The organism is Neobacillus soli NBRC 102451 (genome assembly GCF_001591665.1).
GTDB lineage: Bacteria > Bacillota > Bacilli > Bacillales > Cytobacillaceae > Neobacillus > Neobacillus soli.
In genome coordinates, this window is the sequence record NZ_BCVI01000062.1 from 1 (window position 1) to 57,671 (window position 57,671).

General features: G+C 38.6%; 46 protein-coding genes and 2 pseudogenes (1 of these 48 running past the window's edge). 29 read left to right on the top strand and 19 right to left on the bottom strand.

From position 1 onward, the window contains the following. The coding region (locus tag BSO02S_RS21290; protein WP_066072440.1) for a M3 family oligoendopeptidase at nt 1-1,340 on the bottom strand (1,340 nt) is incomplete at its 3' end. Between the two features lie 685 nt (nt 1,341-2,025). After that, nucleotides 2,026-2,517, bottom strand: coding sequence for an RrF2 family transcriptional regulator (locus tag BSO02S_RS21295; protein ID WP_066072443.1), 492 nt, complete (start codon nt 2,515-2,517; stop codon nt 2,026-2,028). A 196-nt stretch (nt 2,518-2,713) separates the two neighbouring features. On the opposite strand from BSO02S_RS21295, the gene BSO02S_RS21300 reads away from it, so the two are divergent. Then, on the top strand, nt 2,714-3,157 hold the full coding sequence (locus tag BSO02S_RS21300; protein ID WP_066072446.1) for a carboxymuconolactone decarboxylase family protein: 444 nt from the start codon (nt 2,714-2,716) through the stop codon (nt 3,155-3,157). Between the two features lie 159 nt (nt 3,158-3,316). Here BSO02S_RS21300 and BSO02S_RS21305 read toward each other — a convergent pair whose 3' ends face one another. Continuing rightward, nucleotides 3,317-4,759, bottom strand: a complete 1,443-nt coding sequence (locus BSO02S_RS21305) for a L,D-transpeptidase family protein (RefSeq protein ID WP_084375125.1) — start codon at nt 4,757-4,759, stop codon at nt 3,317-3,319. 449 nt (nt 4,760-5,208) lie between these two features. Between BSO02S_RS21305 and BSO02S_RS21310 the strand changes: the two genes are divergently transcribed. Continuing rightward, complete coding sequence (locus tag BSO02S_RS21310; RefSeq protein ID WP_066072452.1) at nt 5,209-5,391, top strand: hypothetical protein; 183 nt, start codon at nt 5,209-5,211, stop codon at nt 5,389-5,391. A gap of 425 nt (nt 5,392-5,816) precedes the next feature. Here BSO02S_RS21310 and BSO02S_RS21315 read toward each other — a convergent pair whose 3' ends face one another. Beyond that, complete coding sequence (locus BSO02S_RS21315; protein WP_066072455.1) at nt 5,817-6,005, bottom strand: hypothetical protein; 189 nt, start codon at nt 6,003-6,005, stop codon at nt 5,817-5,819. Between the two features lie 262 nt (nt 6,006-6,267). Between BSO02S_RS21315 and BSO02S_RS21320 the strand changes: the two genes are divergently transcribed. Both BSO02S_RS21320 and BSO02S_RS21325 read left to right on the top strand, forming a co-directional pair. Continuing rightward, complete coding sequence (locus BSO02S_RS21320) at nt 6,268-7,635, top strand: dipeptidase (protein WP_066072458.1); 1,368 nt, start codon at nt 6,268-6,270, stop codon at nt 7,633-7,635. Nucleotides 7,636-8,236: 601 nt separating this feature from the next. Continuing rightward, the gene (locus BSO02S_RS21325; protein ID WP_066072461.1) at nt 8,237-10,315 is read left to right on the top strand and encodes a sigma-70 family RNA polymerase sigma factor; all 2,079 of its coding nucleotides are present in this window, start codon (nt 8,237-8,239) and stop codon (nt 10,313-10,315) included. A gap of 148 nt (nt 10,316-10,463) precedes the next feature. Here the strand turns inward: BSO02S_RS21325 and BSO02S_RS21330 are convergent, their stop codons facing one another. Next, nucleotides 10,464-12,233, bottom strand: a complete 1,770-nt coding sequence (locus tag BSO02S_RS21330; protein WP_066072464.1) for a PhoX family protein — start codon at nt 12,231-12,233, stop codon at nt 10,464-10,466. A gap of 498 nt (nt 12,234-12,731) precedes the next feature. Here BSO02S_RS21330 and BSO02S_RS28570 point away from each other — a divergent pair, with 498 nt between their 5' ends. From BSO02S_RS28570 to opuFB, 8 genes are all read left to right on the top strand, one after another. Continuing rightward, nucleotides 12,732-12,977: a heterocycloanthracin/sonorensin family bacteriocin gene (locus BSO02S_RS28570; RefSeq protein WP_369691312.1), complete on the top strand. Its 246-nt coding sequence runs from the start codon at nt 12,732-12,734 to the stop codon at nt 12,975-12,977. 234 nt (nt 12,978-13,211) lie between these two features. Continuing rightward, nucleotides 13,212-15,158, top strand: a complete 1,947-nt coding sequence (locus BSO02S_RS21340; RefSeq protein WP_066072470.1) for a putative thiazole-containing bacteriocin maturation protein — start codon at nt 13,212-13,214, stop codon at nt 15,156-15,158. After that, a complete protein-coding gene (locus BSO02S_RS21345) occupies nt 15,158-17,095 on the top strand; it encodes a TOMM precursor leader peptide-binding protein (protein ID WP_066072473.1) in 1,938 nt (645 codons plus the stop codon). Before BSO02S_RS21340 ends, BSO02S_RS21345 begins: the two co-directional genes overlap by 1 nt. A gap of 22 nt (nt 17,096-17,117) precedes the next feature. Beyond that, nucleotides 17,118-18,704 (top strand): SagB family peptide dehydrogenase, encoded by a 1,587-nt coding sequence (locus BSO02S_RS21350; protein WP_066072476.1) that lies wholly within the window; start codon nt 17,118-17,120, stop codon nt 18,702-18,704. 251 nt (nt 18,705-18,955) lie between these two features. Continuing rightward, nucleotides 18,956-19,249: an RNA polymerase alpha subunit C-terminal domain-containing protein gene (locus tag BSO02S_RS21355; RefSeq protein WP_066072479.1), complete on the top strand. Its 294-nt coding sequence runs from the start codon at nt 18,956-18,958 to the stop codon at nt 19,247-19,249. 876 nt (nt 19,250-20,125) lie between these two features. After that, the gene (locus tag BSO02S_RS21365) at nt 20,126-21,526 is read left to right on the top strand and encodes a purine-cytosine permease family protein (RefSeq protein WP_066072485.1); all 1,401 of its coding nucleotides are present in this window, start codon (nt 20,126-20,128) and stop codon (nt 21,524-21,526) included. A 280-nt stretch (nt 21,527-21,806) separates the two neighbouring features. Continuing rightward, the gene (locus tag BSO02S_RS21370; protein ID WP_066072488.1) at nt 21,807-22,763 is read left to right on the top strand and encodes an ABC transporter ATP-binding protein; all 957 of its coding nucleotides are present in this window, start codon (nt 21,807-21,809) and stop codon (nt 22,761-22,763) included. Continuing rightward, the gene (gene opuFB / locus BSO02S_RS21375; protein WP_066072491.1) at nt 22,756-24,270 is read left to right on the top strand and encodes an osmoprotectant update ABC transporter permease/substrate-binding subunit OpuFB; all 1,515 of its coding nucleotides are present in this window, start codon (nt 22,756-22,758) and stop codon (nt 24,268-24,270) included. Before BSO02S_RS21370 ends, opuFB begins: the two co-directional genes overlap by 8 nt. A gap of 304 nt (nt 24,271-24,574) precedes the next feature. On the opposite strand, the gene BSO02S_RS21380 is transcribed toward opuFB, so the two are convergent. The 5 genes from BSO02S_RS21380 to BSO02S_RS21400 all read right to left on the bottom strand — a co-directional run bounded on the left by BSO02S_RS21380 (nt 24,575) and on the right by BSO02S_RS21400 (nt 29,754). Next, the gene (locus tag BSO02S_RS21380) at nt 24,575-24,772 is read right to left on the bottom strand and encodes a DUF4177 domain-containing protein (RefSeq protein ID WP_066072494.1); all 198 of its coding nucleotides are present in this window, start codon (nt 24,770-24,772) and stop codon (nt 24,575-24,577) included. A 434-nt stretch (nt 24,773-25,206) separates the two neighbouring features. Then, nucleotides 25,207-26,433, bottom strand: coding sequence for a Zn-dependent hydrolase (locus BSO02S_RS21385; protein ID WP_066072497.1), 1,227 nt, complete (start codon nt 26,431-26,433; stop codon nt 25,207-25,209). Between the two features lie 17 nt (nt 26,434-26,450). After that, nucleotides 26,451-27,929 (bottom strand): sodium:solute symporter family protein, encoded by a 1,479-nt coding sequence (locus BSO02S_RS21390; protein ID WP_066072499.1) that lies wholly within the window; start codon nt 27,927-27,929, stop codon nt 26,451-26,453. After that, on the bottom strand, nt 27,926-28,129 hold the full coding sequence (locus BSO02S_RS21395; protein WP_066072502.1) for a DUF3311 domain-containing protein: 204 nt from the start codon (nt 28,127-28,129) through the stop codon (nt 27,926-27,928). Before BSO02S_RS21395 ends, BSO02S_RS21390 begins: the two co-directional genes overlap by 4 nt. A 5-nt stretch (nt 28,130-28,134) precedes the next feature. Next, nucleotides 28,135-29,754 carry an amidohydrolase gene (locus BSO02S_RS21400; protein ID WP_066072506.1) on the bottom strand — a complete coding sequence of 540 codons (1,620 nt, stop codon included), beginning with the start codon at nt 29,752-29,754 and terminating at the stop codon, nt 28,135-28,137. 156 nt (nt 29,755-29,910) lie between these two features. Here BSO02S_RS21400 and BSO02S_RS21405 point away from each other — a divergent pair, with 156 nt between their 5' ends. The 3 genes from BSO02S_RS21405 (at nt 29,911) to BSO02S_RS21415 (ending at nt 34,654) form a co-directional block, all read left to right on the top strand. Further along, complete coding sequence (locus tag BSO02S_RS21405) at nt 29,911-31,479, top strand: PucR family transcriptional regulator (RefSeq protein WP_066072508.1); 1,569 nt, start codon at nt 29,911-29,913, stop codon at nt 31,477-31,479. 280 nt (nt 31,480-31,759) lie between these two features. Further along, complete coding sequence (locus BSO02S_RS21410) at nt 31,760-33,103, top strand: aspartate aminotransferase family protein (RefSeq protein ID WP_066072511.1); 1,344 nt, start codon at nt 31,760-31,762, stop codon at nt 33,101-33,103. A gap of 36 nt (nt 33,104-33,139) precedes the next feature. Further along, nucleotides 33,140-34,654 (top strand): CoA-acylating methylmalonate-semialdehyde dehydrogenase, encoded by a 1,515-nt coding sequence (locus BSO02S_RS21415; protein WP_066072514.1) that lies wholly within the window; start codon nt 33,140-33,142, stop codon nt 34,652-34,654. Between the two features lie 91 nt (nt 34,655-34,745). Here BSO02S_RS21415 and BSO02S_RS21420 read toward each other — a convergent pair whose 3' ends face one another. Next, nucleotides 34,746-35,228: an alpha/beta hydrolase gene (locus BSO02S_RS21420; protein ID WP_268876022.1), complete on the bottom strand. Its 483-nt coding sequence runs from the start codon at nt 35,226-35,228 to the stop codon at nt 34,746-34,748. 457 nt (nt 35,229-35,685) lie between these two features. On the opposite strand from BSO02S_RS21420, the pseudogene BSO02S_RS26615 reads away from it, so the two are divergent. The 7 genes and pseudogenes from BSO02S_RS26615 to BSO02S_RS21450 form a co-directional block, all read left to right on the top strand. Continuing rightward, nucleotides 35,686-35,799 (top strand): annotated as a pseudogene (locus BSO02S_RS26615) (DUF1456 family protein); the annotation flags it as partial. Nucleotides 35,800-35,827: 28 nt separating this feature from the next. Then, a complete protein-coding gene (locus BSO02S_RS21425) occupies nt 35,828-36,535 on the top strand; it encodes a M48 family metallopeptidase (protein ID WP_066072517.1) in 708 nt (235 codons plus the stop codon). Between the two features lie 332 nt (nt 36,536-36,867). Then, nucleotides 36,868-37,749, top strand: coding sequence for a VOC family protein (locus tag BSO02S_RS21430; RefSeq protein ID WP_066072520.1), 882 nt, complete (start codon nt 36,868-36,870; stop codon nt 37,747-37,749). Between the two features lie 88 nt (nt 37,750-37,837). Beyond that, complete coding sequence (locus BSO02S_RS21435) at nt 37,838-38,233, top strand: VOC family protein (protein ID WP_066072523.1); 396 nt, start codon at nt 37,838-37,840, stop codon at nt 38,231-38,233. Nucleotides 38,234-38,258: 25 nt separating this feature from the next. Then, nucleotides 38,259-38,606 carry an MmcQ/YjbR family DNA-binding protein gene (locus BSO02S_RS21440; protein WP_235846981.1) on the top strand — a complete coding sequence of 116 codons (348 nt, stop codon included), beginning with the start codon at nt 38,259-38,261 and terminating at the stop codon, nt 38,604-38,606. Between the two features lie 388 nt (nt 38,607-38,994). Then, on the top strand, nt 38,995-39,384 hold the full coding sequence (locus BSO02S_RS21445) for a hypothetical protein (RefSeq protein ID WP_066072526.1): 390 nt from the start codon (nt 38,995-38,997) through the stop codon (nt 39,382-39,384). Between the two features lie 266 nt (nt 39,385-39,650). After that, a pseudogene (locus tag BSO02S_RS21450) lies at nt 39,651-40,208 on the top strand (transposase); the annotation flags it as partial. Nucleotides 40,209-40,371: 163 nt separating this feature from the next. Here BSO02S_RS21450 and gnd read toward each other — a convergent pair. The 7 genes from gnd to BSO02S_RS21485 form a co-directional block, all read right to left on the bottom strand. Beyond that, on the bottom strand, nt 40,372-41,775 hold the full coding sequence (gnd, locus tag BSO02S_RS21455; protein ID WP_066072529.1) for a decarboxylating NADP(+)-dependent phosphogluconate dehydrogenase: 1,404 nt from the start codon (nt 41,773-41,775) through the stop codon (nt 40,372-40,374). A gap of 76 nt (nt 41,776-41,851) precedes the next feature. Further along, nucleotides 41,852-43,198: a GntP family permease gene (locus BSO02S_RS21460; protein WP_066072532.1), complete on the bottom strand. Its 1,347-nt coding sequence runs from the start codon at nt 43,196-43,198 to the stop codon at nt 41,852-41,854. 24 nt (nt 43,199-43,222) lie between these two features. Next, on the bottom strand, nt 43,223-44,764 hold the full coding sequence (gene gntK, locus BSO02S_RS21465) for a gluconokinase (protein ID WP_066072535.1): 1,542 nt from the start codon (nt 44,762-44,764) through the stop codon (nt 43,223-43,225). Then, on the bottom strand, nt 44,757-45,488 hold the full coding sequence (locus tag BSO02S_RS21470) for a GntR family transcriptional regulator (RefSeq protein WP_066072538.1): 732 nt from the start codon (nt 45,486-45,488) through the stop codon (nt 44,757-44,759). The genes gntK and BSO02S_RS21470 overlap by 8 nt, the downstream gene beginning before the upstream one ends. A 628-nt stretch (nt 45,489-46,116) precedes the next feature. Then, nucleotides 46,117-47,421, bottom strand: coding sequence for an alpha/beta hydrolase family protein (locus tag BSO02S_RS21475; protein WP_066072541.1), 1,305 nt, complete (start codon nt 47,419-47,421; stop codon nt 46,117-46,119). Nucleotides 47,422-47,686: 265 nt separating this feature from the next. Beyond that, nucleotides 47,687-48,115, bottom strand: a complete 429-nt coding sequence (locus BSO02S_RS21480) for a DUF3021 family protein (protein WP_066072544.1) — start codon at nt 48,113-48,115, stop codon at nt 47,687-47,689. A 13-nt stretch (nt 48,116-48,128) separates the two neighbouring features. Then, nucleotides 48,129-48,566 (bottom strand): LytTR family DNA-binding domain-containing protein, encoded by a 438-nt coding sequence (locus BSO02S_RS21485; RefSeq protein ID WP_066072547.1) that lies wholly within the window; start codon nt 48,564-48,566, stop codon nt 48,129-48,131. A gap of 231 nt (nt 48,567-48,797) precedes the next feature. Between BSO02S_RS21485 and BSO02S_RS21490 the strand changes: the two genes are divergently transcribed. The 4 genes from BSO02S_RS21490 (at nt 48,798) to BSO02S_RS21505 (ending at nt 54,200) form a co-directional block, all read left to right on the top strand. Further along, nucleotides 48,798-50,279 (top strand): WG repeat-containing protein, encoded by a 1,482-nt coding sequence (locus BSO02S_RS21490; protein ID WP_066072549.1) that lies wholly within the window; start codon nt 48,798-48,800, stop codon nt 50,277-50,279. Nucleotides 50,280-50,516: 237 nt separating this feature from the next. Beyond that, complete coding sequence (locus tag BSO02S_RS21495) at nt 50,517-51,560, top strand: beta-carotene 15,15'-monooxygenase (RefSeq protein ID WP_066072552.1); 1,044 nt, start codon at nt 50,517-50,519, stop codon at nt 51,558-51,560. A 433-nt stretch (nt 51,561-51,993) separates the two neighbouring features. Then, nucleotides 51,994-53,496, top strand: a complete 1,503-nt coding sequence (locus BSO02S_RS21500; RefSeq protein ID WP_066072555.1) for a malate:quinone oxidoreductase — start codon at nt 51,994-51,996, stop codon at nt 53,494-53,496. Nucleotides 53,497-53,747: 251 nt separating this feature from the next. After that, a complete protein-coding gene (locus BSO02S_RS21505) occupies nt 53,748-54,200 on the top strand; it encodes a MarR family winged helix-turn-helix transcriptional regulator (protein WP_066072558.1) in 453 nt (150 codons plus the stop codon). A 93-nt stretch (nt 54,201-54,293) separates the two neighbouring features. On the opposite strand, the gene BSO02S_RS21510 is transcribed toward BSO02S_RS21505, so the two are convergent. Continuing rightward, nucleotides 54,294-54,797: a CarD family transcriptional regulator gene (locus BSO02S_RS21510; RefSeq protein ID WP_066072559.1), complete on the bottom strand. Its 504-nt coding sequence runs from the start codon at nt 54,795-54,797 to the stop codon at nt 54,294-54,296. Nucleotides 54,798-55,118: 321 nt separating this feature from the next. Between BSO02S_RS21510 and BSO02S_RS21515 the strand changes: the two genes are divergently transcribed. The 3 genes from BSO02S_RS21515 to BSO02S_RS21525 form a co-directional block, all read left to right on the top strand. Next, complete coding sequence (locus BSO02S_RS21515) at nt 55,119-56,525, top strand: DHA2 family efflux MFS transporter permease subunit (protein WP_066072585.1); 1,407 nt, start codon at nt 55,119-55,121, stop codon at nt 56,523-56,525. Nucleotides 56,526-56,606: 81 nt separating this feature from the next. Further along, nucleotides 56,607-57,056 (top strand): universal stress protein, encoded by a 450-nt coding sequence (locus BSO02S_RS21520; protein WP_066072562.1) that lies wholly within the window; start codon nt 56,607-56,609, stop codon nt 57,054-57,056. 183 nt (nt 57,057-57,239) lie between these two features. Next, nucleotides 57,240-57,671: the 5' portion of a DUF4317 domain-containing protein gene (locus BSO02S_RS21525; protein WP_066072564.1), read on the top strand. It continues 732 nt past the right edge of the window; the window shows 432 of its 1,164 coding nt (coding positions 1-432); it begins with the start codon at nt 57,240-57,242; its stop codon lies off the right edge, out of view.

The following is a 57,671-nucleotide window of genomic DNA, read 5'->3' on the forward strand; positions in this document are numbered from 1 at the left end:
GCAGTGTGTTTAGGATTCGTATACATCCAATGCTGGAAGAGGTCCCCTGACAATGGGCCAAATAGCATTGTAAATGCCCGTCTCAGCACTTCACGCTGTGCGCTCTTAAATTCTTCTTCATCTGGATAAAATCGATCCAGCTTGTCCAATAAGAGCAATTCCATCCCATGAGAATACAGTTCAGCAACTTCCATTCGGCTTTGGTAGTCTTCAATAGGACCGTGCTCGGAAAACTCGAGGTACGCATTCACCGCATGGCCCATTTCATGAATTAATGCGATAAGAGAGAAAAAGGATGGACTAAAGTTCGCAAAAACAAAGGTATCCCCTGAAACAGGTAAGGAGGTACAGAAACCACCTGGGCTTTTTCCTTTCCGATCTCCAAGATCTAATAACCCATGTTCTCTCATGTAATCGAAACGGTCTGCAAAATATGGGTCGGTCTTCCTTAACATCTCAGAAACGCCATCCATAAGAGAAGACACCTCGGAGTATGGTGGGTTTTTCATAAATTTAGCGGTATTATCCCAAGGGCGATAAGTATCGACACCAAGCTTGGACTTAAAAACATTTGCGAGTCGATTCCAAGCTGGGATAATATGTTTCTCAACATTTTCATGAAAGTCATAACAATCTTGGATGCTATATTCACGATTTTTGGCCACAAACATATAATCACGATAATTTTCAAAGCCTGCATTTAAAGCAATTTGATGGCGTAGTTGAACGAGCTCGTCCATGATGGCATCCATATCGGGCTTAATTTGACGATAGGCTGACATCATTAAGTGATAAGCTTTTTCTCTTACTGCTCTGTCTAGATGATCGAGTTGGGATTCGATAAACGGAAATGGCTTTTCCTCTCCCTCCCATTCAACTGTTAGCCCCCCCATAATTTCACTATACTTAGTACATAGCTCCTGTTCCTTTACCATTAATGGAATGTTTTCTTCTCTGAACAGTTTAACTTTGGACTCGCGAACGCGTCGCATTAAGCCGTAACGGTTTTCATCTAATTGATATAAATAAGGAGACTCACAGCATTTCTCATTCAGTTTTGCTTCATATTTCATTAAAAGTGGTTGGATGACTTGCTGATCGTGAAGATAAGTTGACTTGACGAGAGCATCCTCTGTGTTTCGGTAGAAGTCGACTTGGTGACCTGTCATCGTCTCCGTGATTTTACTCATTAAATCCTTTTCACTTTTTAACCACTCTTCTAGGTCTGAAATGGATTCAATCGGAACCTCAAGCAAACTTCGAATTTGAGCTTCGACCCCTTCTACATCTTGCAAATCAATTAATATTTTATAGTAATTATGACTTATATCTTTTATCATGGATAACAACTCACCTTCTTCTTCAAACTATTTTAATTATCTGAATAATTATACTATAGTTTTCTAGATTATTAAATCTAGCTTTTTTAAAAGGATCAACAACGGATGCTTTAATGGTCCCATTTCAAGGTAAAAGCGAGGTAGGACGTTAAAGGCGGTATTGAACCTACTTATTCACGACAATTGTTGCTTTATATTTATTATTTGCTAAAGACGGAACCTGTTACATTATTAAAAAATTAATAAAAATTCAAATCAGGCTGCTTCGGTGAGCAGCCTGATTTTGTTTATCATTTAACCATAGTTTACCTAATCTTACATGCTTCGAGATGTTGGGGGCAGACCCACGTTTCGTTAAAGTAAACCTGTATAAACAATATATATCATCATGGTCTGACGTATCTAATTTTTCACTTTGCGTTTTTTCCACAGCCAAATTCAAAAAACTTTATGACCTATTGTACCCATTACAAGTTTGGCTAATTGATTTTTCATGAACTAATGTTTATTAACAACGGAGGGGACAATTGTTAATTTTTGTTGTGGCATAAAAAAGAACATCCTTAAATTGAAACCTTAATCGTACCAGGAGATGCTGCACGTTTGTATGCGTTGTTTGAAACGGGTCTTACTAAGAAAAAACCTCTCAAAGTTCCTTATTTAAGGGATTTAATGAGAGGTTTTTTTATATGTTGCTCTTCGAAAAATATTTACGAGTATCTACACGTATTTGTTTGGGTAAGACACGATCAAGCTCTTCATTTAACCATGATAGTGTCTTACTACGTAAATCATCACGCATTTTTTCTTCTGCAGAGAGCATAACTAAATTGATGGTGCAAAAGGAAGGAGCTGAACAGCATCCTTCTCTATACAAATAACTATTATCTTTAATATTTTTACATTGAAAAATTGGCTTAGGACCTTCAACTGCTTCAACGACATCCCAAAAGGAAATATTGTCTGGGGACTTAGATAACCTATAGCCTCCCTTAACGCCAGGGACAGAACTTACAATACCAGCCTTAGACAATTTACCGAAAACTTTTGAAAGAAATGTCTCAGAAAGTCCTTGGAATTCTGCTAAATCCTTTATCCCAACACTTTCTTTGGAAGGAACATCAATTAAATAAACCAGACAATGTAAAGCATATTCAACTCCAACACTATATTGCATATAAATCACCTACTATGATTAAGGATTATCAAATTGTATCTTAGGAGTATTTAGTGTTCTAGTCAAATAACAGAAACCCCTCTTTTTGGTGAATTCCCTCCATTTGACAAAAATAATTATAGCATATATTATAGATAATGTTAATCGTCGATTAAATCAGTCTCTAATTAAAAACGTGTTTAGGGAGGTTATTAAATTGGAACAACGAATTGATTATTACAATGTAGCACCAGAAGCACTTAAAATCATGATGGAAATGGAGAAGTATACGAAAACTACAGGTATAGACCGTAAACTTCGTGAACTTATAAAAATTCGGGCCTCTCAAATAAATGGTTGTGCGTATTGCTTGAATATGCACACATCAGATGCTAGAAAAATGGGAGAAACGGAACAACGTTTATATTGTATTAGTGCTTGGAAAGAGTGTACATTTTATACAGATGCAGAAAAAATAGCTCTTGAGTTGACAGAGTACGTGACTTTAATCCCGTCAAAACGTGTGCCAGATGAGCTTTATCACCGAGTACGTGAATATTATGACGAAAGACAATATGTTGACCTTGTTCTAATAATCAATCAAATCAACAGTTGGAATAGAATTTCTATTGCAATGGGGAATACAGCAACAGCAAAATAATTATTCTAGTGCAAACTTCTAATAGTTTCTCTCAGATGATAGAAAAAAGCATCCAAATGAACCTGTTTGGATGCTTTACCAAATAAAACGAATCATTCTTTGAAAAGAAAGAGCCAGCTGCTCCTAAAAAGTAATACCTTTGGAACAGCCTCACTTGTCTTAGTAAACAACAACCGGGTCATAGGTGCTAAGATTATCATAAACAGCTTTCATAATGCTAGGCGGTGTGTTGACACAGCCATGCGATCCTGCCCCAAGATAGGCATTACTTCCCCAATTGCTTCGCCAACTGGCATCGTGGAACCCCTGTCCGTCATTCGTAAAAGGGGCCCAATAATTAACAGGAACCTGATAAGTGATTTTTCCGTTTTCTCTGCCCGTTAGTACGGAGGGTGATTGCTTATAGAGGATATACCACACACCAGGTGATGTATCATGACGGTTATCATGTGTGCCTGTAACAACATTCGTTGTGACGACTAATTTTCCATTTTTATAAATCCAAATTCGCTGCGCTGCAATGGAGACTTCAGCATACGTATCGCCAATACCGTTGTTTGCGAATGTGTCATATCCGTAGCCTTCACCCTTCCAGCCATTTCCGTAAATATTAGAGGCGGAAACTGATTTCTCCCCATTTTCAAAAGCTTCCATAATACGTGGCATTTCTTTTTCAACATCGATTGCCCAGCCATAGCCTTTACCTTTAACCGATATCACCGAACCTGAATGGGTCTTGAATTTGAAATTCTTATTTAATGTGGATTGGGCATTGGTAATTTCAGCGATCTTATTCTTAATATCACCCGAACCATCCATCTTAATCTGTAAATCTTTTGAAATGGATGCATTTTTAATTAATTCGCCCGCCTTTAACGTAAAAACTTTATCCTGCACCTTGTAATCAACGGTCTGGGCAAGGAATTCTTCGAACTTTTTCTGTTGATTTTTTACAAACTCGCTGTCTTCTTTAATCGGCTGTATGTAAACTGGATTAAGCCGGATTTCACTAATATATTTATGCTTTTCGAAATCCTTCAAAAGACTGGCGACATCATACTGCTCTCCGCTAATACTGCTTGCGACAATAATTTTGCCTTGTTCCAAACGAACCACCGCATCTTGCGGCGCTTTTAAACCCTTATTCATGGCCAGCAGCTTTTCTTCCACCTGTTTTTTCAACATCTGGTTTCGATACTGATCCTGATTGCTGGGCATTAATGAATAATCGTTCGCTTTTGAAGAAGGGAAAAAAGTCCTCTGGCCCTTTAATAATTTTTTGACATCGGGCAGATCCTTATTCGTAAATACCATCTTTGTATCTTTTCCATCTAAAATTTGTTGATCTCCAACATAGATTACATTTAATAATACGGTTGTTTTTAATTTTTTTAGTGCCTGATCAGCGGTCAATCCACCGACTTTGATGCCATTAATCTTGATTTGTGAATTAAAATGGTTTGCCTGATAGTAGCTGCCTGCTGCAATGAAGAGCACGATAATAATACTGATACTTGCTGTAATAAACCTCCAGTTTGCATACCACTTAGCTGAATCTACGCGTTGTTTCTCAATTTCTTGATTATTTACCGTGCTTTCCATAAAGAATCCCCCCATACCTGACCTCAGCTGTTACAATCTTATGGCCATAAATAATTGATATTACATTATTGTTTACCACTTTTTAGAAAATAAGTAATTTATACTACTATTCTACAAAATGTCATATTCGAACATTGTCGGTTTTTGTGTATGTTTAAATTTTTAATAAGACCTGTTGCTGAATTCCATTGATTTTCGATAAGATCAGTCTTCCGCAAACTGCTACTTTGTGGAATAAGGGTAAAACCGAGGAATGCAAATATTCGGTATAATGTTAAGGGGTAAAGCTTTATAAAACGAGTGTGACCTCAAAAACAACCCATGTGTTGCCACATACACACTGCACACTTGTAGTGTGTATATGTATGCAATATAAGGCCGTTTAAAGATAAGGTTTTGTCATTGATGTGATTTTATGGAAGGAGTAAAACCACAAGGCGGTGGAAGGTTTGAGTGTAAATCGTGAAGACTTGAAGCGAATGATTGATCAAGTTCCTGAACAAGATGCTCTTGAGGTGCATGAATTTATTAGGTGCTATGAAATTATAGTGAATTCAGGTGTAAATGATGAATTTGATATAAAAATCCAATGCTTTGTTCATCGTAACCATATTCTATGCAGAAATGGATGAAAGAGAAAATAATGGTGAAGGTAGACTAATGGGGCATAAAAATTAACCTTTGAATATTTTGATTTAAGAATGTATGAAGAAACACATTTTAGCAATTGTAAATAAAGGCGCCAAGAAAGGAATTACTCTGGTTTGAAAAATCAGGTCATACGCCGCAATTAGGGGAAAGTTCCAATTATGTCAAAAAATTATCTAATATAGTAAAAGGGCGATAAAGTGGGTCAAAAATTAATTGTACAGACAAAAAAGCAGATTGACTCTGCTTCTTTCACTTTTTTGTTATCTCCGGTTTAATTCAGATATTTTTAAAATCGATTTGTCCGTGGGCATTTAACTGTACGTCCCTAATGAATGGATTGAATGTGGACTAAATGTTTAGGTTAATGTCAGCCAAATACCAGCAGCACGTCCCCGCGTTCATCTTTTTATCCATTCTCAATCGTTTTTAAATCAACAGCATTGAACATTTCTAATTGGTGTCGCAGCTCCGATATATAGCACATCATGGCCAATCTCACCACTGATGGGTAGTACCGATTATTAAGCTCCTGTTCACATTCCTCTAAATCCATTTTTTTCACCGCGATAATTTTATTTAATTCTTCAGCGCTCATTGATATTCCCCCTACTATCTCGTTTTCTTACTCTCCCAATCCATTAATATAGCTACAGGATGGACATATATTTCATAGTTTATACAAAAGCTTCATCTCTGAGAATATTTCTTATAGATCATGCAAAACCTGGATAAGCACTGATGAATACCATTTTTACTATGTGCTAATATAGTCTCTTCCCATTTTTAGCGTCGATTGTAGGTTTTCTCCAATTTTTCGTATAAAATAGAATAGAAAATAAAAAAGAAAAGGTGATAAAATGAGCCAATTATCCGAGTTTTTATCCCATCATCATCATGAGAATGTTGAGGAATTAAAAGAATTACTCCGGATTCCCAGTATTAGTTCCTTATCGGAGCATAAAGAGGACATTCAAAAAGCGGCTTCATGGATTTCCAATAAATTAAAAAACATTGGAATGGAACATGTGGAAATCATTCAGACAAAAGGTCACCCGATTATTTATGCCGATTGGATTCATCATGAAAATGCTCCCACTGTGTTAGTATACGGTCATTATGACGTACAGCCCGTTGACCCTGTCCATTTATGGGAAACGCCTCCTTTTGAACCGGCTATCCGGGATGAAAAGATTTTTGCGAGAGGGGCAACGGACGACAAAGGACAGATGTTCTTACATGTTAAAGCAGTGGAAACACTATTGGAATCAGAAGGTAAATTACCGGTGAATATAAAATTTTGCATCGAAGGTGAAGAGGAAATCGGAAGTCCCAATCTTCCGAACTTTTTATCCAAAAATAAAGAAAAATTATCCTGTGATGTGGTCGTTATTTCCGATTCAGATATGTGGGACAAAGGAGTCCCGGCCATCACCTATTCTTTAAGAGGTTTGTGTGCGCTGGAGGTTTCCCTTAACACGGCCAATTCTGATTTGCATTCGGGCATGTTTGGCGGGGGCGTTCAGAACGCTAACCACTTATTAGTACAGTTGCTTTCAAACCTTCATGATGCGAACGGGAAAGTAAATGTGGAGCATTTTTATGATGATGTTGAGGAACTGACAGAGTTTGAAAAGGAACAAATTAAAGCTTTGGGTTTCGATGAAGAAAAACTGAAAAAATCGTTAGAGTTAACAGATTTAACGGGAGGGGAAAACAATTATCCTTACCCGGTGAGAATCAGTTCCCGGCCAACATTAGAAATAAACGGCCTATGGGGCGGATTTCAGGGGGAAGGTACAAAAACCGTCATCCCGAATGAGGCACATGCCAAAATCACCTGCCGCCTAGTCCACAATCAAAATCCTGAAAAGATACAGGAATTGATCAAAAAACACCTGGAAGAACATGCACCAAAAGGATGCACGGTAAAAGTGTCTCTTGGCGATACGGGGAATCCGTTTTTAACCCCAATTGACAGTCCGATGATTCAAAAGGCTGCTGAGGCTTATCAAAACGTGTACGGGAAATCACCTGTTTACAAAAGAGAAGGCGGCTCCATTCCGATTGTATCGGATTTCAGCCATTCATTAAATGCTCCCGTTGTCTTAATGGGATTCGGTTTGCCAGATGAAAATCTTCATGCACCAAATGAACATTTTCACTTAGAAAACTTTGATAAAGGCATCTTAACGATTTGCTCCTTTTTAGAGTTGATTGAGAAATAATTGAGAAATAAAATCAGACGGTATCGAAGAATCCTACAAGGTTCTCGTTACCGTCTGATTTTTTTACTTTAAGTTATCTAAAATTATGTAATCAGAAATAAAGGCCCTTTCCGCGGAATAGGGCATTTTAAGTTTAACAGTCGACAAAATACTGCAAAAATCGGGTGGCGCCACCGAATAACAAGGAAGTATTATCTTTTACTGGGGAATTCATACTATCTTTAGTTCTATTAATTTTAGAAAATTTAATCCCTATAAAATTTAAAATTTTTCTTAAAGTATGTTTATTTTTTTGTGTTACGATTAAATTGGAAAAATTTATTAAGGTGGGATTTTACTTAATCATCCCCTGTTAAGCGAACGATAGCGCACTTTTATTAATAGTGCTGAATACTGAACTGGGTTGTCGATAAGTATTGAATAGTTGTTAAATGGAGGGAGTGATATCAATGGTTATTGAAAATAATTGACAAAAATATTATATGGAAGACTAATCTTACGAGATTTAATTTTTGGTAGTAAAAGTAGCTTGATTATACTTCTTTGGTAGATCTAGATTGGCGCTTCGTGCAAGGTAAGGAGAAAGGGGGGGAACAAATATATGATTCCAGTAAAAATAGATCCCACATCAATAACTACAATAAAAGAAAAAGGTGTGGAATCCATCGTCGATTGGTTCGATCAGCATAAACAAACGTTCTATATACTTGGTTGGTCTTATCTTAGTAATCAACAGCAAATGGAAGAGCTTTTTTACCGGTCCATTATAAAAGTCCACAAGGAATTGCCTCGATTTAAAAATGAAACATCATTCGAAACGTGGGTTACATCCATTTTCATACATATCTGCCGGGAGCTTTCTGATATCAGAAGTTTACAAGCTTCAGAGGAAAGTGAACAACATAAGGATTTATTTAAAGCACTCGGTCAGTTGAAAGAGAATGAGAAAGAAGCGGTGGTCCTTACATATGTAAAAGGATTTTCTCAAGAGGAAACGGCGCATCTTCTCCAAGTTTCGGTGGAAAAGATGAAGGGGCTTTTATTTTCCGGAATTCAGTCACTTAGAAAAGAACTGGGATACGGACCCTTTAATGGTTGTAAGGAGTATCATAAGGATTACATCGATTACTTAGAAAGAACCCTGGATCGGTCGGAAAAGATTGATTTAGAGATACATATTTATCATTGTCAAGACTGTCAGGAGGATTTGGCAACATTCCAGGATGTCATGTTAACCATGTTAAATCTTACTGAAAGGATTGGAGATTTCCAGGTGCCATCTGATTTCATGGAGAACGTCAAAGCTAAGCTGGCAGAAAAGGAAAAGCACAAACAACTGAAGAACAAGAAACGTAAAAGAATGGGGATTGTTTTTGCAAGTATTTTCGCATTATTAATCGGTATAGAATTTTTTACAGGTGCTTTTACCAACCTCTACTATACATATACAGAAGAAGATCCCCAATTGCGTGCCTTTCTGCAACAGGGCCTGAGTGAAAGGCTGAACCTGGAAGCAGAAAGCGATGGGGTGAAAATTAAGATCAAGAGTGCAATTGCTGATGATGTTCAGACGCTTGTTTTTTATGAAATAGAAGATACAAAGGAAGACTATCAATACTTGATGAATACTGATGATGGGGTTTCTGTGGAGAACAAACATGAAATCATGAGCCGTGAAGCGTATCCAAGGTACTATCCTCCTGACCTTGAATCGGATGTAAATAACAAAGAAAAGAACGTGTATCAAGGGAAGATTAGTTTGCCGCCACTCTCCACAGATAATGGGAAAATCAAACTTAAGATTACAAGACTTCAGAAATTGATTCATAATTCCCCTGATCGGAATTCTTTTAGGGCTAACATGGAAATGGAATATGAATTTGGGAAGTGGAACTTCGAGATCCCTGTAACAAAACAGCCTTCCATTGAATATGCGTTGGATGAAGAAACAGAAGTCGAGGGGATTCCGGTTAGATTTGATAAATTAACCATTGCTCCAACAGCGACGATTCTGCAATATGCTTTTAATAATGAACAGCCAGAGAAGCGGATAGAAGCTCTTATTTTTGACAATCTAGAAGTGAACCATAAAAAAGTGAAAGCTGATATGTATGGCAGCTCTTTTTTGGACTCACCCCAAGACATGAATTGGAGTACTTTTCAGGCACACTTTGACCCTTTTTTTGGGGAAAAGCCAAAAGAGGTTAACGTTCAATACGGATCTATTTATTTAACTGTTGAAGACCAAAAAACCATCGAACTGGATGCTACTAGAGGATATCCTCAAACCTTTGAATATGGAGGCAGTACAATCTCCATTGACAAGGTGGAAGTTGGACAGCCTGCCATTGTTGTCATAAGCAATCATGAAATTAAGAACCGGGCATATCAGGCGCTTGACATCAATATTGTCAGTGAGGATGAAAATGAAACTAGTTCAATGGAGATGAATTCTGAAGGAGTGCTCGTTGATAAAAACGGGATTGAATACGATATAAATGAAAACCATGTCGCATATGAAAAACTCGAGCAGCCCCGTTATTTCGTTACCGTTCAAGGCTTGGAGTTACACAGTGACAACGCTGGAGAGAAAGTGATTCCTAAAAGGCTGGAGATTCATGGATATAATACAACGAAATATTTGGATGATGTTGTTAAGATTTCGTTAGCTCCTAAATAAACATTTGCTAGAAAACGCTTTTTTTTAACCAAAATGGAAAGTGGGTAAAATAAAACAAGTGAGGCATGGGACCGTTTTCCCATGCCTCGTTTTTTCCTTCATAAAAAGGACCGCAGGAGGATTCACTACGGTCAAAGAGTTGAGTTGATTACTTACCAAAGTTGAGTGAGGATAAATCAATATAACCAATGTTACCAGGATTTTGCGAACCAACCATTAAATAAGATTTACCATTTAAATCATCGATTGCTTGAACTCCAGTGACTTCCCCTCCATCTGGAGCAGAAATGATACGGGAAAGTTTCTTAGTATCAACATTATAAGCCCATCCAACATTATTGGCATGTCTGTCGCTGTCTTCTGCAATGAATAACGTTCTATATTTTTCAGAGAAAGCAATATTGTCAGGGTTAGCAATTTTTTCAAGATTAGATTTGTTTCCATCCTTATCAGGAGCAGGAAGGTCTTCACCCGTTAGCAATGCAGACATGTCGGTTACGACATAATTACTATCAATTTTTTTGCCATCACGATCTTTTTGTCCTTTTGCTAAATTCATTTCATAAATAGCACCGGAACTTAATTTTGGTAATTGAATATCATCCACAGGATCACTAGAATTTTTAGTCATACCTTTCTCAACATAAGACATGGTCATATAGACTTTATTGTCGGCTTTGTTTAACGTGAGAGTTTCCATTTTATTGAACTCGGAAGTTGCTCTCATAATAGCGCCATAACGGCGGGATTCCAAGAACGCGGCAACTTTCTCCATGCCTGGTTTCACTTTTAGCCATTCTGTTTTGCCGCCACCATTGGAATTTGTTTTTATTTCTTTAAACCCATTTGCCTGGCCATAGGCTGCATCCGTTGTTGTTTCAAAAATATCGCTGAATTTAGTGTTTTCAGCTAATTTCTTGACTTCTGCGTCTGTTGCATGTCCCAATTTGATCCATTCGATATCAGCCGCTCCACCATTTTGGTCGCTTGTTTGGTTCCATTTTGCAGCATACAACGTACCAGCAGATAAATCGTTTGCTTTGTCTGCCACATACATGAAGGACATCGTATAGCTGCCGTCATCACCGAAGTAAGCTGTACGGTTATCTGGTGCTACTGTCACATTTTCAAAGGATAATCGTCCCATGCTGTAGTGTTTAACAGCTTTTGCTTTACCATTTGGATGTACCTTTACTTCTGTTGTATGTCCATAAAGGTATGGATTTCCCACTGCATTAGGGTCTTGATAATAATTCTTTGCAAATGCTGTTACATTGGAAGTTGCTGGATTTGCTTCATGTGCACGGGCATCCGGCTCATACTCTTCACTGCCTAAATGGGTATTCCAAGGAGATAAGACACCTGCACAAGGGGTCCAAATGCCGCCATCTGCTGAAAAATCAATCGGATTGATATCCGTGATTTTCAGTTCACCCGTCTTCTTATCTTGTACCACTGTATTTAAATACAATGGCTTTGGCATATTTCCGTAACCTTTTTCCGGAATACTTTCGAAGTGATTGACCATATATAATTTTCCGCTTTTTCCGTTGACACTAAAAAGTGAGTTCGCGTCAGGTGCTGTAGAAACAAATGGCTTGCCATCTTTATCTTTTATGATCTTACCATTAACATCATAAGCGGCGCCGACCACTTTGCCGTTAATGACTTCGCCTGGAAGCGCCAAAGATTTATATTCTAGAGGGACACTCTTTTGAGAACCATCGTTTAATGTAACAAGGGCTGATGCATCACTATACATAGAAGAACGTTCTGCTTCTGTAACAGGAGCCTCCATTCCCACAAATTCCACTGATTTTACCGGAATCGGTTTATATGGATTAGCATGAACATTTACTGCAGAAGGGAAGAGGATTGCAGCACTTAATAATGGTACGAATATTTTGCTCTTTTTCATTAAATAGTACCTCCTAATAGTTTGAAAGTTTTTAGTACTACTTAAATGATAGCCCGGGAGTATTAACGGAATATTCTAGTATTGTAAAAAGTAAATAAAGATTTCTAGTAAATAAGTATTGCCCTCTATCTTTCTATTTCATAGGTCCAAAATACTCATACACAGAAAAGGGGAATATACGATGACCGGACCTCGATCGGTGACGGTCTGATAAAAGGGTCAGTCCCCCGCCGCTTTAACGCAACGGGGGACTGACCCTAAATTTTGTATTTATTATATTATGATACTTTCAGCATGAAATAGGCTCTTAAATCAGTAACAACTACCTAAACAGATTCATAATTTGTTGAAGGAGAGTACACTTATTATTAGACGGTTTCATTTACACATAACACAAATTTCTTTGCTCAACTCTCTTACCAGGTGTCTAACCTGTTTAGTAAAAACAAAGGGGAGGAAAAAATGCATAATTTTCAGAATGGTTTACAATCATTAGGAATGGATCATTACCAAGTTGGTGAATTAATTCCTCTAAATCCTCAGAGCCAAGATATGCGAGTGTTTCGTTGCGGGGGCTTTGGTCGTTGTGGAGGCTTTGGTCGTTGCGGAGGCTTCGGTCGTTGCGGGGGGTTTGGTTGCGGCGGTTTCCGTTGTGGCGGCTGTGGTGGCTGTGGCGGCTGCTTTGGTTTTAGCTGCTTCGGTATCGGTTTCGGTTTTAGCTGTTTCGGTATCGGTTTTATTTAGTTGTTTTGGTGTCTCAGAAAAAAATAATTCCTTTATGATAAGAAAGTGCCCCCTGCATGGTCATGTGCCACAGGAGGCACTTCTTTTTGATATTATCAGGATTTATATCATTGGACTTTGAGAATTGTCCAGCTCCAGGCGCCATGCGCTTTACTTATTAATCATAATGGACAAATAAATGAACATAAAATGATAGTGCATAATTAGGATTGATTTGAATTAAGGAGGAGCTGAATGACAAAACTTAACTCGTCCACACGTTTAAAGGTCAAAAGGGATTCATTTTATCTGCCAGATTCAAAGGGTGGTGTGTATTTTAGAAATAACTTAAGTTCATTCCGAATGGAAGGAAATACGATTTACCAATGGATTGAACAATTAGTACCGATGTTTAACGGGGAGCAATCATTGGGAGATTTAACAGAGGGATTAACAGTGCCGTATCGCAACAGGGTATATGAGATAGGAGAAACGTTGTACAAGAATGGCTTTGTTCGAGATGTTAGCCAAGATAGGACACATGATTTAAACTCAAAAGTTCTAGAAAAGTATGCTTCACAAATCGAATTTATCGAGAATTTTGTAGATTCTGGCGCCTACCGTTTTCAAGAATACCGTCAAGCTAAAGTTCTTGCTATCGGTTCTGGATCCTTTATGGTTTCATTGGCTGCTGCATTAATTGAATCGGGACTTCCCAAATTCCACTTCATGTTGACCGATTCAGTACCTACAAATCAATTGCGGATACATGAGTTAGTACGCAATGCCTACAACGCTGACTCTGAAGTGGAGGTTGAGCAAGTACCATTTGAAAAAAGGGACGGAAGGAGTTTTTGGCAAGAAGCCTTGCATCCCTATGATTGGATTCTATATGTCTCTCAGGATGGAAATGTAAAAGAACTAAAGGATCTGAATATGGTTTGCAAAGAGCAAAGGAAAGGATTTTTTCCTGCCTTATGTTTAGACCAAGTGGGGCTTGCTGGTCCATTGGTTCATCCGGAATCAGAGGGTTGCTGGGAGTCGGCATGGCGCCGAACCCATCAATCTTCATTGCAATTAGATCGGCAGCCGCAATCTTTCTCTACAACTGCCGGAGCCATTCTGGCCAATGTCACCGTATTCGAATTTTTCAAGAAGGCTACAGGAATTGCCGGGTCAAATCAGAGTAACCAAATTTACAAACTTGATCTTGAAACGCTGGAAGGAGACTGGATTTCTTACATCAGACATCCATTGGTTACAAATAAAAATGTCTCGCCAAGACTGGTGGATGATCTTGATGTAAGGATAAAGCAAGAAAAGAGTAAAAACGAACCTTCGAGTAACCTCTTGGAATACTTCAGTCTATTGACTTCAGAAGAAACAGGGATTTTCCATACCTGGGAGGAGCGAAACTTGAAACAGCTTCCTCTTTCGCAGTGCTATGTTCAAGCGGTTAATCCAGTGTCTGAGGGACCAGCAGACCTCCTTCCAGAGGTTGTCTGTTCGGGTTTTACACATGAGGAGGCAAAGAGGGAAGCGGGACTGACTGGTATTGAAATGTATGTTTCACAAATGATCAAGGGATGTAGTGATCAAAAAGATATGGCTGATGAAAACATACCAGGTGGTTTAATAGGCATTGGTGCAGGGGAAACAATTGAAGAGGCCGTTTGTCGCGGCTTGCAAGCCTATTTAGAGAAAGAATGGAGAAATAAAAAGGACGATCGACTGAAGCCTATTTTTCGCGTCCAACTGGGAGAAATTGAAGATCAACGCTGCAGATTTTATTTAAATGCTCTGACTACCTTAAATGGTGCACCGACCATCGGTTTAGAAAATGAAATACTAGGCTTCCCCGTAATATGGGTAAAGTCGCAGGGGCATCGGTACACGAGTACAGGTTTAAATATAACGTTGGCATTACGGAGTGCATTACAACAAGCGCTTTTGGATAATCAAAATCAGGTGCACGCAACCGAAAGGATATCGGAGTCAGCTGTTTTCTTGAAAGAAAAGGAATTTAAACTCGGAATCCCTTCTTGTGAAGAAATAACACAATTGGAGCTATTACAATCTTCCATTCAGGTCTTGAACCAAAACAGCAAACTTCTTTTCGTTTATGATCTTGGGTTCGAACCTTTTTTAAAACAGGAATTGGCAGGGGCGTATGGTGTGAAGGTTCGAGAGGAGGAATCCTAATGGCCGCCCATATTCTCATTGACGGAGAGGGTTTATTAGCGGATTATGCCTTTAATCAATTGTCCGGCAATTATCTCGTAAGGCGTCAAAGCCTATTAGAAGAGGTACCCGAAGAAACAGAATTAGCTCTGGTGTTGCACGATGCCTGGAATCCAGCCATTCATCAAAAAGCGGAAGAAAAATACAGAAACACAGGTATCCCGTGGCTTCGAGGTTTCGTTTCATTTGGGGAGGGAATCATTGGTCCTTTAGTTCGCCCCGATACACCGGGATGTTCTTACTGCGCTGACATACGGCGCTTGATAGCTGGAACCGATCGAAAAGAAATGTTGCAGCTACAGCTAAGGAATGCAGCAGGAGAAAGTGTCATGCAAGATGCATGGGCATCAAGAACAGGACTATCACAAATGGCAACTTTGATATGTAACGAAGTTCAAAAGGTTCTTCAAGGAGAACCCAGCAATTTAGAAGAAAGAGTGTTCATTATTAACCTAAGAACGTTAACCAATTCTAATCACCTTTTCTTACCTAATCCCTTGTGCCCGATTTGCAGGCCATTACCTGATGATACACCAGAATTAGCCCAAATTAGGTTAGAATCTAGCCCTAAATTAAATAGCCGAGATTATCGCTGCCGTTCGATGGATGAATTTAAAACAGTACTAGTCAAAGACTATCTGGATTACCGTACTGGTGTCATGAATGGAAAAATTCAAGATTTCACGCTGCCATTTGCTGATGTTTTAGTGAACATGCCGTTATTTGAAGCGGACGAGGGAGTCGCTGGCAGGTCTAATTCTTATGAAATGAGTGAGCTAACTGCCATTTTAGAGGGATTGGAACGATATTGCGGGATCGAGCCTCGCGGCAAGAGGACGGTAGTTCGTGATAGTTATCATAATTTAAAGCAAAATGCCCTAAATCCTGCAAGAGTAGGTTTGCATGAAAAAGAACAATATTCAACGCCTCATTTTCCGTTTAAACCGTTTGATCCTGATGACCCAATGAATTGGGTCTGGGGCTATTCGTTTTTACAAGAACGTCCGATACTGGTTCCGGAGTTACTCGCCTATTACAGTTTGGGCTATGGGGAGGGCATTGTTTATGAAACCTCTAATGGATGTGCCTTAGGGGGAAGTTTAGAAGAAGCTATTTTTCATGCCATTATGGAAGTTGTCGAGCGGGATTCATTCTTGTTAACTTGGTATGCAAAACTCCCCCTTCCGCGTCTTGACCTTAGTTCGACAAACGATAAAGAATTACAGCTGATGGTCGACCGTATGCGTGAGGTGGCGGGATATGACCTTCATTTTTTCAATTCGACGATGGAAAATAAGATTCCAAGCGTGTGGGCAGTGGCAAAAAACAGAAGATCCAAGGGTGTAAACCTCATTTGTGCAGCCGGAGCTAACCCTGATCCAGTAAGGGCTGTAAAAAGCGCAATTTACGAGCTTGCAGGAATGATGGTGCATGATGAAAAATTGGAGGCAAACCAGCAGAAATATGAACATATGTTACAGAACCCTTACGAAGTACGTACCATGGAGGACCATGGTTTGCTCTACGGGCTGCGAGAAGCAGAGGAACGGCTGAATTTTTTATTGGATGATCAACGTCCATTACGTACGTTTGCAGAAGAATTCAAGGAGCCGCCCAAAAATACTGATTTGAAGGAAGATCTTCAGGATATTCTTCAGAAGTTCCGCAGGCTAGATCTGGAGGTCATTGTGGTGGACCAAACAACACCGATAACCAAACGGAATGGATTATTCTGTGTGAAAGTATTGATCCCTGGTATGTTACCGATGACATTCGGACATCACCTGACCCGTGTGAAAGGGCTGGAGAGGGTCCTTAGCGTGCCAATGAAACTTGGATTTATGAAACAGCCATTATCGTATGAACAGCTTAATCCCTATCCCCACCCATTCCCATAATTGAAAAGTAGGAGGTGTAAGATTGGAGCTAGAAACATTTGTACATCATCTTCACTTTGATACGGAAAAAGTTGCTCCTCCAGATTGGCAGGTGGATTGGGAGGATGCACCACTTCCCTATAAACTTTACCGCGGCTTACCAGAGATTCCACTGGGCGCAGATGTACCATTAACACTGGGCGGACGGGAAGTTCAGACGGAACCCAGTCTTAAGGAGCTGGGTCATTTCTTATGGTATGTATACGGCCTTACTCAATACGCTCAATCCGCTTTAATCGAGGACACCGAGGGAAAAACTGCTGTGAGTTATGCACAGTTATTCCGCAGATTTGTACCCTCTGGCGGGGCGTTATATCCCAATGAATTATATGTGTATGTAAAGCTGAAGGACGCACCAATGGGAATTTACCATTACGATGCGGCTCACCACCGCCTCCTCTTGCTGCGAGAAGGAAATTACGATTCCTACTTATCAAGAAGTCTTGGAAATAGCTGTGATCTTTCTGACTGTTTCTGTACTGTTTTTGTCTCGACATTCTTTTGGAAAAATTTTTATAAATACAATAATTTTTCCTACAGGCTCCAAGGGTTAGATGCAGGTGTGTTAATTGGGCAATCTTTAGAAGTGGCCAATACGATGGGGTTTTCATCTCGGGTATGCTTTCAATTTCTTGATCGGTCTATTAATCATTTGCTTGGGCTGTCTGATCAGGATGAAAGTGTATATGCGGTTATTCCTTTATCTGTTAATCCATCTGTTAAATATGTAGACAACGATCATAATAGAGAGGAAAAAGTTTCTGCCACTGAATTGTATCGGGAAGTGCCACTGTTGGAGCATGTTTCCTATAACCGTTCAAAGAGGGTTATAGATTATCCGATGCTGAGAAAATTGAATGAAGCATCAATGTTTGAAACAACAGAGTCATTTGTGAAGATAAAGGAAAATAATAGTGTGAAACAATCCTTAGGTACGGAGATGATCTTCCTTCCCTTGGAAGAGCGCTTTTCTTACAATCTCGCATCCGTTTGCAAAGAGCGGCATTCTCCAGATATCGATTTTATGTTAGGAAAAGTGAGTCAAACACAACTTTCCTCATTGTTAAATGAGACATTTTCCTTCTCGTATCAGAATGATCTAGATGAAACAGATGGGCATGCTCTGACTCGTGTTTCTTTGTATGGCAGTTTTTATAATGTGGAGGGAGTCCCAAATGGTGTTTACTCTTATGACAATACCGCTCATGCACTCCGAAGAATAAACCAAGGGGATTTTCGAGAGTTTTTACAGATGGGATTAACCATGCCTAATGTAAATCTGTATCAAGTCCCACTCTGTATGCATGTCGTTGGAGACAAGTCCCACCTCAAAGAAGAATTGGGGTATAGAGGATATCGTATTCAACAAATGGAAGCGGGCATTCTCGTACAACGGCTGCTCTTGATGTCGTGTGCCTTAGGGATGGGGGGCCATCCACTGCTAGGATTTGATGCGAACCAATGTGATGAACTTTACAGGATCAATTCGAAAGGAAAAACCAGCTTAATCCAAATCCCGGTCGGTCCATACCGTCCCCGTTCCTGGTTAAAAGGAAGTTTGCATAGCTAGGAGAGACTGAGTAGTGCTCTGTTTTTAAAAATTAGGCTCAGTCTTATTAGGACTGAGCCTTTGAGGTATTTAAAAGAAATAAGCTATATCTCTCAATGATTTCTTATTCATTTTATGATGAGCTGATAGCATTTTAAGTTTAACAAAGTGATTTTGGTACAAATTTATAACTTATGGGTAATCCATTTAAAATTTGGTAGAATATTGAAAGGGAATTAAAGTATTTCCATATGAAAAGGAGGTCATTTTAAATGACAACATCAGAAAAAAATTTAAGAATTTGCGAAAAAGGACACAAATATTTTAAAAGCAGTGATTGTCCGACCTGTCCGACCTGTGAACAAGAACGAAGACCTGCTAATGGGTTCCTTTCCATGCTCTCGGCACCAGCAAGACGAGCATTGGAAAACAATGAGATCACCTCTTTGCAGGAGCTATCAACATATAGTGAAAAAGAGATTTTGCAATTTCATGGAATGGGACCAGCCTCTATACCTAAACTTAGGTTTGTTTTAAAGGAAAATGGGTTATCATTCAGAAACTAAACCGGAAAGTGAACTTAATTCGTTTGTGGAGCTGATTTCGGGTGGTGACGGGCACTGTGAAAAAGCTGCCCCATGGCTATGTGGTCAGTCCCCCACCGCTTTAACGTAACGGGAGAGTGACCCCAAATTTGGCACAATGAAATTCAGCCGGTTCCTGAAGACCTTGATTATGTAAACTGATTGTGTTAAACTAGTAACATATTAAAAGGGTGGTTTTAAAAAGTTATTTATTTTTCTTATTCAGCTAGCGGTTTTTTTGAATAAGGAGGATGGTTAAGCTCTTCCCAAAAAGCAATGAATTTTTAGAAAAACCACACTGAAGGCTTCGAAAAACACTAAATGTTGAATTGGGAATGAGTTCGGCGGGCACTATGCCCCACTTCGTACTCATTTTTTTATTGTATAAAAGGAAAGTTAATTTTTCTCCTACTAAACCATGGCTGTTCTGTTTTTTTGATTGAAAATATCCTCCACATACACCCAGGTGCCTAATCGGCAGTTTAATCCTTCTGAAAAGCCATTACTTAGATCTGATTGAAACGATCGAATGATTCCTCCGCAGGAATTATGAATCATTAAACAAATCCTATTTTCAGGTTCGGCCTTAACACGGGCCAGTTGATTCCAATTCATATAGACATTTAGTTTTTATTTGAGCTATAGAATCCTTAACTTTCGCAGCGAAGTATAATGAAAATAAGAATCTTTCTTATTTTCATCGTTATTTTTTTACTAACGTGTCCAGCATTCTCACTTATTGTTACTTCTAAATCATACATGTTGATTAGGTTCATATTTATTGTAGCAATTTTTGGAAATGGGAAAATAATAAGTAGAATAATATGTGAAAACATACACAAAGAGAGGGATGGTAAAATGGGAAAGATCCAAACAACAAATTTCGAAGTAAAAGAAGAGATAAAAGATGATTATTCGTACGATAGTGTACCAATGGAAAAAAGGAATATGGGCTGGTTTAGTATTACAAACATTACCTTTGGAATCGCAACAGCTATTTTTTACTTTCAAATGGGAAGTGTAATGGCGCTTCAATTTGGGGCGGTTAATGCAATCATATCAGCCATTTACGCCATCGTTGTCGCGGGAGTACTCGGAACAATCATTGCCTATTTATCAGCTAAATCTGGAATGAATGTGAATTTATTATCCAGAGGAGGATTTGGATATATAGGTGCCTCATTAACCTCTATCATTTACGCATCCAACTTTATCATGTATTGTGCATTTGAAGGCATGATATTAGTTGCTGCCATACATGCATTTTTCCCCTTCATCCCAGTATGGCTTTTAATCATCATCTTTGGTTCAGTCGTTATACCTTTAAATTGGTTTGGTATTAAACAGTTGGATAAATTACAAAAATGGTCACTGCCAATATTCGGAGTGTTTTTAATAACAACCATCATAGTAGCATTCAATAAAACCTCGCTTTACGACGGGAACTTTTGGTCATATTTGCCAGATGGTGTTCAAACAGGAGGAACAGCCTTGCTGCTCTGCATCGGGATGCAGCACGGTATAATGGGGTTAACCGCTCTTCTTGCATCAGATTATGCACGGTTCCTTAAACCCAAGGATATTAAAATAGGTTCATTTATGATCGGATTTGTCCCACAAATTTTCTGTTTTGGAGTGATGGGCGGCCTTGGAATATGGTTTGGTGTTCGTTTAGGAGAGTCCAATCCAGGTGTTTACATTGTATCACTCCTTGGTCTAGGTGGAGTTCTATTTACTTTGTTGACTCAAATCAGAATTAATATTACAAATATCTATAGTGCCTCACTTTCACTCTCTAGCTTTTTTGAGAATGTTTTTAAATTTAAACCAGGCAGACGTTTTTGGATTGTTGTGGCAGGGGTAATATCCATGGCCTTGATGCTGGGTGGCATACTGGATCATTTAGATACTGCCATGACATTCCAAGGTGTTTTTCTCTTGACTTGGGCAGCTATTTTGGTTACTGATTCTTTAGTTGTGAAAAAGATATTGAAGATTGGTCCTAGTTATTATGAGGCTAGACAGGAGAATTTGTATAAATGGAATCCTGTTGGAGTCATTCCGTTAGTTACTGCAAGTGTTTTAGGTACGGTGGCTGCATTAGGTTATATGGGAATATTTTTACAAAGTACGGCAGCCTTTTTCGCTGCGATTCTAGCTTCTATCCTCACTGTAGTTTTCGCTGTGTTAACAAAAGGAAAATATTACAGCATGTGTAAAGCGGATGATATACCTGAAGAAGATTATATTGCATCGTAATTTCCTTTGGAACTGTGAAAAGTACATTATAGGTATCTTTTAGTACCATTGTTGAAAAAAAAGCTGGCTCTAATTTTGGTCCGTCTGGACCTTTTAGAGCCAGCTTTTTTTTATAGTCAGGAGATGCGGTTTTCTAGGGATAACCTTTCATCAACAGGGAATATATAGAAGTCTTAAGTTTTAACATGTCATTAATTATTGATAGAATGGTTTTGGATGTGTATATAAGGAACCTTAGATTTACTGACTTTTATGAAACGAAAATATAAGGGGTAATGGAATGATTAAATTTAATAATGTATCAAAAAGGTACGCAGATGGAACGCTTGCTGTCGAATCATTAAACTTTGAAATTAATCAGGGTGAGTTTTTTGTCATTATTGGACCAAGCGGCTGCGGGAAAACAACGACACTAAAAATGATCAATAGGTTAATCCCTTTATCCGACGGGACCATTTTCATTAAGGATAAAAAAATAAGTGAGTACGACATTCATGAGCTAAGATGGAATATTGGGTATGTTCTTCAGCAGATTGCGCTTTTCCCTCATATGACGATTGAAGAGAATATTTCGGTTGTTCCTGAAATGAAAAAATGGAACAGAGATACAATGAGGCAGAGGGCTCGCGAACTAATGGAGATGGTAGGTTTAGAGCCAGAAACCTATCTGGACAGGAAACCGAGTGAACTGTCCGGGGGTCAGCAGCAAAGAGTTGGTGTCATTCGGGCTCTTGCTGCAGACCCTGAAATAATATTAATGGATGAGCCGTTTAGTGCCTTGGATCCAATCAGCCGTGAAAAAATTCAGGACGATATGATGGATTTAAAGAGAAATTTGAAAAAGACAACCGTTTTTGTTACTCATGATATGCAAGAGGCTTTAAAACTCGCGGATCGGATTTGTATTATGAGGGATGGAAAGGTGGTCCAAATTGGAACGCCTCAAGAGCTCGTTACTAATCCTGCTAATGATTTTGTGGAAGAATTTGTAGGGAGCAAATATAGGAACGGAATTCCTACTATTGATTTGGAAGAACTATTGCAGCCACTAAACGAAACAGAATCTTCCATTGTTGTACCAGTTTCAACATCATGGAAGGAGATATTGGAATTACTATCTGAACATGAACAACTTGTTGTCGATAAAACTGGTGAACGAATCGGCATGATTAACCGGCGGTCAGTTATTCAATATTTATCAACTAACCTGCAAGATAGAGGTATTGCAAATGAATAATTTTGTACAAGTATTACAGGAAAGAAAAGATCAGCTTTTTAGTGCATTATTGGAGCATATGCAGATTTCCTTTATTGCTCTTTTCTTTGCCGTCATCATTTCCATCCCATTAGGAGTTTATTTAACTAAGAATAAAAGGGCAGCAGAAGTAATGCTCGGTATAGCGTCAATTTTACAAACTATTCCATCCTTAGCGTTATTAGGAATACTTATTCCGTTACTGGGAATCGGGAAAGTACCTGCTATTATTGCTTTAGTTGCCTATGCATTACTGCCTATATTAAGAAATACATATACAGGAATTAAGGAAGTGGATTCCTCCTTAATAGAAGCGGCTCGTGCCATGGGGATGGATACGCGAAGAAGATTAATAAAAGTGGAAATGCCGCTTGCGATGCCGGTAATCATGGCAGGTATTCGGACAGCAATGGTCTTAATCGTGGGTACAGCAACACTTGCGGCATTAATCGGTGCCGGCGGGTTAGGGGATATTATTCTGCTGGGCATTGACAGGAATGATACAAATCTGATTCTACTAGGGGCGATACCAGCCGCTGTGTTAGCGATATTATTTGATTTCCTGCTTAAAAGGTTTGAAAATCTCTCGTATAAGAAATCTTTCATCACTATAGCGAGTATAGCCGTTTTAGCTCTCGCTATAATCGTAACCCCGCTCATGAACGTTCAAGAGAAAAAAATAGTGATTGCAGGGAAACTAGGCGCAGAGCCCGAAATATTAATGAATATGTATAAAATACTAATTGAAAAAGAAACAGACTTGCAGGTGGAATTGAAACCGGGGCTGGGCAAGACCTCGTTTGTTTTCAATGCCCTTAAGTCAGGGAGTATTGATATCTATCCTGAATTTACAGGGACTGCTATTTCTGAGTTTTTAAAAGAAACGGCGAATAGTACTGATAGTGAAAAAGTATATAAACAAGCGAAAGATGGTATGTTGGACAAATACAAGATGGTCATGCTCAAACCAATGCAATATAACAATACATATGCATTGGCAGTATCAAAAGAGCTTGCTGATCAATACCAGCTAAAAACAATTTCGGACTTGCAGGCAATTAAAAATAACGTAAAAGCTGGATTTACATTAGAATTTTCCGATCGGGAAGATGGCTACAGGGGGATTCAATCATTGTACAATATTCAGTTTCCAAATCTAGTTACAATGGAACCAAAACTGCGCTATGTTGCAGTTGAATCCGGTGAAATTAATTTAGTGGATGCCTATTCTACAGATAGTGAATTAAGACAATATGAACTTAAGGTTTTAGCAGATGATAAACATTTGTTCCCGCCATACCAAGGAGCACCGCTGCTGAGGAAAGAAACAGCAGACCAATATCCGGAAATCGCAGCCGCACTAAATAAATTAGCTGGTAGGATTACGGATGATGAAATGAGAGAAATGAATTATCAAGTGAATGTAGAGGGAAGTACCCCATTAGAAGTTGCTAGGGATTATTTAGAAAAAGAAGGTCTACTAAAATAAATGATAAAAGGGTCAGACAAACATGTAATTTTTAAAAATTACATGTTTGTCTGACCCCATTGGCACTAAAAAAGGACCACGATATAAAGGCAAGTAGTTCCTTTATTGTGGAGAAAACCTAAAATAACAAGTTAAATAACATTTGGATTAACAGGTCAATTAACACAGTAAATAACACGCAAAAAAGCTCAGAGTATCCTATGCGCCTCTGAGCTTTCATTTGTATAAGGTTTGTTCAATAAAATGACCCAGTTGTTTAGGTGAAATGTTTACAAACTTTTTTTACGAATGGTTATTGTTCTGTTTACTGTTGTAAAGGTCTTTCAAAGATTAATTCATAATAAGAACCTACAGCAGTTCCTGATGTTGCAAAGTCAGGAGAGAAAATTTGAACAAAACGCCACCCCTGTTCTGCGTGACTTTTAATTACTTCACGATAGTCTTCTTTAGGTTTACCAGATATTTTTTTAAACTCAATTTTAACAATCTTGTATTCAAACATTTATTACTCCTCCTTATATATAACTATTTGTACGGTTTCAATTGGAGAAGGTTTCAAATAAGCTGTTTAGAAGTAACATTGTTCTACTAACATTACGTTACCGGAACAAGAGTAATTTTACTTCTCTATATATTTTAAATTAAATTTCCTATTCCTTTTGTTTATTTTTTAACACCTCAAATGACAGCTTACATCGCACTCAAAATTACGAAGTGACAATAGCTATTGTCACCAAGTTAATATGTATGCTATTTCACTTGCTAATTCAAATACGAAATAGAGTATAGCCATTACATATCAATAACTAAACGAGTATGAAACCTTTGCGATTTCATACTCGTTTTCGAATGCTAATTCTATTGTTTCTCCACGTTATCTGAACTACTTAATACAAAGGTCATCTTTTTTACTGCCTAGCTTTTTTTTAAAAAACCTTATCTATTAACTTTTTCCCGGCATAATTTTAACACAGTATTAAGCAAAACGTCAGCGCCTTTAGCGCAGTTTTCATATGAAGTGAGTTCATCTTCACGATGGCTGTATCCATTTACACTTGGGACAAAAATCATCGCAGTTGGGATATAAGAGGCGATGAATTGGGCGTCATGTCCAGCGCCGCTGTACATTTGATTTTCTTTATAGCCCAGCTCTTTGCAAGCGGCCCTAACCGTACCAACGACTTCTTCATTAAAGTCAACCGTATCCCGGTCCCAGAGAAGGGTCGTTTTTACCGAACAGCCGTTAGAACTGCGCGGCAATCCTTCCACTATTCGGCTTACTTCCGCAATAACCTCAGGGTCCTGATGTCTCGATTCTAAAGTAAAGGTTACTTCTAAAGGAATAACGGTATGAATATTTGGATAGGCATTGATCCTTCCGATTGTGTAAACAAGATCCGCATCGAGTCGCTGTAATTGTTTTTGCATATCGACAATCATATTGGCAGCCGTGAACATGGGGTCTTTGCGCATGCTAATCGGTGTTGTGCCGGCATGATTAGATTCTCCGTAGACGGAGATTTCGTAGCAAACCATTCCCAGCACACCTGCTACAACGCCGATATCTAAGTTTTTCCGTTCCAGTACAGGTCCTTGTTCAATATGCAGTTCGATATAAGCGCTTGCTTCTTTTAAACGATTTGCGGCGGAGCCCTCGAAATCGCTTTCATTTAAGGCTTGAGCAAATGTAATGCCGTTCTTGTCTGTTGAAGCGAGCATTTTCGTTTTATCAAATTTTCCGGATAACACGCCGGAAGACATAAGGGATGGCTCGAACCGGGCTCCTTCTTCGTTTGTAAAATTGACAATCGTAATTGGGTAGTCTAACTCAATTTTTTCATCTTTTATCGTATAGACCGTCTCTAAAGCCGTTAGGACACCAAGCACTCCATCGAAACGTCCGCCTTTGATGACAGAGTCCAAATGAGAGCCGATAACGATAGGGGGCAAGTCCTTCTTTCCTAGTAATTTTGCATACATGGTTCCCATGTCGTCGTATGTTACGGTCATTCCTATTTCTTCGCATAATGTTTGGAATTTCTTGCGGGCTGCGAAATCTTCAGCAGATAATGAAAGCCTGGTTACTCCGTTGTTTTCTGTTTTGCCAAACAAACTAAATAAATCAATTAATTTTTCAAGCCGGTTCGCATTACATTTTATCACAGGGAGACCTCCTTTAATTATTTGACCAATTCTATCTTAGAGCTTGCTCTTGCTGCCAAGTTGTTCGTTATTAAACTTACAAGCACTCCAATGAAAATATTAACAGCAATGGCTACGAAACCAATGTTAATGTCGTTCAAGGCGCTTGGAATATTTGGGAAGATATCGACTAATTTAAATGAAGTGACAGCATTTATTAATACGATGGATACTCCTGTTACAATCCCGGCAATCGCCCCGTACGTATTCAAGAACTTTGTACCAAAAAATCCGAAAATCAGAGCCGGCACTAATTGTGTGATTAATCCATATGACATGATGTTTAGAATGGCCAATGCATCCCCGCCGATAATGCTGAAAACATAAGCCGTTAAAATAATGAACAAAACAAATAATTTGGATACGGTTAGTTGCTGGCGGTCGCTTGAGTTTGGCTTGATTAACTTGTAAAAGCCTGTCATTAACCCGACTGCTCCGGACATAACCATAACAGATACCGGCACCAACGCTGTAAGCAAGCCTGCCCCGCCAACAATTCCCACAAACCAAGGATCGAAGGTTTTCATTGTGAGTCGCAACAGTGAAAGGTCGCCGGCAGCGCCTTCTAATCCAGGTACTTGAATTATGGCAGCAAATCCAATGAAGAAGGCAAATAAAATTAAAACGGTATACAACGGCAGCGTGATCGCATTTTTCTTTAATGCGCGTTCACTTTTCGCTGATAGGACTATAGTAAACGACTGTGGCAATAGGTAAAAACCAAATGCATTTAAAATGATGGTCGAAATAAACCATGACTGGCTTAAGCCTTCAGATGCAAATGTTAACGCTTCCGGTTTAACTGTTTGAATGGCTTCGAATAAAGGCTTGATGCCGCCAAAATAGTGATAAGGAATATAGATTCCTAAGAATATAATCACAAATAAAATCATGATATCCTTTAATACGGCATTCCAAGCAGATCCATGGATGCCGGAAACCGTCACATAAATCGTCACGATTATGGCACCGATTGTTGAAGCCAGCAATGGTGAAAGGGTTCCATAGGAAGCTTCTGATACGATAATTCCCAATCCTTTTAATTGGATGACGATATAGGGTATGAGCGCGATTAAACCGATGAAAGCTACAACGACACCCAGAGCTTTGCTGTTATAATTTTTCATAAAGTATTCAGGCTGTGAAATGACGTCATGCTTTTTGGCAAACCGCCAAATTTTCGGGACGATCCAATAGGAAAGCACATATGCCAAGCAAATATAGGCCGGAACATAGTAAGCGGCCGCGCCTTTTGAATAGGCCCATCCGCTGCCGCCTAAAAAGGTAAACGTTGTGTAAACTTCGCCGGCAATGAGCAGGAATACGAAAAGTGTGCCGAAGCCTTTATTCCCGACCGCGAATTCATTGACATTCATTTTTTTGCCGCGGGTTGCACGAATTCCTAAGTATAAAGCGACAACGGCAACGAAAAAGATGATGACTAAGGCGCTGTTCATTGCACTTCACTTCCTTTATTTGCAGGATCCAATTTATAGACGATGAACAGAACCACCGATGATAGAATCATCCATAATACAATCCAAAATAGTAAAAAGGGCAATCCTAAAACATACGGTTCAATCCGATTCGCAAGCGGCAGAAGGGCACCCATTCCTATGAAAGGAATAATCAGCAATAATTGCGCATACTTTCTCACTTGCTTCACACTCCAATCCTATCAGCAATTTTTTCAAAAACTATTTCACCATCCAGTATGGTTGTATCAACTTTCACTTCGGTGATTTTTTCAATTGGACAGTTTAATAGAGAAGTATTTACGATCACTAAATCCGCCAATTTCCCCGCTTCAATGCTGCCCTTCATCGTTTCATCGAAGCTTGCGTAGGCCGCGTTATACGTATACATGCGAATGGCATCCATTAGTGACACTGTTTGCTCTTGTCCAAAAGCTGTGTTTTGTCGGGTTAAGCGGGCAACGGCTGTGTAAATGCCCACGAATGGGTTAACGGTTGTGATAGGCGCATCTGAGCCAGCGGCGGTGATGATGCCTTGGTTCAGTAAGTCCCTTGCCGCATACATATAATGGGTTCGCTCGCCATAATTGCGAATATAGCTTTCGCCGAATTCATACGGGAATGATGGATTTAGAATCGGAATGACGTTGAGCGCCCTGGCCTTTTCTTGTAGGTCCGGCGGACATATTCCCAAATGCTCGACACGATGGCGATGGTCATCGCGCGGGTGTTCATGCAATAAACGTTCAATCACGCCTAAATATTGCTCAATCGCCTTATCTCCTTGGGCATGCACGGTAATTTGATAGCCATTTTGATGCGCTTTGGAGAAGATGGAATACAGTTCTTCTTCTGTATACATCAAGTAACCGTAATTGTCGGGGGCGCTTGTGTAAGGCTCGCGGGTAGCAATGGTCGGCCCTGTGCTGCTGCCATCCGTAAATAGCTTTGCAGGCCCAATTTTGAAAAAGTCATTGCCGGTATGGGTCATGACGCCTGAATTTAACATGTTTTTCGTAAAATTTTCGCAATCCCCTAAACTAGCGATCATGGCATAAATCCTGACGTTGATTTGCTTTTTATGTGAAGCTATTTGCATAATTCTAAAGCTGTTTTCGTCAAATCCTCCCGCATCGTGGACACTTGTGATTCCATGTGCAAATAATTGTTGCTGCGCTTTTGTTAGCGCATTAAACAATTCTTCCTCACTATAAGTTGCATATTGATTGAATTGTAAAAAGGCATTCTCGATGAGGCGGCCTGTAAATTTGCCGCTGCTGTCTTTTTCTATCGTTCCGCCTTTAGGATCAGGAGTTGCCGCATCAATATTGGCTAATTTTAAGGCAGCTGAATTCACCACGCCGATATGCCCGCAGGTACGGGTAATGACAATCGGGTGTTCTTCTGTCAGGTGATCAAGCTCCTGGATGGTCGGATATCGTTGTTCCTCTACCATTATTTCATTGAATCCAAATACTCGGATGATTTGTCCGGCATTAGTCTTTTGAACAATGGCGGCTAATTTTTCCAATAACTCTTGAATTGAATTTATAGCGGGTTCTTTACAGTTGAGGTGCATTAATGCATTGCCGTATAAAAAAAGATGCATATGTGCATCAATCAGACCGGGTAAAACAGATCTTCCATGCAAATCAATGACTTTTGTGGTGGAGGAGATGCGCTTTCTGATTTCCTCCGTTGTGCCTACTGCGGCAATCTTGTTGCCCTCTATCAAACATGCTTCAAAGACTTCGTTTCTACTATTCACTGAAATGACTTCGCCGTTTACTAAAGCTGTCTGCTTCATCCGTTCACTCCCTTGTAAAAATTTTTGGAATATATCAAAAATATAACATAGTTATTTAGCCAATCGAAATGAACAGAATGTAAAGTAGTTCTCTGTGCCGTTTTACAATATGTTATATTATTCAGTATAAAGTAATTTTTTAGGGGGTGGGTCAACATGTCTTATTCGCTGACTGTTCAAGATTTATTTGCTAAAAATCATTTTCAAAACGCAGAAATCATCGCTGGTTTAAGCGGGGTATTGAATCCGATCAAATGGGTTCATATACTGGAATCGAAAGATATCACTAGTTTAATAAAGGGCAGCGAATTAATTTTAACAACAGGAATTCAACTCGTTGAGGAAAAGACTTTCTTCCATTTTGTCGAACAACTGATTGAAAAAGAAGCAGCCGGACTATGCATTGAATATGGCGAGCATATTCAATCAGTGCCTGATCATGTAATCAAGTTGGCCAATGACCATCATTTTCCGATTCTTGCGTTTCGCGAAATCGTTCCATATATTGAAATAACACAAGAAATACATAGTATTTTAATTAATCAACAGTATGAAATGATCAAACGGTTGGAGAATTATTCACAAGAAATCAACAAATTAACATTGAAGATCACTCATTATGACCATCTTTTAATGAGACTTTATAAATATTTAAACATGAACGTTACCTTTATCATAAACGGCCAGCAGCCATTGTTTATACCAAATGTAAAACACGATATATATGAGGTCTTAAGGGAAAAATATGAAACAACGGGGAGTTCCAAGCATTTTGCGAAATGTGAGGTTAATATATTAGAAGAACGTTACGGGGAACTATGCATTTTCACAGAGGACCGCACGATCAATGAGTTTGAATTGTTAGTATTGGATCGAACGGTTATTGCCCTGTCACAGTATTTGCTACGCAGCTTATATATCGAAGAGAAACAAAATATGCACTCGCGAATGGTTTTGGAATCTTGGTTAGCCGGAACCGTTGAAGATTCTGTGATTACTTCTTTCTTACAGGAACAGAGCTTTCACCATTTATTAAATTGCTCTTACTTTGTATTGATTGACCAGATCAAGAAATCGAAGAAAGAAAATGATTTAAATTATTACAAACTATACTCCCGAAATGTTTTTGAAAAAAAAGGATTCGTTGTATTTTTATTAGAAGAGAAACAAAGGCTTATTTATGTGATTGCGGATATTTATGGACATGATCTAAAACACCGTATTATCGAGAGCATCGAGACAATCAGGAACTATAGAAAGAATCATCAATATATCAATCTATCTGTCACGACCGCTGTTGGGCAAATTGTGAATCATTATAAATTAGTCCATCAAAGTTACGAAACGGCACAGGATACATTGTTAATCCGAAGTAACGCTGCCCATCTTTCTTATTTTTACGAAGATCTGTATTTACATCAATTAGTTCTTCAAATACAAAAAAATAAAGCCATTATGAATATAGCCAAAAAATATTTAGAGCCTCTCTATGAATACGATGCTAAAAATAATGGGAATTTGATTGTCACATTGCAGGTGTATTTACAATGCAATTGCCAGAAAAACGATGCGGCTGAAAAGCTATTTATTGTTCGTCAAACGTTATATCATCGTTTGTCTAAAATTGAAAGCTTAATAGGAAGTGATTATATGCTTCCGCCTAAGCGTCTTGCGGTTGAGTTAATGTTGCTCGCTACGCAATTTCAATTTCAGCTAACAGATTAGTGAATCCCTCTTGTAAGAGGGGTTTTTTTCGTTTAGGAAATTATATATTTATTGATATGGGATAACCGTTCGGAAATATTTGTGCGTACCAGCGTTTGCTCTTTTTCCTGAATTTATGTGCGGAACCCCCTCGCGCGGACACCAGCTTTTGTTATTCGAAAAATAGTTGTCAATATGTGAAACGGTTCTCCTAAACATTTTACATTGTGTCTGATGATTATCGGTTCATTACACTTCAAAATAGAGATTAAGAAAAACAAATTGTAAAGGAGAGACTCAAATGGAAAATGTTCGAACCGCTGAAAATTTAGTCACGAAAGATGAAAAATATCTTTGGCATGGAATGAAGCCGTATAACCCGCAAGCGACTGCCATTATTCAAAAAGCGAAGGGAGCTTGGCTGACGGATATTGAGGGCAATCGTTATTTAGATGCCATGTCGGGATTATGGTGTGTAAATATTGGTTATGGAAGAGAAGAAGTGGCCAAAGCTGCCTACGACCAACTTCTGGAGAACAACTATACACCATTAACAAGTAGTCATCCTGCGGCGATTTTACTTGCTGAAAAAATCAGTGATTTATTAGGCGGAGATTATGTTGTCTTTTTCTCCAACAGCGGCTCTGAGGCAAATGAAACCGCTTTTAAAATCGTCCGGCAGTATCACCAGCAAAAAGGGCAGGGCAGCCGTTATAAAATTGTCTCTCGGTACCGGGCCTATCACGGGAACTCAATGGGAGCGCTCGCAGCAACAGGGCAAGCCGAGCGGAAGTATAAATACGAACCATTAGCACCGGGTTTTATTCATGTTAAAGCACCGGATCAATACCGTAATAATGAGGATGGATTAAGCGAGCTGCCTTCCGTTAAGGCAGTGGATGAAATTATGACATGGGAACATTCAGAAACCATTGCGGCGATGATTTTGGAGCCAATTATTACCGGGGGCGGGGTTATTATGCCTCAAGATGATTACTTAAAAGGTGTAAAAGAAGTGTGCGAGAAGCATGGCGCATTATTAATCGTAGATGAAGTAATTTGCGGATTCGGACGTACTGGAAAAGCGTTCGGACATCAACATTATGGAGTGCAGCCGGATATTATCACAATGGCAAAGGGACTTACCAGTGCTTACATGCCCCTTTCAGCAACCGCGGTAAAGAGAGAAATTTACGAAGAGTTCACGAAAAGCGGCAATTATGACTTTTTCCGCCATGTCAATACATTTGGAGGCTCTCCAGCGGCATGCGCCGTTGCGTTGAAAAACCTCGAAATTATGGAGCGGGAAAATTTATTTGAACAATCTGCCGAAATGGGCGCAATTTTACTAGAAGAATTAAAAACCAGGATTTCACAACATCCTAACGTTGGCGATATTCGCGGAAAAGGATTGCTTGTTGGAATTGAGCTGGTAGAAGACCGCGATACAAAAAAACCTTTGCCTGTCGAGAAGGTCAACCAAGTGATTGCCAAGTGCAAAGAACAACGACTCATTATTGGAAAAAATGGCGTAACCGTTGCAGGATATAACAATGTATTGACATTATCTCCACCGTTGAATATTACGTTAGAGGAAAAGGATTTTATTGTGGCAACATTAGTGCAAGCGATTGAATCATTATAAAGCTGCGGCTTTGAAAATCGAAGGGAGAATAGGTAGATGACAAATATTACTGAAGTTAAAGAACTTACACATTTTATTGATGGAAAAATGGTTCCCGGTGAAAGCGGCCGTTTTTCAGACGTGTTCAATCCGGCAACAGGCGAAGTCATTGCGAAAGTGCCATTAGCTTCCGCAAACGAAGTGAAAGCTGCCATAAAAAAAGCAGAAGCCGCCTTTCCGAAATGGCGTGATCTGTCTGTAGCGAAGCGGGCTGAAATTGTCATGAATTTCCGCAGTCTGCTTACGAAAAATAAAGATAAAATAATTGAATTAATCTGCGCTGAAAACGGCAAAACCGAAGAAGACGCAATGGGTGAAATTACACGCGCATTAGAATCGGTGGATTTAGCGATTAATGCGCCGCATTTGATGAAGGGTGAATACTCAGTCAATGTAGGCGGACAAATTAATGCTTATTCCGCTAAATATCCACTTGGCGTCGTGGCGGCAATTTCTCCATTTAATTTTCCGATCATGGTGCCATTGGCGCAAACAAGCATGGCAGTGGCAGTTGGAAATGCTGTTATTTTAAAAGCTTCCGAGCGCGTGCCAATGACAGCATTATATATTAGTGAATTATGGAAAGAAGCAGGCCTCCCGGATGGTATTTGGACCATCATCAATGGCGATAAAGAGGCGGTAAATGAACTGCTTGAAAATCCGGCAGTGCAGGCCATTTCGTTCGTAGGGTCTACACCTGTCGCGCATTATATTTATGAAACCGGCGCTAAATATGGCAAACGCGTTGTTGCCTTAGGAGGCGGCAAAAACAATATGGTTGTGATGCCGGATGCTGATTTGGAACAAGTAGCGAATGCTTTCATCAGCGCGGGGTATGGAGCTGCCTCACAACGTTGTATGGCAATTTCTACCTTAATGCCGGTCGGACAAGAAACGGCTGATCGCCTGGTAGAAATTTTAAAAGAAAAGATTGATCGCTTAAAAGTAGGCGCTTATACAGAAGGCGCAGATTATGGCCCGATAATTTCCATGCAGGCAAAAGAAAACATCCTAAAAGCAATTGACCGCAGTGAAGAAGAAGGCGCCACAATTGTTTGTGATGGACGTAATAAAGATGTTACCAAAAATAGCAAAGGATTCTTCTTAGCACCAACTTTGCTTGACCATGTAAAACCAGAAATGCAAATTTTTGAAGAAGAAGTCTTCGGACCTGTTCGGAATGTTGTACGTGTTGATACTTTAGAGGAAGCCATCAAATTAATTAATCAGCAAGAATTGGCAAATGGCGTAACAATTTTTACAAATAATGGGCTGGCAGCCAGGAAGTTTACTACTGAAATTGATGTAGGAATGGTCGGTGTCAATGTTCCGATTCCAATTCCGGTAGGTTACCACAATTTTGCTGGTTTCAAGGGCTCAAGATTTGGCGAAGGACAGATGTTTGGGCCGGATCAGGCGCGGTTCTTTACTAAGACGAAAACGATTTCGGAGCGATGGTTAGCACCTAGTGAAAATAGTGGGTTGTCGTTTGCGTTTCCTAGTGATAAATAATTTTGGCTTTGCTACTGAATTTAAGGGTCAGTCCCCGCTATTTTAATAATGGTGGGGGACTGACCCACTGGCCTTTTTTTATAGATCAAAATCAATACGTCTCTTCCGGGGTGAAATGGCCAATGCCCTTTAATTCATCGTCGAAAAATTTAAGAATTAGATCATTTTCTGTTTCAATACAGTAATATGGATCAATGTACACTTTTCCGCCTTGTATCATATTTGCAAGTATAGGTGAGAAAAGCGGTAAATCGGTCAAGCTTAAATGATTTGCCCCTTGAAAATGAACAGTATATGCCTCTTTGAAGTGTTCATTATTGGGTTTGTTCGCTACATAAGTGGAGTTGCTGTCGAGCTGTCCCCAAACATCGTCCGAAAAAATGTTAAGAAGTGGGGTCTTGAAGTCTTCGTCGCGTGCCACAAAATCATCGATTTCTTTCTTATAAATAAGATCAATAAAGAACGGGGCTTCAATATTTATAACAGCTTTTATTTCATTCCGTTCTCTGCCTAGCCCAACACTTGCTGCGCCGCCCATTGAGTGCCTGAACACGCCAATTGCTCGCTGTACCAGTCCGTTCCTTCCACAGCAAAACCTTCATGTTCAATCCCAATCGAGTGCATATTAAAATACCAATTTCCTGCCACGGAATATTATTTGGACGAACTATTTCTGTGACCTTCCCTTTTGCAGAATCAATAATGTAATGGACACTTACAGAGGAATTCCCTAGAAAGGTATTAATGGCTGACTGTACACTCCCCTCAATATCGTATATTCCAGCTGCTTACAAACAGTTTTCGAGCAGTCCAACGAATTACGGAAATTACGACATTGCCAACCGCCCTCAGGCACAAGAAGAATATCCTGATTGGAAAGATTGCAGGTAGATATAACAGGAATGCTAGGCTAATAGTTTGATTTTCTTTCACCTTGTGATTTCTCAATTAAGCTGTCAATGTGTTACAATCTTAGCTAGTCAAAACGATTAAAGGAATAAACGAATGAGCGTGCCTGTTGCTTCAGGGGACAGGCAGAACTCTGCGCCCTATTAAGAAAAGATGGCCATAAGAATGTTAAAGAGTACGGCGATATATTTGCCAGGAACTTCTTAAAAGGATTAGCAATCAAATACGGGGAATAACAGCATAAATGGATCTACAGGTGATGATATGATACATACCTACTCAGGTACGACAATGCGTTTTGAGATAAAATACAAGAACCGAACCTCCATAGGAATTTCGATAGATACCTATGGAAATGTTGAAGTCCAGGCTCCGAAAGGGACCTCTGATGAAAGAGTGCTTCAGTTATTAGAGGCAAAATGGGATCTTATTCAGCAAAAATTAAATGAAATGAAGGATAGGCTGCAAGGAACACAGGAAAAGGTCTATGAGCATGGTGAAAGCTTTCTTTATTTGGGAAACACCTATCAGATACAGATTTTTCAAGACAAAAATATTGAGCAGGACTATGTAGTGTTTGAGGGAGAGAAGTTACTTATATATTTAAATCTGCTTGAGGATGAGAAGATAAAGCAAGCTTTAAAACGCTTCTATTATCAGCAATGCAAAGCCTTAGTAGAGAAGAGTATCTCCTACTATCAAAGCAATTTCAAAACAAAACCGCGTTCCATTCGTATCTCGGATAGCAAAACTACATGGGGAACCTGTGATTCTAAACTACAGTTAACCTTCAATTGGAGGCTGGCCATGGCACCGCAGGAAGTAATTGACTACGTAGTCGTCCACGAAATGTGTCACATGGTCCATCTGAATCACGACCGCTCCTTCTGGCGCCTTGTTGGAAAGATAATGCCTGATTATAAGGAAAAGGAAAACTGGTTATCCGTATCAAACTGGAAAATGACAGTTTAGCAGTCCACATTGCCAGCACCCCACATATATACTGGGCATGTAGGGTGCTGTGCGTTGCTAGTGAAAAAGGAGTAAAATATCGCCACATTTACCTACTGACCAACATGTAAGAGCAAAAGAGAATGAGACAGGATCCTTCCTCTCTCCCTTTTTTACCCGAATTACTGTATAATTGTCGACCTTTCAATTTAATGATTTCTCTGAACCATTGACTTTAGCCGACAAAATTCAGCAAGAATCGGGGCGTGACAGGCACCGTCTAGGCACCGTCTATTCAATTAGAATAAAGTTAGTTCAATTTGGAAATGAATTTGATAGTGAGGTGATTTTTTGTGGAAAAAATAGTTCCGCATTTATGGTATGACAAAGAAGCTAAAGAAGCTGCATTGTTTTATATTAGTTTGTTTGACAGTTCTAAACTATTAAATGTGACAGTTATTGAAAACACTCCTTCTGGAGATTCAGAATTGATAACCTTTGAATTGGCAGGGCAACAATTCAAAGCAATAAGTGCAGGTCCTTACTTCAAATTTAATCCAACCATTTCCTTGATGATTGCTTGTTACTCTGTAGAAGAAGTAAATACCAAATGGAATGCCTTAATTGACGGCGGGACCGAATTAATGCCGCTCGGTGAATACCCCTTTAGTAAGTGGTATGGCTGGGTTCAGGATCGATTTGGGTTGTCTTGGCAGTTGATGCTCATGGACAAAGATGAAACGGTTCAAAAGATTACGCCAAACTTGCTTTTCTCAAGTGATTCATGTGGGAAAACGGAAGAAGCAGTAAAGTACTACACGGAAATATTTGAAGATTCGGAAATAGAGATAATCAACAGGTATGGAGCAGGAGAAGCCATGTCATCAAAGGCAAAGGTGAATTATGCTGCCTTCAAACTTTGTGGTATTCATTTTTCAGCAATGGATCATGGCTATGACGTAGATTTCAATTTTAATGAAGCATTTTCACTAATTGTTAACTGTAAAAATCAGAATGAGATTGATTACTTCTGGGATAGGCTATCTGCTGTGCCTGAGGCAGAACAATGCGGATGGGTAAAGGATAAATTCGGAGTTTCATGGCAAATTGTTCCGGATAACATTGATGAGGTCTTGTTTAAAGGTTCAAGAGACGAAATCCATAGAGTTACAAAGGCACTCTTTAAGATGAAAAAAATAGATTTAAATGCATTGGAAAATGCTCGTTTTGAATAATGATAAAAGTGGGAAAGATGGTATTAAGTGAATAAGGATTCTGCTTTATTTTAATAAAGATTTCTTGTGAAAAAATAGGAGGAAAATCATGGGGAGATTAGTTCATTTCGAAATTCATGTGACTGACATGGATCGGGCAAAGAAGTTTTACGGAGAGGTATTCGGATGGTCATTTCAGGATTGGAGTGAGTATGCAGGAATGCCTTACTTTGGAGCAGTAACTGGGGATGAGAATGAACTAGGGATCAATGGTGCTTTAATGCAGCGCAAAAGTGCTCCGCCGGAAACAAATCAAGCTTTAAATGCATTTGCTTGTACAATGGGAGTGGAAAACTATGATTCAACGGAAGTTAAAATTATCGAGAATGGCGGCAAGGTAGCAATGCCCAAATACGCCCTCCCTGGTATGGCGTGGCAAGGATACTATATGGATACCGAAGGCAATCTATTCGGAATTCATCAACCCGATGCGAATGCAAAATAGGCTGAAATTACAATGGGAAGATGGCATGCTTGAAAATGTGCGCAAGATCTGTCTTGATCTGCCCGAAGCCGTTGAACATATCGACGGTTTTGGTCACAATACTTTTAAAATCAATGGAAAATCCTTCGTAATATCAGGTGAAAGTGAGAAAGGATTTAACATGTCGTTTAAGTCTGATCGGGAAACGCAGGAATTATTGCTGCAGAAGGAGCACTTTTTCAAACCCCCATATATAGGACAGCATGGATGGGTATCTATTCGTAATTCGCAGGGGGAAGATTGGGATGAATTGACCGATCTCATTCAAGAAGCCTATTTACGTGCGGCACCGAAGCGTTTGGTTAAGAAATGGAGTGAGTTGCATAAAAAGTAAAGAAAGGCAGATAATCTGCCTTTCTTTACTTTTTATGCAAAAATTTTTGGTAGCTTCTCATGGTCGGAGTGTTCACATAATTGTAGAAAACCTTTTGAGAAGGCGAAATATTATGAAATGTAATGTGATATAATTTTACCGGAAGGGAGGTCGAAATAGGTAATAACGACAATAAAAATGATAAATATTATCGAAATTTGGATTCCTTTCTATTAAATCTTAAATCTGCAATCTTCCCCTTTCATTTTCATCATTTTAAACCCACTATCAAGCCATCCTATAATAACTTCCTGTTAAAATGCTGAAGCGAATACATTCATTTAATAACTAGAATAAATGATGGGATTGTTGCTGGTTAAATCGAAGTTATTAAAAAAGGAGTGGTATTATGAATGCCGTGCTCAGTAGTATTGCTAAAGGCATCACCGTTTGTTATTCAGAGGTTTTCCCCGACCAAAGCGACGATTTTTTTCACTTAGCTTATATTGGAAAGTTATTTTTAATTGCTGACTCATACTGTATGAATCCAGATTGTAAATGCCAAGAGGCAGTTCTTAAATTTGTCCAAGTTTATCCGAGAGAAGGGAAAAAAGCTGATAGTTTTATAATTAGGTATAAACTTAACGGCAGGGGATATACAATACTGGAACGCAACGGATTCACTAAACGTGAAATACAGGCCATCGTTATGCATTTTACCCCTGATGACACAATCCTAAAACTTTTAAATGAGCGATACGAGGAAATGAAGGAAAAAGCAAAAGAAATTCTAAGTTGAGTGCTTTCTAAGCATTAGTATGGAAAAGTTGCGTGTTTTTCAATTTACCGGCACCCCATGTACTGCCATATACACTTTGCACATGTGGAGTGTATATGGCAGATGATTTTAAAAAATGATTGGATAAAAGGTCCCCCGCCGCTTTATCGCAACGGGGGACTGGCCCCAAGTTTGAAGCGTTTGGTTAAGAAATGGAATGAGTTGCATAAAAAATAAAGAAAGGCGAAAGGAATTGAAAGATGTACCGGAGTATAGGAGACTCAGAGAAACCTGCTGCTGTTGCTGCCGACGCTGGATACAAAACACCTGCTATTGCTCAATACTTAATTGAAAATGAGATTCGTCCTGCTTTACCTTATACACGCCCTCGTACCAAAGAAGGTTATTTGAAAAAGAATGATTTTGTTTACGATGAGCACTATGATTACTACCTTTGTCCGGGAGGACAGGAGTTGAAATATAGCACGACAACGAAGGAAGGATACAGGCAGTATCTTTCGAATCCAGTTCAGTGTAAAGAATGCACGTTTTTATCCCAATGTACGCAAAGTAAAAACCTTCAAAAGCTAATTCAAAGACATGTTTGGGAAGAGTATCTTGAGGAAGCTGAACACCTTCGGCATACAAACGAAAATAAAATAATCTATGCACGACGCAAAGAAACGATTGAAGGTGTATTTACAGACGCGAAAGAGAAGCATGGGATGCGATGGACAACTTTAAGGGGACTTAAAAAATTGTCTATGCAGGCGATGCTTACTTTTGTTGCCATGAATTTAAAGAAGATGGCAAACTGGACTTGGGTTAATCCAACAATGGCATAAAAAACGACCCCGGAGGGGTCTGTACAAAGAAAAATTGATCAAAAAATACTTAAGAATGACAAAAGGCACAACTAGTTGTGCCTTTTATCTATTTTATGAGTAAGGTCTAATCGCAAAATTTTTGATTGCCCGAGAAGAATGAAGTCGCGGCCCCTGGCACCTATTACAGCCAGTTTGTGTGAAAGACTCCTGCTATATCACGCCGTTCATAGGTATGAGCACCAAAATAATCACGCTGTGCTTGCAAAAGGTTAGCATTTGAGATGCTTGTTCGATAACTATCGTAATAAGTGAGTGAAGCACTTAGACATGGGAATGAGATACCAGAATTTATTCCTTCAGAGACAACTTTTCGTAATCCTATCTGGTAATCTGTAACCTTTTCTGCGAAATATGGGGAGATTAACAAATTCGTAAGATCTGGCTGCTCTTGGTAGGATTCGCTAATAACGTTTAAGAATTCTGCACGAATGATACACCCGCCTCGGAAAATCAACGCAATATCTTTTAAGGGCAAATCCCAGCCAAAAAGTTCGGAAGTCATTTTATATTGTGTAAATCCTTGGGCGTAGGCACAAACTTTTCCCATATATAAGGCTTGTCTAATGTAATCAATCCACTCATTTTTATCCAATGTTTGCTGAACGTTTTTAGGGCCTGTCAGGATCGTATTTGCTTGAACCCGTTCCTCTTTTAAAGCTGAAATGTAACGGGCAAATAATGACTCAGTAATAATCGAGGCCGGGATGCCGTTATCAATGGCTTGGATACTGGTCCATTTACCTGTTCCTTTTTGTCCGGCTTTATCCAAAATGACATCAATCAGCGGCAACCCTGTTACTTCGTCCTTTTTTCGTAAAATTTCTGCCGTGATTTCGATTAAATAACTCTTCAGTTCACCTTGATTCCATGTTTCAAAGATGTCGGCCATTTCTTCAACAGGAATTTGTAATTTTTCTCTTAAAAATGTATAGGCTTCGGCAATTAATTGCATATCTGCATACTCAATCCCGTTATGTACCATTTTTACAAAATGCCCGGCTCCTTTTGGAACGATATAGGTGCAGCAAGGGTCACCGTTTACTTGAGCAGCGATTTTTGTCAGAATGGAGGCTGTTTTTTCATAAACGTCTTGATCTCCTCCTGGCATGATGGAGGGTCCCTTTAACGCCCCGACTTCACCGCCCGAAATACCAATTCCTAAATAACCGATTCTTTTAGATTTCAACGCATCATATCTGCGTTCCGTATCTTCGTAATGTGAGTTGCCGCCGTCCATGATGATATCACCTAACTCTAGATGGGGGGTTAAAGCTTGGATCACCGAGTCGATTGGTTTACCTGCTGTCACCATTAGAAAAATCTTTCTTGGGGTTTCCAAGGATTGAACAAAATCTTGGACTTCATAATATGGATAGATGGATTGCCCTTCCAATTTTACAACAAGCTGATCGGTTAAATCTCTAGTGTAATTATATACAGCAACTCGCTCCCCTTTGCCGGCCATATTTAGAGCGATATTACGGCCCATAACTCCTAAACCAATAACACCAATAGTATTCAACATTTTCCTCTGCTCCTTTATATCAGATTAATAGGCAGTAAAACCCTCACTTAAGCGGGGTTTTACTGCCTGGAAAGGTTTATACAAATAAGCTTAATAATAAAATGAATCCTAATCCGGCTACTGAAACGATCGTCTCAAGTAATGTCCATGTAGCAAATGTTTCTTTCATGCTTAATCCAAAATACTCTTTAAACATCCAGAAACCAGCATCGTTAACGTGGGAGGCAACGACACTGCCTGCACCTGTTGCAAGAACTACAAGAGCAAGGTTCACGTCAGTTTGACCTAACATTGGAATAACTAAACCAGCAGTCGTAAGAGCGGCAACGGTCGCAGACCCTAAAGCAAGTCGTAAGATCGCAGCGATGATCCAGGCAAGTAAGATTGGTGATAAGGTAGTTCCTTTGAATAATTCTGCAACATAGTCACCAACACCGCCATTAATCAATACTTGTTTGAAGGCACCGCCGCCCCCAATGATTAAGAGCATCATTCCAATATGCAGAGCCGCTGTTGTACAAGAATCCATAATATCTTTCATTGGTATTTTTCTTGCTATTCCCATTGTATAAACAGCAACTAATAAAGAAATCAGCATGGCAGTTCCAGCTTCACCAATAAAACGGATCGCAGCTAGAATATTAGTATCTTCAAATCCCATTGTTTTTTGAAGAAGAGTAACAATTGTAGCAATTGACATTAAAATAACAGGTAGTAAAGCGGTAAATACACTGATTCCAAATCCTGGTGTGTATTCTAACTTAAATACTTTTTGTTTGCCTAAAGAAGCAATATCACCAGATTTCGTAAATGAGTCCGGTACCAATTTCTTAGCAAGCTTTGTAAACACTGGTCCTGCTAAGATGACCGTAGGGACAGCAACTATGAAACCGTAAAGTAATACTTCCCCAATGTTAGCGCCATATTCACCCGCAATAACAGTTGGTCCTGGGTGTGGCGGTAAGAAACCGTGGGTCACCGACAAAGCGGCTACCATTGGAATTCCCAAATAAAGAATGGAGACCTTTAATTGTCTAGAAATCGCAAAGACGATTGGAATTAATAATACTAATCCTACTTCAAAAAATAACGCGACACCAATGATGAATGAGGCAGAAACAACAGCCCATTGAATATTTTTTTCTCCAAATTTGTCCACGAGGGTCATGGCAATTCGCTGCGCGCCCCCTGAGTCAGCAATCAACTTACCTAACATCGCTCCAAGACCAAAGATCAAAGCTAAGTGCCCAAGTGTTCCGCCTAATCCTGCTTCAATGGTTTTGACAACTTCCTCTAATGGCATTCCAAGTGCTAAAGCAACACCAAACGATACAATGATTAATGAAAGAAAGGTGTTTAATTTTAAGCCCATTATTAAAATTAATAATGCTACAATTCCAATGGCTACAATAACTAATGGCATTTTAATATCCTCCCGGTATTGAACTTAGTTGTGTTTGATTAGACTTCTTTGATAATTGGCAATCCGTAAATAATCCTCTTCTAATACTCTTGATAAGTGGATAAATATCGGCAGTAATTGCCTGTATTCCTTTGTTGATTCTTCTTTCGGTGTGTGTTTATAGGTACTGCCCACCATTTCGGAAACGATTTCAAAAGAATCGATTTTTCCTGTGGCATAAAGACCTAGAATACAAGCGCCCAGGCACGAACTTTCGTAGCTTTCTGGTACAACGACTTCAGATGAGAAGATATCGGACATCATTTGCCGCCAAACCGCTGACCTCGCGAAGCCTCCCGTTGCCTGAATTCGTGTTACAGGACCATCCATGCATTCGGTGAGGGCTAAAAATACAGTGTATAGATTATAAATAACACCTTCTAAGGCTGCACGAATCATATGTTCTTTTTTATGTGACATGGTTAGACCGAAGAATGATCCGCGCACATCTGGATTCCATAATGGGGCGCGTTCACCTGCAAGATATGGATGGAATAGCAATCCATCAGCACCGGGTCTAACACGTTCAGCAATCTTGGTTAATACATCATAAGGGTCAATTCCTAGTCTTTTTGCTGTTTCTACTTCTGATGAGGCAAGCTCATCTTTTATCCAGCGAAGGACCATTCCGCCATTGTTTACCGGCCCGCCAATGACCCAATGATTTTCCGTTAAGGCATAACAGAAAGTTCTTCCTTTCTCATCCGCTTTTGGCTCGTTAATGATGGTTCGGATGGCACCGCTTGTCCCAATTGTCACAGCGATTTCGCCTTTTCTAATTGCATTTACTCCAAGGTTGGAAAGCACTCCGTCACTGGCACCAATCACAAATGGGGTTTGTGGATCGATGCCAATCTGTTTGGCCAGGTCGGGATGACAGTTGGTGAATATCTTCGTTGTTGGTACAAGCTCAGATAAATGAGTGCGTTTGATCCCAGCAATGTTTAAAGCTTCTTCATCCCAATCCAGTTTTTTGAGATTCATCATGCCCATACATGAAGCAAGGGAATGGTCGACCACATATTGATTAAAGAATCTTTTAAAGATAAATTCTTTAATTCCGATATATTTATTTGCTTTGACAGCGGTTTCAGGACGCTCATTCACAATCCAAGCAATTTTACTTAATGGTGACATGGGATGAATGGGGGTTCCTGTTCGTTTGTAGACTTCATGTCCATTCCATTCATTTTTTATTTTATGTGCCCATGCTTCACTTCGATTGTCTGCCCAAGTGATACAAGGCGTAAGCGGCTGGTCATTTTCGTCCATGGCAATGACACTGTGCATCGCACTACTAAATGAAATAAATGATAGATTTTTTTCAGAGTGCTGTTGCGTTATATTTGTAATGGCTTTCAAAACAGCTTGAAAAATCTCTTCCGGATCTTGTTCAGCTGTAGAGATATCCGGCGTAAAAAGCGGATATCCGATATTTTCTGTTTGAATGACTTCGCCCTTTTCCGTATATAAAACGGCTTTTGTACTTGTTGTGCCGATGTCGACTCCTAACATATAGTTAGTCATTTTGTGGTTCGACTCCTTTTGTAAGCAACTGTTGCGACCTCCACAAGTCTTCAACTTTCTCTTGGACATCATCAAAGTTCTGATGTAACGATTTAACCATAAGGTCTCTATCCTTTGTTTCAATTGCATCAATATAAATTTGATGATTATCAATGATCCGTTTAAAGTCTTCAAACTTTTCTAAAAAACGACTGCGCATAGATAGAAGAATCAAGCTTTCCATCACAGGTTTTAAATTATCCCAAATCATCAGGATGTAAGAATGATTGATGGACCGTATAATCGTTTCATGGAAAAGGACATCCTGATAGGAAAACTCATCAGCATCTTGATATTTTATGGCGATTTTCATCATTTCCAGTGTTTTGTTAAGTTCCATTACTAATTCATTCGTGTTCTTCCTCACAAGCCGTTCAAATACAAACGTTTCGATCAGGATCCGTACATCATAAATTTCTGCGTATTCTTTCTCTGTTAAACCAACAACAACGGCACCCATTCTTTCTAATCGAATGATATTTTCAGATGCTAGAATTTTTAATGCTTCGCGAATAGGTGATCGACTCACAGCAAATTCTGCAGCTAATTTATTTTCCGATAGAACGGTACCGCTTTCAATCATTCCCGCAATAATTCGCATTCTGAGCTCATAGGCTACGCGGTCTCCAGCTGAAGCTTTAGAAAGCCATTTTTCGGGATATAGAAGCTCCTTTAATTCAGTCATAAAATCACCTTCTATCATAGTTCAAGTATACTTGTATACAAGTATTATAATAGAAATTGTTATTAATGCAAGCGCATTATTTAAATTTGATCGTTAATTCTTCTTCCATCCTTTTATTAATAATAAAAGAAGTGGAAAGAAAAGTAATGATGAAGGCTCTCATTCATTGACTGTTCTATGATTCTATAATCATAGAGAATAAATAAGTGAAAGGGGTAGAAAGGAAATCAAGGAATATCCGGAGCTTTTGGAGTTTTACTTGAATGGTAGTTTCTTCGAGTGATTGGGTTGTTGGGGGTGGATTCGCATCGCAATTGCGAGAAATCCTGTTTTTTTTGGATTAATCGCGGTGGAACCTTATCATAAATAGGAGCGGTTTTTTTAAAAAATTGAATACTCAAATCAAAAGCCATGATAAAGGACAATTTGTTACCTAATATTTCAAGGAAATGGAACTGCTGTATCAATGCAAGCAAGGGAAACCGGAAAAAACAACTAACAAGTCGTTCGAGCCATATCGATGACTGTGCTGTTTATAATATAAATAGTAATTATCTAGGTAAAATAGAAAAGGCTGAATTATATACAGTTTATATATGTATAGTTCAGCCTTTAATTGAATTTTTATTTAATAAGTTTCTTTGGAAGTGAAATGACCAATGCCCTTTAATTTATCGTCAAAAAATTTAAGAATTAGTTCATTTTCAGTTTCAATACAGTAATATTGATCAATGCCGGCTTTTCCGCCTTGCAGCATATTTGCAAGTATAGGGGAGAAAAGCGGTAAATCGGTCAAACTTAAATGTTTTGCCCCTTGAAAATGAACAGTAGATGCTCCTTTGAAGTGTTCATTATTGAGTTTGTTCGCTACATAAATGGAGTTGCTGTCGAGCTGTCCCCAAACATCGTCGGAATAAATGTTAAGAAGCGGGGTCTTGAAGTCTTCGTCGCTTGCCACAAAATCATCGATTTCTTTCTTATAAACCAAATCACTAAAGAACGGGGCGTCAATATTTACAACAGCTTCTATATCTTTACGTTCTCTGCCTAGCCAAACACTTGCTGCGCCACCCATTGAATGCCCGAACACGCCAATTTTCTCTGTATTGATATGTTGATAAATAGGATTATTGTCATTTTTGGCTTTTTCAAGTATCGTATCAATGACAAAATTCATATCGTCTGTTCGCAATTTCATCCATTTTTGAATGAGTCCATCGAGCTCTTCCTTCGTGTAAATGCCATCTTTATTGGAATCGTTGACTTCATTGTTATAATCTGGATTGATCAAGACATTCGTTCCATCCTCTGAACGAGTATAAAAGGAGTGATAGGGATGATCAATTGAAACGACTACATAACCGTGGCTTGCGAGCTCAGTATAGGTAGAGGTATTGCTTGCCTTAATACCGTATGCTCCATGGGAGAACACCAATAGAGGGTATTTTTCATCTGCCTTTTTGGGATACCAAAATTCCACATTCACAAATCTGTTGTTACCCTTGTCGGTAAAATCCTCAATCCGGTTTTTGTCCACATATGTGTAAGCAGCGGTTGCGACTTCATAGTCACCTGTCACTTTTGGTGATTTATGCTGCGGAAAAACAATTGCAGGTGCAAGTACAAATACCGAGGCAATTATCATCATAATGGATTTCCACACAATAGAAGAAGTTTTGTATTTTTTTGTATTTGTTTTGTTACGGATAAGCGAAACCGCTGCAGTTACTGCTAGGATGAAAAGCAGTATGGCAAGCATTACCCAGCGGAAACTCCATTCAATCACCGATGAAAGTGTGAGCATGACAAATGCTATAAATATAGCAATCCTAACCCAATTCTTTAGTTTTTTATGGTTTTGCTTCGTTACTACACAGTAGATTGCAAAGGCAATCTCAGAAGTTAAAGCGATCAATAATAGCAAATTTCCCATCGTAATTACCCCTTCTTTTTTGAAAAATTTCTTATGAGCTCATCATAAAAAAATACTAAAAGGAAGTATATAGAAAAACGGTAAGTTGCTTCCACAAGCAAATAAGATGTAAAGAAAACTCGCCGATTGGCGAGCCGTAAGGCGAAGACAGAGGCGTAGTTGCACTTATGCCTGATGGGAAAGTTATACTTTCCTATCGGCCAAAAAAAGCGGTAAGCTTTAAGCTTACCGCATAATAATCTGTTGCAGACAGCTGCTGCTGTTTTTATTGACTACTCTTAAATACCTTTAGTTTTTCGTTGATTTGTTGGGCTTCTTTTTTATCTTTTTTCCATGACAGCAGACGAACTAGGGTATAGATCACAGCAATTTGCAGTGCCAAAATGATTCCATCTAACGCACTAGTCACAATACCAAAAACGCTGGCAAGGGCAATCAATACGATCTCCAAAGTCAAAAAATGAATGGTAATTCTTAACCGCATTTTCTTCTCACTTAGATCATTAGGAGAATACAAAATAAATCCCATGAATGCACTTATAAATGAAAAAGCCATAATGATATAAATCGACTTCAAATCAAAGGCTAGATGGGGATAATATATTTGTCGCAAAATAGTCATAATAATGATGATGGCTGCGAAGATGATCAAGAAATCCTTGATTATCTTTTGAACAAATTTAGACATGTTCATATTTATTCCACCTTTACAATCCAAGCCTATTTTTAAGGACAGGCACATACTGCCTTGAAACCACAGCTCGTTCCCCGTTTTCAAGCACCGCTTCGAATCGGCCGCTTATGGACGGATAAATAGATGAAATTTTAACTATGTTCAAAATAGTTGATTTGGATGCACGAAAACAGTTCTTTTCTTTGCATAATTCCTCTAACTCATAAAGCTTTTGTTTTACCTCAAAAACGTTGTCCTTGCAGTAAATAAAAACCTTTCCATCTACTGCCTCGAAATAATAGATATCACTAAGCTTGATACGGTGAACTCTATCCTTTTGATATCCGAGTACAATGAGGTTTTGAGTTTCTAGCTTGTTTACAATCTCGTATATTTCGTCATCTACCTCATGACACCTAATGAGGATTTCTTCTGCCAGTTCTTTGTTTATTTCTTCAATTGAAATTTTCATCTTATCACCCACGAAAATTCAAATTATTTTAGGTACTACGGATTCTGTTTTTTCATTGTTATTCAGACCACTTCATTATAACACTTCAAATAAAATCCTTTATTACATTTTATCAGATTATTGAGATTGCTAAAGGTATCACGGTTGTTATTCAGAGATTTTTTAATAAATTTTCCAGATTATGCTATAATCGAGAAATGGAAAAACCACACCGAAAAAGGAGGAACATTTATGGGAAAAGCTTTAAAGTTTGGAATTAGTTTTTTACTAGTTTTTATTCTTTTTTTATCTTCAATACAAACCACTTCATTAGCTGCAGGTAAAAAAATCATTCTAGGAAAAGAGTTCTCCTATGGTCTAGTGACCATTAAGGAGAATAATAAATATGGGCTAATGGATCAGAAAGGTAAAACTGTTATTAAACCAAAATATGAAATCATTTTTCCTATATCAAAAGATATATTCTTTTTTCGAAAGAATGGGAAGGCGGGTTTAATTAGTAAAAAAGAAAAGGTAATTATTAAACCTAAATATGATGATATCAGTAAAGATGATGAGAATAAAAATATTCTTTATATTAAAAAGGGACAAAAAGTTGGATTGGTCAGTCTGAATGGAAAAGTGATTGTGCCGCCAACCTTTGATGAAATTAACTATTTCCATGGGGGCCTGTCCATTACTAGAATGAATGATAAATATGGTCTGATCAACCGGAAAGGAAAAGTCGTTCTGGAGCCAACTTATGCAGAAATTGCAGAGTCTACCGACGGAGTTTTTATCATCAAACAAAACGAGAAGTATGGAGCCATTAGTAAAAATGGAAAGCTCATTGTTAAACCAATCTATGATTGGATAAGTCCATTTCACAATGGGTTTGCTCGAATAATGGTAAACAATCAATATGGTTTTATTAACACAACCGGAAAATTCATTATAGAACCTTCCTATGATTATATTAGTAATTTTGAAAGTGGTTTAGCGTTAATGAAACAAGGTGAGAAATATGGATTCATAAATACTTTAGGAAAAATTGTGATAGAACCCCAGTTTGATATTGATGAAGATGATTATGATTATTACGATGCTGACTACCCTTCCTTCAAAGAAGTTCTAGTGCCGGTCAAAAAGAACGGAAAGTATGGTGTCATTGATAAAAAAGGAAGGACCGTGATCCCATTTCAATATAATTGGATTAGTCCTTTCAAAAAGGGTTTTGCAGTCGTTATTGAAGGCAATAAATATGGCCTTGTGAATATTAAGGGAAAAATGATTGTAAAGCCAAAATATAAATATGTAAAAATCGCTTCTACTAACGATATCCTTTTTAAAGATAATAAAAAGTGGGGGATCATCAATAAGGAGGGGAAAATCACGATTAAACCGAAATATGATGGGATTTTTCCTATGGGGCGTAAAGGTCTCTTTGGAGTTGAGAGTAAAGATAAATATGGGATGATCGACTCAAAAGGGAAAGTAGTGGTAAACCCTAAGTATTACCACGTGGGTACATTTGAAAACAGCCTAGCTCTAATTGAATCTTATCAAAACGGCGGATATAAATCAGGGTTTATTAATGATAGCGGAAAAGTGGTAATCAACCCTCAATATAGTATGGCAATCAATACCGGGGGTCTAGTCTATGTCCGAAAGAATGGAAAAGCTGGATTTCTCGATAAAAAAGGAAAGATAGTCATTAAGCTGCAATATTCGTAAAATCAAATAGTTTTGGTTGAAGTTTCAGTAGTAGACCTTCACTTAAATTTCAATATATAAAATTTAACGAAAAATGAGCTTGCGTAGATTTTGTGCAAGCTCATTTTTCGTTAAAAAGGTTAATCATTCTCATGTTGTTTGCTGCGGGCCTCTCCGCATTTTTAATATGTGTAATCAAAAAAAAGGGTAAATAGGGAAAAAGTGGTATAATGAAGAAAAAGGTAAAGGGTGGCTTTAATGATTTTAAAAAGGACTCAAAACCATTATTTTTTACTGATTTTACTTTTGTTTGTACTTGCTGCTAATTATTCTTTGTACCATACGACATTTGGAATTCAGATATTGCCTGAAAAAACGAATATAATTGTTATTGCTTCCATGATTGATTTAGCATTGATTTCCCCCATTTTATTTATGGCATGGAAACGTAAATTGAACTGGAAAAACCTAATAATTGGGATTGCTGGGGGTCTAATTTTAGTGCGTTTCCTTATTCCGATGGAGTATCTAGCTCCATTTGAAGCAGTAACCTGGATTGGGTTTGCTGTTGAAGGGGTATTATTCTTAGTAGAAGTTTTAATTATTGTGACATTAGTAAAATATTTACCGAAAATTGTACGTTCCGTTAAAAATAGCTCACAGCCGGTTATTTTTTCCTTTCCCAATACCGTGGATAAGGAAATCAGGCCAATTACGATTATTCGGATTATTTGTTCAGAGATGCTCATGTTTTATTATGCTTTCGCTGCGTGGAGAAAGAAACCACAGTCAGGAGAAAATGTATTTACCCTTCATCAAAAATCAAGTTTGATTGCGATGCAAGTGATGCTGATTCACGCTGTCATCCTCGAAACGGTCGGATTACATTGGTTCTTTCATGAAAAGTCTGTTATTCTATCAGTTATTTTGCTCATTATAAATGTTTACACGGTCATTTTCTTTGTAGGTGATATCCAAACAGTCCGCCACAATCCGCTGCAGGTCACTGAGGAAAAGATGTATCTGTCCATCGGGTTAATGAAACGAATGGAAATTACCTGGTCCGATATCGAAGAAATAATCGATGAACCTCAACAATTAAAACAAAAGCTCTCTAAAAATACGATTCAATTCATGGCGCGTGATTTTGAAGAAATCCAACCTACTGTGATATTGAAATTAAAGCGGCCGATTCAGGCAATACTTATAATGGGAATGAAAAAAGAATATAACCAAGTAGCAATTCGGGTCGATGAACCAGTCAGATTTAAAGAAGTCTTAAAGGAAAAAATAAATAGATAGGTGGGAATTTCGACAAAATTTTACATACTTCGGGGCGTGACAGGCACCCTTTCAAAAAGTTCATATGAGGTCTATAATGAATATAGCACAAAATATAGAAATCTATATTAGTATAAACTTCTTATATTTGAAATTATGATGACCTAAATTTATGGAGCGAATAGGTTGAAAGGGATTACAGGATAAAGGTTTGGATACCTTACAACTGGCGAATGGGCCTCGTGGAAGGACTTCTCACTTTTTTACTAGCTTTAAATAGTTTATAATTATTAGATAATAGTAGATATTTTAATCAATAAATAATTTTAATAGACCATGGCATAGTTACATTGGGACAGAAAAGTTGTGTTCTTAGGTGGCGCTTTGCTTTTTGTGGCATCTAAGTTTGGGAGACTACTCTTTTTTTCAAATATAGGGGATAAGGAAGGTTATAATGAGCAACGTACAGAATAAAACAGACGTTATCTTAATTGGTGCCGGAGTCATGAGCGCGACTTTGGGATCATTACTGAAAGAGTTAGTACCGGAATGGGAAATCAAAGTGTTTGAGAAACTCGTAAATGCAGGAGAAGAAAGCTCTAACGAATGGAATAATGCTGGTACGGGCCATTCTGCACTGTGCGAGCTTAACTATACAACCGAAAAATCTGACGGATCTATAGATATAAGCAAAGCTATAAAAATTAATGAACAGTTTCAGCTTTCAAGACAGTTTTGGTCTTATCTTGTAAGCCGCAATTTAATTCGTAATCCGCAGGACTTTATCAAGCCAATACCTCATATGAGTTTAGTACAAGGGGAAAAAGATGTAACATTTTTGAAAAAACGTTTTGAAGCGCTGTCAAACAATCCCCTATTTCAAGGAATGGAATTTTCCGATGAGCATGATAAACTGACGGAATGGATTCCGCTTATTATGGAAGGCCGTACATTGAATGAACCGATAGCAGCAACCAAAGTTGACTCTGGAACGGATGTTAACTTTGGTGCTTTAACACGCATGTTGTTTGATCACTTAAAGAGTAAAAACGTCGAGATAAACTACAAGCATAGTGTGGAGGATATTAAACGTACTGAGGACGGCCTATGGGAATTGAAAGTGTGGAATATCGATACCGGTAACATCGAACGTCATACGGCAAAATTTGTCTTTATCGGCGGTGGGGGCGGAAGTCTGCCGTTACTGCAAAAAACAGGTATTCCTGAGTCAAAACATATTGGTGGATTCCCGGTAAGCGGACTATTTATGGTTTGTAACAATCCGGAAGTTGCAGCACAGCATCATGGAAAAGTATACGGTAAAGCAAAAGTCGGTGCTCCTCCAATGTCTGTTCCGCACCTGGATACAAGATATATCGACAACAAAAAAACCTTGCTGTTTGGACCGTTTGCGGGCTTCTCACCTAAGTTCTTAAAAACTGGATCAAATTTTGATTTGATTGGTTCCATAAAACCGAATAATGTCCTCACTATGTTAGCGGCAGGCGTAAAAGAGATGGGATTAACAAAGTACCTGATTCAGCAAGTTATGTTATCGAATGAAAAGCGCATGGAAGAATTACGCGAATTTATTCCCAACGCCAAAAGCGAGGATTGGGATATAGTGACAGCGGGCCAACGCGTGCAAGTGATCAAAGATACTGAGGTCGGTGGAAAAGGAACACTTCAATTTGGTACGGAAGTTGTAAGTGCCGCTGATGGCTCAATAGCTGCATTGCTCGGAGCTTCTCCTGGTGCTTCTACTGCCGTTCACGTTATGCTTGAGGTATTAGAAAAATGCTTCCCGCAACATATGAAAAAGTGGGAACCGAAAATAACAGAAATGATTCCTTCTTATGGCTTGTCACTTGTGGAGAACCCAGAGTTTTTCCAAGATATCCATACTTCAACAGCGCAGGCACTTGGTCTAAGCGAAAAAGAGCTAGTCTTCAGTTAATTCTTTAGATGCAGAAACAAAGGTATTTAGTGAAAGCGTTTAAGCAACATTGCTGAGTAAATAATAGAATATCATTGGAAATAAAACTTAGAACCCTCGATCTGTCTTTGGATTGAAGGTTCTTTTTTCATGGTTCGGTGAATAAAAACATGAAATCACAAGACACGGCAGGCATGCTTATCTAATGTAGCTGTTGAAAGTAAACCTAATTGACATCCATTGGCGGATTTTGTATAGTAGTGGCGAAGATTATGATTGGAGTGAATCGTTTGATTTCAAACTCTGAGTTACAAAACTTAGATCTTATAGATTTAATAAGCGAGCGTCATAGTTTAGTCCGAAGAATCTCAGAGAAAGCATGGAACGATAAAAGTGAGATTTATATTTCAAATTCTGAATGGTATATCATGGCCAGGATTTATAAAAAGCGACCTACCATTTCATATGTTACAAAAAATGTAGAAATTTCTCGCCAGGCGATACATAAGTTTATCCAAAATCTTTCTACAAAAGGATTAGTGGAAATCAATAATGTAGAAAACAACAAGAAAGAGAAGTGTATCCAGTTAACACCTTTAGGAGAAGAATGCTACGAAAAAAACGCAGCACTTAAGGCTCAACTTGAGAATAAAATTGCAGAAAAAATAGGTATTGAGCAAGTAAATGTTCTTAAAGGTATATTAAAGTTGGATTGGGGAATTTAACATTAACTGATAAAAATAATAATAAATAAAAGGAATGGCCCTATTGAAAAGTTCTCTTCAATAGGGCCATTTTTTTAGTAATAAAAACTCTTCCTAATTGTCTCCATGTATCAACCTTATTACTAGTTCATTTATTTCTTCAAAAGTAGTGTCTAATGAAAGGGCTAATTCTTTAAAGAGTATATTTTGTGTAGTATTCAAAAGTTTACGATCTTGTTCATAAAGTTTTTTTTCATGAAGTTCAGCCTCAATCTTTTTCCGCATCAGTGTATTTACAATTATCGCAATTTCTTTTCGCTCACCTGTACTTATAATATCGGAATACAACTTAAAACGTATGTTTGGATTGTCCACCCATTCCATCCCTGGATATTTAAAAGATTTAAGGATTTCATTGGCTTCCTCTTGATGGATAAGTTCTAACATGACCACTTTATCATTATCAACGGGAGTACTAATTGTTAATTGATGATTATTTTCCATAGGATGTAACACATAATACGGTCTTGTTATACCTGAAACTGTTTTTTCGCAAATATCATCGACTCGGCAAATGCCATGAGCTGAATAGATAATCAAATCTCCAATTGTAAACATTTGATCACTCCAGATATATATTGTCAACTAAGTTAATTATAACTCAAAAAAAAAATATCGTCAACTTGGTTGACATTGAGAAAAAAATTTTGATATAGTTAATTGGCCCGTTAGTAAGTGGGGGTGTACTACGGAATAATCACTGATAATCGAAATTACGACAACTCTTTTTCAGCGGAAAGGATATAAGGACGTAGAAGTAAACAAAACTAAAGCATGTGATGAATCATTAATAATTTTTGTGCATGTATGACCAAATTAATTAAAGGAGTTAAATAAGTGAATACACAAATTAAAACAGACTCGATCGTGAAACAACCAATGAATACAGTTCCGAAAACGAAACAAGAATTCAAAACAGGCCCGATAATGGCTGCACTGTTAGTGGCAGGCTTTGTCGGACTTTTTAGTGAAACGGCATTAAATATTGCCTTAGGAGCATTAAGTAGTGTATTCAATGTTAATGCTACGACGGTCGGATGGTTAGCAACAGGTTATTTTTTAACATTAGGTATTTTAATACCAGTTACAGGTATTTTGATGCAAAAATTCACCACACGTCAAATGTTCATAACGGCTGTATCGCTATTACTTATCGGTACAATTCTTGCAGCAGCAGCACCAGTATTTGGTGTGTTATTAGCGGGACGCATCATTCAAGCAGCAGGATTAGCCATTAGTTTACCTTTAACTCAAAATGTGATTTTTACCATTTTTCCTCCAAATAAACGAGGCGGTGCGATGGGGCTCATGGGCTTAGTTATGTTAGCTGGTCCGACACTAGGTCCAACATTAGCAGGCCTTATTTTAGATACATTATCATGGCATTGGATTTTCTTGGTTACACTCCCGTTCTTACTGTTTTCTCTTATTTTCGGGATCAAGTATTTACCGAATGTGAATGAGATACGTAAGATTTCGATAGATGCATTATCTGTTATTCTGTCAACGATTGGATTCGGCGGTATTGTTTACGGATTTAGTGTTTCTGGTGAGGTTGGGTGGACAAGTACATCTGTTCTTGGATCAATCATCATTGGATTTGTAGCACTTATTATTTTTGCGATTCGTCAAACGAAAATGGAGAATCCGATGATGAATTTAAAAGCATTCCATTCCCCACTTTTCGTTCTTGGAGTCATTATGAGTTTTATCACGTTCTTCAATATGTTGTCCATGCTTGTTATTTTACCAATGTATATGCAAATGGCTTTATTAGTTGCTGCTTTTACAACAGGTCTTATTCTGCTGCCAGGCAGCTTACTTAACTGTGTATTAGCTCCAATAATTGGTGGTTTATTTGACAAACATGGTCCGAAAGCAGTGATTACACCTGGAACCATTTTAGTAGCCCTTGGTTATGTATTCTATTCACAATTTGGTACAGACACGGCTATATGGGCGATTGTGGTAACTCATATTGTCATGATGTTAGGTATAGGGGCGGTGCTAGCTTCTGTACAAACCAACACGTTAAATTCGCTTCCTAAACAGTACTATCCAGATGGAATCGCGATAACTCAAACGATCCAACAAGTGGCTGGCGCAATTGGTATTGCGGTAATGGTATCGGTTTTATCAGCAAAACAAGGCAGTTACTTAGCAACCGTTGCGAATGAACCGACACAAGCAGCAGCAACGGGATCTTCACTAGTGTTTATACTCAGTTTAGTATTAGCGGTGATTAATGTTGTCCTGTCATTATTCATGAAAAAGCCCAAACATTAATCTAAAGCCAATATCTTAAATAATGCACTGAATTTAAAGATAGAACAGCTTTCAAAACATGATAGAAGGAGATATTGGAAGATGGATCATTATAAAAGTATTGTCGTCGCTGTTGACGGTTCAAAAGAAGCTGAATATGCTTTTCGCAAATCAATCGAAGTTTCAAAACGTAACAAAAATTCTCTATTAACCATAGTAAACGTAATTAATACTCGTTCATTCGAAGCTTTTGACCGTTCAGTTGTTGAGCGTGCACAGCAGATATCAGAGGAACTGTTAGATGGCTACAAGTCACAAGCTGAGGCTGAAGGTGTTAAAAATGTAAAGGTAGTAGTCGAATACGGATCCCCAAAAACGATCATCACTAGTGAAATGGCTAACTTAGCCAAAGCTGATTTAATTATGTGTGGGGCCACAGGGCTAAATGCGGTTGAACGTTTCCTGACTGGTTCCGTATCTGAAGCAATCGTACGGACAGCTAAATGTGATGTTTTAGTGATCCGTAGACCTGTTCTACATGCTGTTAAATGATTCGTTTATCTTAATTTAAGGTACAATTTGTAATGATTCGGTTAATCAAAAATCAGAGAGCGTGTATGATTTTTATCATATACGCTCTTTGATTTTTAAAACGAATCTAATAAATCTAAATCAATTGCAAAAGTTCCTATTTTTCTGCCTGAACAGTATAATCAGGAATGGGAGTTGAATAAAATGAATAAAAAAGATATCGCTAATATACGAAAGCAATTTAAATTAGACAATTACAACCTGCAAATTCGAGAAATCTTCAATGTTTATGTGCAGAAAGAATCAGGCGAGATTTACCATCATGTCAGCCAGCCGTTTCAAATGTTAGAACAGGAAGCGCAAGAATTATTTTTGACAAACTTTAAAAAGGTTTTGACAGGTCAACTTGATGCTAAACTGTTTGAGCTGAAATTCATTCGCGATGTGGAAGACAGCACCCAATTGTTTCTTTTCGAAGGATTACAACAAGAGACAACGGAAGATTGGAAAGAATACATGCTGGAAATCGTCGTGAAAATGTTTGCTAGCACGGTTTATGAATTTGATACAGTGGTGACGTTTATCCGGGGAGAATACCGAAAACCGACCCGGAAACGGAATGCGGAAACCGAAGAA

Coding starts and splice junctions, on each gene's coding strand:
- BSO02S_RS21390 (WP_066072499.1), bottom strand. CDS start 27,929: ATGAACAGCGCCTTAGTCATCATCTTTTTCGTTGCCGTTGTCGCTTTA.
- BSO02S_RS21295 (WP_066072443.1), bottom strand. CDS start 2,517: ATGCAATATAGTGTTGGAGTTGAATATGCTTTACATTGTCTGGTTTAT.
- BSO02S_RS21330 (WP_066072464.1), bottom strand. CDS start 12,233: ATGAAAAAGAGCAAAATATTCGTACCATTATTAAGTGCTGCAATCCTC.
- BSO02S_RS21475 (WP_066072541.1), bottom strand. CDS start 47,421: ATGGGAAATTTGCTATTATTGATCGCTTTAACTTCTGAGATTGCCTTT.
- BSO02S_RS21510 (WP_066072559.1), bottom strand. CDS start 54,797: ATGTTTACAATTGGAGATTTGATTATCTATTCAGCTCATGGCATTTGC.
- BSO02S_RS21485 (WP_066072547.1), bottom strand. CDS start 48,566: ATGAAAATTTCAATTGAAGAAATAAACAAAGAACTGGCAGAAGAAATC.
- BSO02S_RS21405 (WP_066072508.1), top strand. CDS start 29,911: ATGTCTTATTCGCTGACTGTTCAAGATTTATTTGCTAAAAATCATTTT.
- BSO02S_RS21355 (WP_066072479.1), top strand. CDS start 18,956: ATGACAACATCAGAAAAAAATTTAAGAATTTGCGAAAAAGGACACAAA.
- BSO02S_RS21515 (WP_066072585.1), top strand. CDS start 55,119: ATGAATACAGTTCCGAAAACGAAACAAGAATTCAAAACAGGCCCGATA.
- BSO02S_RS21490 (WP_066072549.1), top strand. CDS start 48,798: ATGGGAAAAGCTTTAAAGTTTGGAATTAGTTTTTTACTAGTTTTTATT.
- BSO02S_RS21315 (WP_066072455.1), bottom strand. CDS start 6,005: ATGAGCGCTGAAGAATTAAATAAAATTATCGCGGTGAAAAAAATGGAT.
- BSO02S_RS21345 (WP_066072473.1), top strand. CDS start 15,158: ATGGCCGCCCATATTCTCATTGACGGAGAGGGTTTATTAGCGGATTAT.
- BSO02S_RS21305 (WP_084375125.1), bottom strand. CDS start 4,759: ATGGAAAGCACGGTAAATAATCAAGAAATTGAGAAACAACGCGTAGAT.
- BSO02S_RS21435 (WP_066072523.1), top strand. CDS start 37,838: ATGGGGAGATTAGTTCATTTCGAAATTCATGTGACTGACATGGATCGG.
- gntK (WP_066072535.1), bottom strand. CDS start 44,764: ATGACTAACTATATGTTAGGAGTCGACATCGGCACAACAAGTACAAAA.
- gnd (WP_066072529.1), bottom strand. CDS start 41,775: ATGTTGAATACTATTGGTGTTATTGGTTTAGGAGTTATGGGCCGTAAT.
- BSO02S_RS21400 (WP_066072506.1), bottom strand. CDS start 29,754: ATGAAGCAGACAGCTTTAGTAAACGGCGAAGTCATTTCAGTGAATAGT.
- BSO02S_RS21505 (WP_066072558.1), top strand. CDS start 53,748: ATGATTGGAGTGAATCGTTTGATTTCAAACTCTGAGTTACAAAACTTA.
- BSO02S_RS21520 (WP_066072562.1), top strand. CDS start 56,607: ATGGATCATTATAAAAGTATTGTCGTCGCTGTTGACGGTTCAAAAGAA.
- BSO02S_RS21340 (WP_066072470.1), top strand. CDS start 13,212: ATGACAAAACTTAACTCGTCCACACGTTTAAAGGTCAAAAGGGATTCA.
- BSO02S_RS21320 (WP_066072458.1), top strand. CDS start 6,268: ATGAGCCAATTATCCGAGTTTTTATCCCATCATCATCATGAGAATGTT.
- BSO02S_RS21445 (WP_066072526.1), top strand. CDS start 38,995: ATGAATGCCGTGCTCAGTAGTATTGCTAAAGGCATCACCGTTTGTTAT.
- BSO02S_RS21500 (WP_066072555.1), top strand. CDS start 51,994: ATGAGCAACGTACAGAATAAAACAGACGTTATCTTAATTGGTGCCGGA.
- BSO02S_RS21370 (WP_066072488.1), top strand. CDS start 21,807: ATGATTAAATTTAATAATGTATCAAAAAGGTACGCAGATGGAACGCTT.
- BSO02S_RS21470 (WP_066072538.1), bottom strand. CDS start 45,488: ATGACTGAATTAAAGGAGCTTCTATATCCCGAAAAATGGCTTTCTAAA.
- BSO02S_RS21365 (WP_066072485.1), top strand. CDS start 20,126: ATGGGAAAGATCCAAACAACAAATTTCGAAGTAAAAGAAGAGATAAAA.
- BSO02S_RS21460 (WP_066072532.1), bottom strand. CDS start 43,198: ATGCCATTAGTTATTGTAGCCATTGGAATTGTAGCATTATTAATTTTA.
- BSO02S_RS21380 (WP_066072494.1), bottom strand. CDS start 24,772: ATGTTTGAATACAAGATTGTTAAAATTGAGTTTAAAAAAATATCTGGT.
- BSO02S_RS21440 (WP_235846981.1), top strand. CDS start 38,259: ATGCTTGAAAATGTGCGCAAGATCTGTCTTGATCTGCCCGAAGCCGTT.
- BSO02S_RS21425 (WP_066072517.1), top strand. CDS start 35,828: ATGATACATACCTACTCAGGTACGACAATGCGTTTTGAGATAAAATAC.
- BSO02S_RS28570 (WP_369691312.1), top strand. CDS start 12,732: ATGGATCATTACCAAGTTGGTGAATTAATTCCTCTAAATCCTCAGAGC.
- opuFB (WP_066072491.1), top strand. CDS start 22,756: ATGAATAATTTTGTACAAGTATTACAGGAAAGAAAAGATCAGCTTTTT.
- BSO02S_RS21415 (WP_066072514.1), top strand. CDS start 33,140: ATGACAAATATTACTGAAGTTAAAGAACTTACACATTTTATTGATGGA.
- BSO02S_RS21325 (WP_066072461.1), top strand. CDS start 8,237: ATGATTCCAGTAAAAATAGATCCCACATCAATAACTACAATAAAAGAA.
- BSO02S_RS21480 (WP_066072544.1), bottom strand. CDS start 48,115: ATGAACATGTCTAAATTTGTTCAAAAGATAATCAAGGATTTCTTGATC.
- BSO02S_RS21495 (WP_066072552.1), top strand. CDS start 50,517: ATGATTTTAAAAAGGACTCAAAACCATTATTTTTTACTGATTTTACTT.
- BSO02S_RS21410 (WP_066072511.1), top strand. CDS start 31,760: ATGGAAAATGTTCGAACCGCTGAAAATTTAGTCACGAAAGATGAAAAA.